At 69.9% G+C, this 56,003-nt stretch carries 56 protein-coding genes and 1 tRNA gene (1 of these 57 running past the window's edge); 31 read left to right on the top strand and 26 right to left on the bottom strand.

What is annotated here, in order from left to right:
• The 4 genes in view from ABZ796_RS08415 to ABZ796_RS08400 are tightly spaced (each overlapping or abutting the next) and all read left to right on the top strand, a layout consistent with a single transcriptional unit that may run on beyond the window.
• On the top strand, positions 1–1,900 hold the 3' portion of the coding sequence (locus ABZ796_RS08415) for a neutral/alkaline ceramidase (RefSeq protein WP_357336116.1). Its footprint begins 203 nt before the window's first position; the window shows 1,900 of its 2,103 coding nt (coding positions 204–2,103); its start codon lies off the left edge, out of view; the stop codon is at positions 1,898–1,900.
• The gene (gene sph / locus ABZ796_RS08410; protein ID WP_357336114.1) at positions 1,897–2,829 is read left to right on the top strand and encodes a sphingomyelin phosphodiesterase; all 933 of its coding nucleotides are present in this window, start codon (positions 1,897–1,899) and stop codon (positions 2,827–2,829) included. The genes ABZ796_RS08415 and sph overlap by 4 nt, the downstream gene beginning before the upstream one ends.
• Positions 2,826–4,142: a D-arabinono-1,4-lactone oxidase gene (locus ABZ796_RS08405; RefSeq protein ID WP_357336112.1), complete on the top strand. Its 1,317-nt coding sequence runs from the start codon at positions 2,826–2,828 to the stop codon at positions 4,140–4,142. Before sph ends, ABZ796_RS08405 begins: the two co-directional genes overlap by 4 nt.
• On the top strand, positions 4,139–5,347 hold the full coding sequence (locus tag ABZ796_RS08400) for an amino acid deaminase/aldolase (protein WP_357336111.1): 1,209 nt from the start codon (positions 4,139–4,141) through the stop codon (positions 5,345–5,347). Before ABZ796_RS08405 ends, ABZ796_RS08400 begins: the two co-directional genes overlap by 4 nt.
• Before the next feature lie 16 nt (positions 5,348–5,363).
• Here the strand turns inward: ABZ796_RS08400 and ABZ796_RS08395 are convergent, their stop codons facing one another.
• Positions 5,364–5,960, bottom strand: coding sequence for a TetR/AcrR family transcriptional regulator (locus ABZ796_RS08395; protein WP_357336110.1), 597 nt, complete (start codon positions 5,958–5,960; stop codon positions 5,364–5,366).
• A 103-nt stretch (positions 5,961–6,063) separates the two neighbouring features.
• On the opposite strand from ABZ796_RS08395, the gene ABZ796_RS08390 reads away from it, so the two are divergent.
• Entirely contained in the window at positions 6,064–7,368 is a 1,305-nt protein-coding gene (locus ABZ796_RS08390; RefSeq protein WP_357336109.1) for an MFS transporter, read from the top strand.
• A 266-nt stretch (positions 7,369–7,634) separates the two neighbouring features.
• Here the strand turns inward: ABZ796_RS08390 and ABZ796_RS08385 are convergent.
• Both ABZ796_RS08385 and ABZ796_RS08380 read right to left on the bottom strand, forming a co-directional pair.
• Positions 7,635–7,707 (bottom strand) — tRNA-Thr (locus tag ABZ796_RS08385).
• A 13-nt stretch (positions 7,708–7,720) separates the two neighbouring features.
• On the bottom strand, positions 7,721–7,879 hold the full coding sequence (locus tag ABZ796_RS08380) for a hypothetical protein (RefSeq protein WP_357336108.1): 159 nt from the start codon (positions 7,877–7,879) through the stop codon (positions 7,721–7,723).
• A 128-nt stretch (positions 7,880–8,007) separates the two neighbouring features.
• On the opposite strand from ABZ796_RS08380, the gene ABZ796_RS08375 reads away from it, so the two are divergent.
• Positions 8,008–8,934 carry a LysR family transcriptional regulator gene (locus ABZ796_RS08375; protein WP_357336106.1) on the top strand — a complete coding sequence of 309 codons (927 nt, stop codon included), beginning with the start codon at positions 8,008–8,010 and terminating at the stop codon, positions 8,932–8,934.
• 124 nt (positions 8,935–9,058) lie between these two features.
• On the opposite strand, the gene ABZ796_RS08370 is transcribed toward ABZ796_RS08375, so the two are convergent.
• From ABZ796_RS08370 to tmk, 4 genes are all read right to left on the bottom strand, one after another.
• Positions 9,059–9,664 carry an excalibur calcium-binding domain-containing protein gene (locus tag ABZ796_RS08370; protein WP_357336105.1) on the bottom strand — a complete coding sequence of 202 codons (606 nt, stop codon included), beginning with the start codon at positions 9,662–9,664 and terminating at the stop codon, positions 9,059–9,061.
• A gap of 186 nt (positions 9,665–9,850) precedes the next feature.
• Complete coding sequence (locus ABZ796_RS08365; RefSeq protein WP_357336104.1) at positions 9,851–11,371, bottom strand: alpha/beta hydrolase; 1,521 nt, start codon at positions 11,369–11,371, stop codon at positions 9,851–9,853.
• Positions 11,368–12,528, bottom strand: coding sequence for a DNA polymerase III subunit delta' (locus ABZ796_RS08360; protein ID WP_357336102.1), 1,161 nt, complete (start codon positions 12,526–12,528; stop codon positions 11,368–11,370). The genes ABZ796_RS08365 and ABZ796_RS08360 overlap by 4 nt, the downstream gene beginning before the upstream one ends.
• Positions 12,525–13,175 carry a dTMP kinase gene (gene tmk, locus ABZ796_RS08355; RefSeq protein ID WP_357336101.1) on the bottom strand — a complete coding sequence of 217 codons (651 nt, stop codon included), beginning with the start codon at positions 13,173–13,175 and terminating at the stop codon, positions 12,525–12,527. The genes ABZ796_RS08360 and tmk overlap by 4 nt, the downstream gene beginning before the upstream one ends.
• Positions 13,176–13,387: 212 nt before the next feature.
• Between tmk and ABZ796_RS08350 the strand changes: the two genes are divergently transcribed.
• The 7 genes from ABZ796_RS08350 to ABZ796_RS08320 are packed head-to-tail and all read left to right on the top strand — an operon-like array spanning position 13,388 to position 18,502.
• A complete protein-coding gene (locus tag ABZ796_RS08350) occupies positions 13,388–14,005 on the top strand; it encodes a DUF4178 domain-containing protein (RefSeq protein ID WP_357336100.1) in 618 nt (205 codons plus the stop codon).
• Entirely contained in the window at positions 14,002–14,526 is a 525-nt protein-coding gene (locus ABZ796_RS08345) for a DUF2617 family protein (RefSeq protein ID WP_357336099.1), read from the top strand. The genes ABZ796_RS08350 and ABZ796_RS08345 overlap by 4 nt, the downstream gene beginning before the upstream one ends.
• On the top strand, positions 14,519–15,010 hold the full coding sequence (locus ABZ796_RS08340) for a DUF4247 domain-containing protein (protein ID WP_357336097.1): 492 nt from the start codon (positions 14,519–14,521) through the stop codon (positions 15,008–15,010). Before ABZ796_RS08345 ends, ABZ796_RS08340 begins: the two co-directional genes overlap by 8 nt.
• A gap of 25 nt (positions 15,011–15,035) precedes the next feature.
• Positions 15,036–15,458 (top strand): DUF350 domain-containing protein, encoded by a 423-nt coding sequence (locus tag ABZ796_RS08335; protein WP_357336095.1) that lies wholly within the window; start codon positions 15,036–15,038, stop codon positions 15,456–15,458.
• Complete coding sequence (locus tag ABZ796_RS08330; RefSeq protein ID WP_357336094.1) at positions 15,455–17,026, top strand: polyamine aminopropyltransferase; 1,572 nt, start codon at positions 15,455–15,457, stop codon at positions 17,024–17,026. Before ABZ796_RS08335 ends, ABZ796_RS08330 begins: the two co-directional genes overlap by 4 nt.
• Positions 17,026–18,051: an ion channel gene (locus tag ABZ796_RS08325; RefSeq protein WP_357336092.1), complete on the top strand. Its 1,026-nt coding sequence runs from the start codon at positions 17,026–17,028 to the stop codon at positions 18,049–18,051. The genes ABZ796_RS08330 and ABZ796_RS08325 overlap by 1 nt, the downstream gene beginning before the upstream one ends.
• 13 nt (positions 18,052–18,064) lie before the next feature.
• Complete coding sequence (locus ABZ796_RS08320) at positions 18,065–18,502, top strand: HIT family protein (protein ID WP_357336090.1); 438 nt, start codon at positions 18,065–18,067, stop codon at positions 18,500–18,502.
• 162 nt (positions 18,503–18,664) lie between these two features.
• On the opposite strand, the gene topA is transcribed toward ABZ796_RS08320, so the two are convergent.
• The gene (gene topA, locus ABZ796_RS08315) at positions 18,665–21,376 is read right to left on the bottom strand and encodes a type I DNA topoisomerase (protein WP_357336089.1); all 2,712 of its coding nucleotides are present in this window, start codon (positions 21,374–21,376) and stop codon (positions 18,665–18,667) included.
• Positions 21,377–21,669: 293 nt separating this feature from the next.
• Here topA and ABZ796_RS08310 point away from each other — a divergent pair, with 293 nt between their 5' ends.
• Complete coding sequence (locus ABZ796_RS08310; protein WP_357336088.1) at positions 21,670–22,425, top strand: hypothetical protein; 756 nt, start codon at positions 21,670–21,672, stop codon at positions 22,423–22,425.
• Here ABZ796_RS08310 and ABZ796_RS08305 read toward each other — a convergent pair.
• Positions 22,373–23,857, bottom strand: coding sequence for a methyltransferase (locus ABZ796_RS08305; RefSeq protein WP_357336087.1), 1,485 nt, complete (start codon positions 23,855–23,857; stop codon positions 22,373–22,375). The two genes, ABZ796_RS08310 and ABZ796_RS08305, sit on opposite strands and share 53 nt — an antisense overlap.
• A gap of 25 nt (positions 23,858–23,882) precedes the next feature.
• Positions 23,883–24,218, bottom strand: coding sequence for an anti-sigma factor antagonist (locus tag ABZ796_RS08300; protein ID WP_091044749.1), 336 nt, complete (start codon positions 24,216–24,218; stop codon positions 23,883–23,885).
• Positions 24,219–24,404: 186 nt separating this feature from the next.
• Between ABZ796_RS08300 and ABZ796_RS08295 the strand changes: the two genes are divergently transcribed.
• Together ABZ796_RS08295 and ABZ796_RS08290 are read left to right on the top strand one after the other, a co-directional pair.
• Positions 24,405–26,711, top strand: a complete 2,307-nt coding sequence (locus ABZ796_RS08295) for a DEAD/DEAH box helicase (RefSeq protein WP_357336086.1) — start codon at positions 24,405–24,407, stop codon at positions 26,709–26,711.
• A gap of 15 nt (positions 26,712–26,726) precedes the next feature.
• Positions 26,727–27,068 carry a hypothetical protein gene (locus ABZ796_RS08290; protein ID WP_357336084.1) on the top strand — a complete coding sequence of 114 codons (342 nt, stop codon included), beginning with the start codon at positions 26,727–26,729 and terminating at the stop codon, positions 27,066–27,068.
• On the opposite strand, the gene ABZ796_RS08285 is transcribed toward ABZ796_RS08290, so the two are convergent.
• The 7 genes from ABZ796_RS08285 to ssd form a co-directional block, all read right to left on the bottom strand.
• Positions 27,065–27,436, bottom strand: a complete 372-nt coding sequence (locus tag ABZ796_RS08285; protein ID WP_357336082.1) for an Rv3654c family TadE-like protein — start codon at positions 27,434–27,436, stop codon at positions 27,065–27,067. The genes ABZ796_RS08290 and ABZ796_RS08285 overlap by 4 nt on opposite strands.
• Positions 27,433–27,807 carry a TadE family protein gene (locus ABZ796_RS08280; RefSeq protein WP_357336080.1) on the bottom strand — a complete coding sequence of 125 codons (375 nt, stop codon included), beginning with the start codon at positions 27,805–27,807 and terminating at the stop codon, positions 27,433–27,435. The genes ABZ796_RS08285 and ABZ796_RS08280 overlap by 4 nt, the downstream gene beginning before the upstream one ends.
• A 3-nt stretch (positions 27,808–27,810) precedes the next feature.
• Entirely contained in the window at positions 27,811–27,987 is a 177-nt protein-coding gene (locus ABZ796_RS08275; protein ID WP_165109522.1) for a DUF4244 domain-containing protein, read from the bottom strand.
• Positions 27,988–28,226: 239 nt separating this feature from the next.
• On the bottom strand, positions 28,227–28,943 hold the full coding sequence (locus ABZ796_RS08270; RefSeq protein ID WP_357336078.1) for a type II secretion system F family protein: 717 nt from the start codon (positions 28,941–28,943) through the stop codon (positions 28,227–28,229).
• A complete protein-coding gene (locus ABZ796_RS08265) occupies positions 28,940–29,713 on the bottom strand; it encodes a type II secretion system F family protein (RefSeq protein WP_357336077.1) in 774 nt (257 codons plus the stop codon). The genes ABZ796_RS08270 and ABZ796_RS08265 overlap by 4 nt, the downstream gene beginning before the upstream one ends.
• Positions 29,710–30,876, bottom strand: a complete 1,167-nt coding sequence (locus tag ABZ796_RS08260; protein ID WP_357336075.1) for a TadA family conjugal transfer-associated ATPase — start codon at positions 30,874–30,876, stop codon at positions 29,710–29,712. The genes ABZ796_RS08265 and ABZ796_RS08260 overlap by 4 nt, the downstream gene beginning before the upstream one ends.
• On the bottom strand, positions 30,873–31,928 hold the full coding sequence (ssd, locus tag ABZ796_RS08255; RefSeq protein ID WP_357336073.1) for a septum site-determining protein Ssd: 1,056 nt from the start codon (positions 31,926–31,928) through the stop codon (positions 30,873–30,875). The genes ABZ796_RS08260 and ssd overlap by 4 nt, the downstream gene beginning before the upstream one ends.
• A 124-nt stretch (positions 31,929–32,052) precedes the next feature.
• Here ssd and ABZ796_RS08250 point away from each other — a divergent pair, with 124 nt between their 5' ends.
• Positions 32,053–32,847 carry an HAD family hydrolase gene (locus tag ABZ796_RS08250; protein ID WP_357336071.1) on the top strand — a complete coding sequence of 265 codons (795 nt, stop codon included), beginning with the start codon at positions 32,053–32,055 and terminating at the stop codon, positions 32,845–32,847.
• Positions 32,848–33,131: 284 nt separating this feature from the next.
• On the opposite strand, the gene ABZ796_RS08245 is transcribed toward ABZ796_RS08250, so the two are convergent.
• Complete coding sequence (locus ABZ796_RS08245) at positions 33,132–33,863, bottom strand: oxidoreductase (protein ID WP_357336069.1); 732 nt, start codon at positions 33,861–33,863, stop codon at positions 33,132–33,134.
• Between the two features lie 35 nt (positions 33,864–33,898).
• On the opposite strand from ABZ796_RS08245, the gene ABZ796_RS08240 reads away from it, so the two are divergent.
• Entirely contained in the window at positions 33,899–34,798 is a 900-nt protein-coding gene (locus ABZ796_RS08240) for a class I SAM-dependent methyltransferase (protein ID WP_357336067.1), read from the top strand.
• Here ABZ796_RS08240 and ABZ796_RS08235 read toward each other — a convergent pair.
• Positions 34,782–35,621 (bottom strand): hypothetical protein, encoded by an 840-nt coding sequence (locus ABZ796_RS08235; protein WP_357336066.1) that lies wholly within the window; start codon positions 35,619–35,621, stop codon positions 34,782–34,784. The two genes, ABZ796_RS08240 and ABZ796_RS08235, sit on opposite strands and share 17 nt — an antisense overlap.
• Before the next feature lie 351 nt (positions 35,622–35,972).
• On the opposite strand from ABZ796_RS08235, the gene ABZ796_RS08230 reads away from it, so the two are divergent.
• On the top strand, positions 35,973–37,172 hold the full coding sequence (locus tag ABZ796_RS08230; RefSeq protein ID WP_357336065.1) for a glycosyltransferase: 1,200 nt from the start codon (positions 35,973–35,975) through the stop codon (positions 37,170–37,172).
• Positions 37,173–37,238: 66 nt separating this feature from the next.
• On the opposite strand, the gene ABZ796_RS08225 is transcribed toward ABZ796_RS08230, so the two are convergent.
• Both ABZ796_RS08225 and ABZ796_RS08220 read right to left on the bottom strand, forming a co-directional pair.
• Positions 37,239–38,111: a S1 family peptidase gene (locus ABZ796_RS08225; RefSeq protein WP_357336063.1), complete on the bottom strand. Its 873-nt coding sequence runs from the start codon at positions 38,109–38,111 to the stop codon at positions 37,239–37,241.
• 193 nt (positions 38,112–38,304) lie between these two features.
• Positions 38,305–39,177 (bottom strand): S1 family peptidase, encoded by an 873-nt coding sequence (locus tag ABZ796_RS08220; RefSeq protein WP_357336061.1) that lies wholly within the window; start codon positions 39,175–39,177, stop codon positions 38,305–38,307.
• 384 nt (positions 39,178–39,561) lie between these two features.
• Here ABZ796_RS08220 and ABZ796_RS08215 point away from each other — a divergent pair, with 384 nt between their 5' ends.
• On the top strand, positions 39,562–40,467 hold the full coding sequence (locus ABZ796_RS08215) for a hypothetical protein (protein ID WP_357336059.1): 906 nt from the start codon (positions 39,562–39,564) through the stop codon (positions 40,465–40,467).
• A 24-nt stretch (positions 40,468–40,491) separates the two neighbouring features.
• Here the strand turns inward: ABZ796_RS08215 and ABZ796_RS08210 are convergent, their stop codons facing one another.
• Both ABZ796_RS08210 and ABZ796_RS08205 read right to left on the bottom strand, forming a co-directional pair.
• Entirely contained in the window at positions 40,492–41,301 is an 810-nt protein-coding gene (locus tag ABZ796_RS08210) for a hypothetical protein (protein ID WP_357336057.1), read from the bottom strand.
• A gap of 52 nt (positions 41,302–41,353) precedes the next feature.
• Positions 41,354–42,127, bottom strand: coding sequence for an IclR family transcriptional regulator (locus tag ABZ796_RS08205; RefSeq protein ID WP_357336055.1), 774 nt, complete (start codon positions 42,125–42,127; stop codon positions 41,354–41,356).
• 127 nt (positions 42,128–42,254) lie between these two features.
• Here ABZ796_RS08205 and ABZ796_RS08200 point away from each other — a divergent pair, with 127 nt between their 5' ends.
• From ABZ796_RS08200 to ABZ796_RS08185, 4 genes are read left to right on the top strand one after another with little or no spacing between them, the layout of a single operon-like run.
• Positions 42,255–43,409, top strand: coding sequence for a cupin domain-containing protein (locus tag ABZ796_RS08200; protein ID WP_357336053.1), 1,155 nt, complete (start codon positions 42,255–42,257; stop codon positions 43,407–43,409).
• On the top strand, positions 43,409–44,233 hold the full coding sequence (locus ABZ796_RS08195; protein WP_357336051.1) for a fumarylacetoacetate hydrolase family protein: 825 nt from the start codon (positions 43,409–43,411) through the stop codon (positions 44,231–44,233). Before ABZ796_RS08200 ends, ABZ796_RS08195 begins: the two co-directional genes overlap by 1 nt.
• 5 nt (positions 44,234–44,238) lie before the next feature.
• On the top strand, positions 44,239–44,898 hold the full coding sequence (locus ABZ796_RS08190; RefSeq protein WP_357336049.1) for a maleylpyruvate isomerase family mycothiol-dependent enzyme: 660 nt from the start codon (positions 44,239–44,241) through the stop codon (positions 44,896–44,898).
• Positions 44,889–46,157, top strand: coding sequence for an FAD-dependent oxidoreductase (locus ABZ796_RS08185; RefSeq protein WP_357336048.1), 1,269 nt, complete (start codon positions 44,889–44,891; stop codon positions 46,155–46,157). Before ABZ796_RS08190 ends, ABZ796_RS08185 begins: the two co-directional genes overlap by 10 nt.
• A 13-nt stretch (positions 46,158–46,170) precedes the next feature.
• On the opposite strand, the gene sigJ is transcribed toward ABZ796_RS08185, so the two are convergent.
• Entirely contained in the window at positions 46,171–47,052 is an 882-nt protein-coding gene (gene sigJ / locus ABZ796_RS08180) for an RNA polymerase sigma factor SigJ (RefSeq protein WP_357336046.1), read from the bottom strand.
• A 139-nt stretch (positions 47,053–47,191) separates the two neighbouring features.
• On the opposite strand from sigJ, the gene ABZ796_RS08175 reads away from it, so the two are divergent.
• The 3 genes from ABZ796_RS08175 to ABZ796_RS08165 all read left to right on the top strand — a co-directional run bounded on the left by ABZ796_RS08175 (position 47,192) and on the right by ABZ796_RS08165 (position 49,570).
• Complete coding sequence (locus ABZ796_RS08175) at positions 47,192–47,644, top strand: carboxymuconolactone decarboxylase family protein (protein WP_357336044.1); 453 nt, start codon at positions 47,192–47,194, stop codon at positions 47,642–47,644.
• A 222-nt stretch (positions 47,645–47,866) separates the two neighbouring features.
• Positions 47,867–48,586, top strand: a complete 720-nt coding sequence (locus ABZ796_RS08170) for a hypothetical protein (RefSeq protein WP_357336042.1) — start codon at positions 47,867–47,869, stop codon at positions 48,584–48,586.
• Positions 48,587–48,667: 81 nt separating this feature from the next.
• Entirely contained in the window at positions 48,668–49,570 is a 903-nt protein-coding gene (locus ABZ796_RS08165; RefSeq protein ID WP_357336040.1) for an endonuclease/exonuclease/phosphatase family protein, read from the top strand.
• A gap of 4 nt (positions 49,571–49,574) precedes the next feature.
• Here ABZ796_RS08165 and ABZ796_RS08160 read toward each other — a convergent pair whose 3' ends face one another.
• On the bottom strand, positions 49,575–50,798 hold the full coding sequence (locus ABZ796_RS08160) for an alanine racemase (RefSeq protein WP_357336039.1): 1,224 nt from the start codon (positions 50,796–50,798) through the stop codon (positions 49,575–49,577).
• Positions 50,799–50,895: 97 nt separating this feature from the next.
• Here ABZ796_RS08160 and ABZ796_RS08155 point away from each other — a divergent pair, with 97 nt between their 5' ends.
• Positions 50,896–51,501: a TetR/AcrR family transcriptional regulator gene (locus tag ABZ796_RS08155; RefSeq protein ID WP_357336038.1), complete on the top strand. Its 606-nt coding sequence runs from the start codon at positions 50,896–50,898 to the stop codon at positions 51,499–51,501.
• Between the two features lie 13 nt (positions 51,502–51,514).
• Here the strand turns inward: ABZ796_RS08155 and ABZ796_RS08150 are convergent, their stop codons facing one another.
• Positions 51,515–52,723, bottom strand: a complete 1,209-nt coding sequence (locus tag ABZ796_RS08150; protein ID WP_357336037.1) for an amino acid deaminase/aldolase — start codon at positions 52,721–52,723, stop codon at positions 51,515–51,517.
• 132 nt (positions 52,724–52,855) lie between these two features.
• Between ABZ796_RS08150 and ABZ796_RS08145 the strand changes: the two genes are divergently transcribed.
• The 3 genes from ABZ796_RS08145 (at position 52,856) to ABZ796_RS08135 (ending at position 55,884) form a co-directional block, all read left to right on the top strand.
• Complete coding sequence (locus ABZ796_RS08145; protein ID WP_357336036.1) at positions 52,856–53,944, top strand: ImmA/IrrE family metallo-endopeptidase; 1,089 nt, start codon at positions 52,856–52,858, stop codon at positions 53,942–53,944.
• A 4-nt stretch (positions 53,945–53,948) separates the two neighbouring features.
• Positions 53,949–54,491, top strand: a complete 543-nt coding sequence (locus ABZ796_RS08140; protein ID WP_357336035.1) for a hypothetical protein — start codon at positions 53,949–53,951, stop codon at positions 54,489–54,491.
• An 85-nt stretch (positions 54,492–54,576) separates the two neighbouring features.
• Positions 54,577–55,884 carry a D-arabinono-1,4-lactone oxidase gene (locus tag ABZ796_RS08135; RefSeq protein ID WP_357336034.1) on the top strand — a complete coding sequence of 436 codons (1,308 nt, stop codon included), beginning with the start codon at positions 54,577–54,579 and terminating at the stop codon, positions 55,882–55,884.
• The last annotated feature ends 119 nt before the right edge of the window (positions 55,885–56,003 follow it).

Genomic DNA, 56,003 nt, shown 5'->3' with positions numbered 1-56,003 from the left:
GATGGGCTACGCCGACCTCGGCCAGGTCAGCAGCGGCCTGCACATGCGCCAGCGCGCCCGGGCGTTCGTGATCGCCGACCCGGAGTCGGGCGAGCGCGTGGTCCACGTCCTCGCCGATGCCGGGATGATCTTCCAGAGCGTCCGCGACGCCGTGCTGGCGAAGCTCGAGCAGCGCTTCGGTGACACCTACTCCGAGCGCAACGTGATGCTGACCGCGACCCACACGCACGCGGCGCCGGGCGGCTTCTCGCACCACACGCTCTACAACGTCACCACGCTGGGCTACCACGGCAAGACGTTCCGCGCGCTCGTCGACGGGATCGTCTCCTCGATCGTGCGGGCAGACGCCGACCTCGCCCCGGCCGAGCTGAGCCTGTCGACCAGCGAGCTCACCAACGCCAACGTCAACCGCTCGAAGACGGCGTTCGACCGCAACCCGGAGGCCGACAAGGCGCACTTCCCGGGCGGTGTCGACACCCGGAGCACCACGCTCCAGGTGACCCGCGGCGGCGAGCTCGACGGCGTCATCAACTGGTTCCCCGTCCACGCGACGAGCATGTCGACCGACAACACCCTGGTGAGCCCCGACAACAAGGGCTACGCCGAGTACGTCTGGGAGCGGCTCGCCGGCGGCGTCGACTACGTCGAGGACAGCGACGACCCCGGCGTCGTCGCGTCCTTCGCGCAGACCAACTCCGGCGACATGTCGCCGAACCTCAACCTGAGGCCCTCCGACGGCCCGACCACCGACCAGTTCGAGAACACCCGGATCATCGGCACCAGGACGTACGACGCCGCCCGCCGCGGGCTCGACGACGACCGCGCCCTGACCGGAGGCGTCGACTCCCGGATCGTCTACGTCGACCTCGCGAACACCGCGGTACGTCCCGAGTTCACCCCCGACGGGAAGCCGCACACCACCTGCCCGGCCGCGCTCGGCGCGGCGTTCGCGGCGGGCAGCACCGAGGACGGCGGCGGTGGGCTGCCGATCTTCAAGGAGGGCAAGGACGGCGGCAACCCGGCGGTCGCGGCGATCTCCGAGGCGCTCTACACCGCGAGCCCGGCGCTGCGGGCGTGCCAGGGGTCGAAGGAGATCCTGCTCCCGGTCGGAGCGCTCGACATGGTGCAGCAGAAGCTCCCGGTGCAGCTGGTCCGGGTCGGCGACCTCTACCTCGTCGGGATGCCTGCCGAGGTGACCGTGGTGTCCGGTCTGCGGCTGCGGCAGGCGGTCGCCGAGGCGGTAGGCACCGACATCGACCACGTGCTGGTGCAGGGCTACGCGAACGCCTACGCGCACTACCTGACCACGCCGGAGGAGTACGACGCCAAGGAGTACGAGGGCGCCTCGACGCTCTTCGGGCGCTACGAGCTCCCGGCGTTCATGCAGACCGCGGCCGACCTCGGTGCCGCGATGCGGGACGGGGTCGACGTACCGCTCGGCGAGAAGGAGCGCGACCGCAGCGCCGAGCAGCTCCCGTCGCTCCAGGGCGCGGTGGTGGCCGATGCGCCGCCGCTCGGAAAGAGTTACGGCGACGTGCTGACCGCGCCGGCCGCGACGTACCGCCCGGCGGACCAGGTCAGCGTGACCTTCGCCGGTGCGCATCCCGACAACGACCTGCACCACGAGGGCAGCTACCTCACCGTGGAGCGGCGGGTCTCGACAGGCTCGACCACCGAACCACGCTGGGAGCGGATCGCCGACGACGGCGACTGGTCGACGAAGTTCCATTGGCAGCGCTACGGCGTCGCCGCGTCGAAGGTGACGATCACCTGGGACGTACCCGAGGACGTGGCGCCCGGGAGCTATCGGATCCGCTACTTCGGCGATGCCCGGAGCCTGCTCGGGAGCGTCCGGTCGATCAGCGGCACCAGCCCGACATTCGCGGTGGTGGGCCGATGAGGTCCGCAGCGGTGGGCATCGCGGCGGTGTGCGCGGTCGCCGCGACGATGCTGCCCGGCCCGGCGGCATCAGCCACACCTCCGCCGCCCGACCTGAGCATCCTGACCCACAACGTCGCGATGCTGCCGACGATCCTGGGCGGGAAGGCCAACGCCACCCGGGCGGGCCTGTTCGCGGAGGCCGACCACCTGCGTGGACACGACGTGGTGGTGCTGGAGGAGGCGTTCGACAACGCTCCGTCGAACACGCTCAAGTCGCGCTTGGCGAGCCAGTACCCCCATCAGACACCGGTCCTCGGCCGCTCTCGCTCGGGCTGGGACGAGACCCTCGGCTCCTATTCCGCACTGACCCCCGAGGACGGCGGCGTGACCATCTTGAGCAGATGGCCGATCACCCACCGGGTCCAGTACGTCTACGCCGACGGATGCGGCGCCGACTGGTTCTCGAACAAGGGCTTCGTCTACGCCCGCCTCGACGTCGACGGCCGGCCGGTGCACGTGGTCGGCACCCACGTCCAGGCCGAGGACCCCGCCTGCTTCGGTCGTGGTGCCGCGGTCCGGGCCGGGCAGTTCGCCGAGCTCGACGGCTTCCTCGACGGGCTCGCGATCCCGGCCGACGAGCCGATCGTGATCACCGGCGACCTCAACGTGGTCAAGGAGTCCCCGGAGTACGCCACCATGCTGACCGCGCTCGACGCCACCGCCCCGGCCTTCGCCGGGCACCCCTACAGCTGGGACCCGGAGACCAACACGCTGGCGAGCTCGGGCGGGCGCGAGCAGCTCGACTACGTGCTGTTCCGGCGCGGCAACCAGCAGCCCAGCGGATGGACCAACACCACGCTGACGCCGACCTCGCCGCCGTGGAGCTCCGGCGGGACGACCTACACGGACTACTCCGACCACTATCCGGTCCTCGGAGGCACGTCGTGACCTGGCAGAACTGGGCCGGCACCGAGCGGGTTACCCCCACGCGCGTGGTCACCCCCGCGACGACCGGCGAGGTCGCGGCCGCCGTCAAGGAGGCCTCCCGCGACCGGCTGAAGGTCCGGATGGTCGGGTCCGGGCACTCGTTCACGGGCGCGGCGGTCGCGCCCGGCGTACAGCTGCGGCCGGAGCGGCTCGACGGGGTCCGCTCGGTCGACCGCGACTCCGGGCTGGTGACGGTCGACGCGGGCATCCCGCTGCACCGGCTCAACCCGATCCTGGCCGGGCACGGGCTGGCGATGGAGATCCTCGGCGACATCGACCGGCAGACCCTCGCCGGCGCGATCTCGACCGGCACCCACGGCAGCGGCGCCGCGTTCGGCAGCATCTCGACCCAGGTACGCGGCCTCGAGCTGGTGCTCGCCGACGGCTCGGTCGTGCAGTGCTCGGCGACCGAGCGGCCCGAGCTGTTCGAGGCGGCACGGGTCTCCTTCGGTGCGCTCGGCGTGATCACCGCGGTGACGCTGCAGTGCGTGCCGCTCTACGCGCTGCGGGCGGTCGACGCGGCCGCGCCGCTGGACGAGGTGCTCGACGGCGTCGACGAGCTGGTGGCCGCCAACGACCACTTCGAGTTCTTCTGGTTCCCGCACACCACCACCGCGCTCACCAGGAAGTTCCAGCGGCTGCCGGGCGACACCGAACTGCGCCCGATGAGCCGTTTCGCCCGCACCCTCGACGACAGGATCGTCACCAACATCGGCTTCGAGGCGATGCTGCGCGCCGGCACCCGCTTCCCACGCCTGGTGCCCGGGATCACCCGGTTCGTGACCAAGGCGATCTCCGCACGCGACTTCACCGACCTGGCTCCGAACGTGTTCGCCTCCGAGCGGGACGTACGTTTCCGGGAGGGTGAGTACTTCGTGCCTCGCGACGCGCTCGTCCCGGCGCTGCGCGAGCTGAAGCGGTGGGTCGACACCCACGACGAGGCCGTGTCGTTCCCCTTCGAGGTCCGGTTCGTACGCAACGACGACATCTGGCTCTCGCCGGCCTACGAGCGGGACTCGGCCGTCGTCGCCTTCCACCAGTACCACCGGATGCCGCACGAGCGCTGGTTCGGGATCTGCGAGGACGTGCTCGGCGCCGCCGGCGGCCGGCCGCACTGGGGCAAGCTGCACCGGCTCGACGCGACGTCGCTGCGCGAGGTCTATCCACGCTTCGACGACTTCGTCGCGCTCCGCGACCGGCTGGACCCGGCCGGCGCCTTCGCCAACCCCTACCTGGACCGCGTGCTCGGCCCTGCTCCGGAGGCCCGACGATGACCCTGACCCAGCGCTCCGGCCCCGCCCGTACGCCCTGGCCGGACCTGCTCGCCGCGACCGAGCACCTGGACCCGCCGTTCGCGGTCCTCGACGTGGCGGCGCTGCGTACCAACGCCCATCAGCTCGTCCGCCGCGCCGCCGGGAAGCCGATCCGGGTCGCCAGCAAGTCGATCCGGGTGCGCTCGGTGATCCGGGACGCGCTCGAGGTCCCCGGGATGTCCGGCATCCTCGCCTACACCCTGCCCGAGGCGCTCTGGCTCGCCGAGGAGCACGAGGACGTCGTGGTCGGCTATCCGACCGTGCACCGCGAGGCGCTCCGGCGGCTCGCCGAGGACGAGGAGCTCGCCTCGCGGATCACGCTGATGGTCGACAGCCCTCGGCATCTCGACCTGACCGCCGAGATCGTCGGCCCGGGCGGTCCCCCTATCCGGATCTGCCTCGAGCTGGACGTCTCGCTCCGGCTCGCGGGCGGCCGGCTCCACCTCGGCGCCCGCCGCTCACCCGTGCACACCCCCGAGGACGCCGCGGCGCTGGCCCGCCAGGTGGCGGCTCATCCTCGCTTCCAGCTGGTCGGCCTGATGGGCTACGAAGGTCAGATCGCGGGCATCGGCGACAACCAGCCGGGCCTGAGCCGCTTCGCGGTCCGAGCCATGCAGGGCCGGTCGGCCGCCGAGCTCGCCGAGCGGCGCGCGGAGGCGGTCGCCGCCGTACGCAGCGTGGCACCGCTGGAGTTCGTCAACGGCGGCGGCACCGGCAGCCTCGAGCTCACCGCTGCCGAGCCCGCGGTCACCGAGGTCGCCGCCGGCTCCGGGCTCCTGGCACCGCGCCTGTTCGACTTCTACACCCGGTTCCAGCCCCAGCCCGCGGCGTACTTCGTCCTCTCGGTCGTACGCCGCCCCTCACCGCAGCACGCCACGGTCCTGGGCGGTGGCTGGATCGCCTCCGGCGCCGCCGGCAAGGACCGGCTGCCGACGCCGGTGTGGCCACAGGGCCTCTCGCTGGTCGACCGGGAGGGCGCCGGCGAGGTGCAGACCCCGCTGGTCGGCGAACGGGTCGACGACCTCGACATCGGTGCCCACGTCTGGTTCCGGCACACCAAGGCCGGCGAGCTGTCCGAGCACGTCGACGAGATGGTGCTCGTCGACGGCGACCGCATCGTCGACGTGGTCCCCACCTACCGCGGCGAGGGCAAGACCTTCCTCTGACCTCCGCGTCGGGGCGTCAGGACCCCTCCACGACCAGCCCCAGCAGCTGCGTCGCGGCGAGGTCTATCGCCGCGCCGGCGGTCTCGGCGTCGCCCTCGTTGAGGTAGAGCAGGGTCATCCCGTCCACGATCGCGGTCAGGTAGCGCGCCAGGACCGCTTCGTCGACGGTCCAGGTCACCCCGGTGCTGGCGGCCAGCGTCTCGATGACCTGGGTGTGCGCGTCCAGATAGGTGCCGTACTGCTTCCGTGCGAACTCGGCCAACGCCGGGTTGCGGGTCGCGTACTGCGTCAGCTCGTACGTCACCCGGTGCTCGTCGGGGTTGTCCAGCACGTGCTGCCAGTAGGACGCCAGCCCACCACGGAGCTTCTCCTCCAGCGTCCCCGAGCCCTCGATGATCTCGAGCGCCGGCGCCAGCGTGTGGCTCGTGATCGTGGTGATCACCTGCTCCAGCAGCTCCTCCTTGGAGCGGAAGCAGTAGTGGAACGCGCCGAGCGCCATGTCCGCCTCGGCCACGATCGACCGCGTCGTCGCCTGCGCGACCCCGTCGCGCGCCATCACCCGGATCGCGGCCTGCACCAGCAGCCGTCGACGCTCGTCTGCAGACACCCTCACCACGCGACCAAGACTAGCGTCCAAGTCAGCGGCCACCGACGCCCCGTCGTCGCCACCGCGAAAACGGTTTCAGGGGTTGGCGTACGCCTGGTTCACTGACCCGGTGGCATCCTCCCCCGGCTCGCTGTGGCACACCCTGATCCATCTCCGCGGCAACCCGCGCGCATGCGTGTGGACCGAGCCGATGTGGGGACTGTCGATGGCGATGGTGCTGCCGTACCTGTCCGTCTTCATGCTCACGCTCGGCCTGCACGACGCGCAGATCGGCCTGCTCGCGACGGCCGGGATGATCTCGCAGGTGTTCTTCGGGCTGGCCGGCGGCATCATCACCGACCGGATGGGGCGCCGGCTGACGAACGCGCTCTTCGACGTGATCGCCTTCGTGATCCCGTGCCTGATCTGGGCGGTCGCTCAGGACTTCTGGGCCTTCCTGGCCGCCTCGCTGCTCAACGGCGCACTGCAGGTCACCGCGAACGCCTGGGACTGCCTGATGGTCGAGGACGCCGAGCGCGACCAGATCACCGGTATCTACTCCCTCGTGCGGGTCGCGGCCGACTGCTCGGCGCTCTTCGCCCCGATCGCCGCCTTCATGGTCGCGCAGTTCGGCCTGGAGCCGGCGGTGCGGGTGCTCTTCGTCAACGCGGCCGTGGTGATGCTGGCCAAGATCATCCTGCTGTACGTCGCGTCCACCGAGACCCGCCAGGGCCGGATCCGGATGGAGGAGACCCGGCACGAGAGTCTCTGGCAGCTCTTCGTCGGCTACCGCGGGGCCGCGAGGCTGCTGGGCCGCTCGCACGGATCGCTGCTGGCGCTGGCCGTCGCCGCCGTCGTCGCGGCGGTCACCCTCGTCAACGGCACCTTCTGGCAGGTCCTGGTCAGCCAGCACCTCCATGTGCCCGACCCGGTGCTGCCGTTCTTCCCGATGGTGCGCTCCCTGCTGTCGGTGCTCTTCCTCTTCACCCTGATCCGCCGGCTGACCTCGGGACACGACCTCAAGCAGGCGACCTTGTGGGGGTTCGGCATCTATTTGGCCGGTCAGCTGGCCCTCGTCATGATCCCAGCCGCCGAGGGCGACGCCGACCTCGTGACGTACGCGCTTCTCGGGGTGTGCCTCCTCCTCGACGGCTTCGGCGCCGGGATGCTCTTCATGCTCTCGGAGTCGCTCGTCGCCTTTCACGTCGACGCCGCCGAGCGGTCACGCGTGATGGCGCTGCAGCGCACCGCGGTGATGCTCGCCGCCGCCCCGTTCGGCTGGATCTCCGGTTGGCTCTCGGGGATCGACCGCACCTATCCGTTCTGGCTGACCAGCGCGCTGTTGGTGATCGGCGTGGTCGTCACGGTCGTCTGGTGGGCCGAGTCCCACACCGAGCCACCGGTCGAGGCCGGCGTGCCTGCGGAACGATCCTGATCGCGGGCACGGGCGCGCGAGCTGGCGTGCGGTCCTGAGCGCCCTCGCGACCGAGTGGGGGGTACTCCAGCAACGTGGGCGCCCGGACCGCACACGGAAGTGATAGCACGCATCTCACCCCGAGCGCCGCCAAACCTGGACATCTGGTAATCGGTGTTCTCATCCAGGCGTTCCGGGGGCATCAAGAGCTCCCGACAGCGAGCCGAAAATCAAGTAACCCCGGTCTCGCTTCCAGCGTTTTCGCTGGTGAGACCGGGGTTTTGCTGAGCCGCCTGTCGGAATCGAACCGACGACCTTCTCATTACGAGTGAGACGCTCTGCCGACTGAGCTAAGGCGGCGTACCGTCATCCGTCACCGCATGAAGCGGGTCTGGTTGAGCGGACCGGATGAGTGTACCGAGACTGCGCGCTCGACACTAAAACGGTGCGCCTCGACGTGCTCGTCGATGGTCGTGCGGGTGGGCTTGCCCTTGCCGATCAGGCGGCCCAGGCGGCGAACGCCGTGCTTCATTACTGCTCTACTCCCCTATGGACATGTATCAACCACCGACTGCGGACGCAGTGGTGGTGAGTCAATGATGACCTGCGGCGACTCATAGAGGTAGACGATCCTTCCTTGGAAAGACATAGGATGTCTCTATGTTGTCGCTGCACCAGCTCCGCGTGTTCCTCGCGGTCTACGAGCATGGCTCGCTGACCGCGGCGGCCGAGGAGCTCGGGTATGCGCAGCCGTCGATCTCTGAGCAGGTCAGAAGCCTGGAACGTACGCTGGGCGTCCAGCTCTTCCGGCGGGTCGGCCGCGGGGTGGTGCCGACCGGGGTGGCCGATGAGCTGAGGCCGCACGCGGAGCGTACGGTCGCGGCCGCGGAGGACGCCCGCAAGGCCGTGCAGGCGGTGAAACAGTTCGAGACCGGAACGATCCGGTTCGGGATGTTCGGAATCGCGCGGCTCTACGGCGGGGCCGGGCTGGTGGCCGACGTGCTCGACCGATATCCGGGCGTACGCGTCGAGCTGATCGGGCAGAACTCCGCCGAGGTCCAGGAGGATCTGCGACGTGGACGGCTCGAAGCGGCGATGCTGCTCGTCGGCAGCGTCTCCGGTCCGGGGCTGAAGGTCACGCCCGTGGCTCGCGACGAGCTCGTCTACATCTCGGCCGACCCGGCCCACCTGGCCACGCCGGTCACCCCGCACCGGCTCTCGCTGGCCACACTCGCGATGTCCGACACGAGCTGGAGCTCCGAGGACCCCACCCGGGTCACCATCCGCAACCTGCTCCACGAGACCGGCCGCAACCCACCCAGCCGGATCGAGGTCGAGGACATCGAGACGGCCGTCGAGCTGGTGGGGATGGGGTACGCCGACAGCGTGCTCGCCAAGGGAGCAGCCGAGCAGTTGCTCCCCCGGCTGGCGCCGAAGGCCGGCTGGGTGTCACTGCGACCCCGGACGTACGACACCTTCGCCATCGTCCATCGCACCGACGCCACCCTCTCCCCCGCCGCCACGCTGATGATCGAGCTGGCGACGAAGCGGATCCAGGCCATCGCGGACCCGGTCCACCGGCGGTAGCGGGCGTTCCTTGGCCGCCATGCCCTGAACCTGTCGAAGGGTATGCAGCCGAAGGCTCACATCCCGAGCGGAGTTCCGCAGGGGATGTGAGCCTTGACCTACATACCTTGACGAAGGTCCCAGGTCACTCGCAGCCGTAGCCGTCGTTGTCGCGGTCGAGGCGCCACGGGTCCGAGCTGTTGTTGATCCGGACGGGCTTCTTGGACGCCGGGATCTCGCCGCAGTCGCGGTCGTTGGCCGAGCTGGCGTTGTAGACCTTCTCGCCGTTGGCGTAGGTGTAGTCCAGACCCGAGGTGGTGCCCCCGGACGAGCCGCGCTTCTTGAGGTAGAACGACGCGGACACGTCGGCACGTCGGTTGGCGTCGCCGGCGAACTTCCAGCGGTAGTAGCGGCTGACCTTGGGCGTCACGATCACCGCGCACTTGCCGTACTTGTTCGTCACGCAGGACGTAACGCTGCTCCAGCGGCCGCTGGCCTTCTTCTGCAGGTGGATGCGCTTGCCCTTGATCGGGTTGCCACCCGCGGTCAGCTTGCCGACGGGACGGTAGGACTTCGTGCCGTACTTGTTGGCCGAGACCTTGACGACCTTGGTGACGACCTTGGCCGACACGGTCGTCGGGGGCGTGGCGGCGTGGGCGGGCTGGCCGATGACGGGGGCGACCGCGATCGCCAGGGCGGCGATGGCGGTGGCAGCGAAGGCCTTCGTCGTTGAACGGATTCGCTGGTTCATGATCACGTGCTCATGACCCTTCTTCTCGAAGTTAAATTTCCGAGAAGTGATCCTCCGGAGTCGGAGTCATCTGTGGGGCGGACTCCGCGGTCAACTAACCCACATCGGGTATATGTGAGAGTTCAACTACGTAGGTCGAGATGTCGTGCAGGTGCCCACTCGGTCGACGCCAGTGACGTCTCGGCGTCAGCACTCCAGGCCGTCGTCGGGGACCTTTCCGTCGACCAGGTAGTCGTTGACGGCGTCGTCCACGCAGCCGTTGCCCTGCATGTAGCCGGTGTGGCCGTCGCCGTCACGGGAGACGAGTACGCCGTTGTCGAGCGCATCGGCGAGGGCCTCGGCCCACTCGTAGGGGGTGGCCGGGTCGCGGGTGGTGCCGATGACGACGATCGGGTTGGAGCCCTCGGCGTCGATCTCGGGCTCGGGCTCGGTGGCCTTGAACTTCTCCGCGGCACAGCCGTTGAGCATCCAGGCCAGGGCGGCGCCGAAGGTGGGAGCGGCCTCCTCGAAGGCGGGCAGCTGCTTGCGTACGTCCTCGGGGCTGAGGCCCGAGGAGTCGTCGAGGCAGTTGATCGCCCAGTTGGCCTCCATCGTGTTGTTGATGTAGCCGCCGTCGGGGTCACGGCCGGCGTACTGGTCCGACAGGTTCATCAGCTGGGTCCCGTCACCCTTCATCGCCCCCTGGAGGGCGTCGGTGAGGTAGGGCCAGTAGGACTCGACGTAGAGCGGGGTGATCAGGCCGTAGAGGGCGTTGCCGGCGGTCAGCTCGCGGTCACCGGCCGGCAGCGGCTCGGCGTCGATGTCGGCCATCAGCTTCTGGACGCGCTCGACGCCGTCGTCGACGGAGTCACCGAGGAAGCAGCTGCCCTCGTCGACGCAGTTCTCGACGTAGGAACGGAGTGCGACCTCGAACCCCTTCGCCTGGGCGAGGTTGGCGTCGAGGACGCTCAGCCCGGGGGCGATCGCACCGTCGAGCACGAACCGGCCGACCCGGTCGGGGTAGAGCTCGGCGTAGGTCGAGCCGAGCTGGGTGCCGTAGGAGGCACCGAAGTAGTCGAGCTGGTCCTCACCCAGCGCCGCCCGGAGTACGTCCATGTCCCGCGCCGCCTCGACGGTGCTGACATGGGCGGAGATGCCGTCCTTCTGGGCGGCGCAGCCGTTGGCCATCTGGACGCCGGTGTCGACGTAGGCCTTCTCCTCGGCGGGGGTGTCCGGGTCGGGGTCGACCGCGACGTAGGCATCCAGGCTCTTGTCGTCGAGGCAGTCGACCGGGGTGCTCTGCCCGACACCACGCGGGTCGAAGCCGACGATGTCGTAGGAGTCGCGGACGGTGGAGCTGAAGGACTGGTTGTTGTAGAGGGCGTAGTCGATTCCGGAGCCGCCCGGGCCACCCGGGTTGATCGCCAGCGAGCCGATCTTCTCCTTGTTGGCCGGGTCCTTGATGACGGCGACCTCGATCGTGCGGCCGGTGGGGTCGGAGTAGTCGAGCGGCACCTCGAGGGTCGCGCACTCGAAGGCGCCGTTGCACGCCTTCCAGTCCAGCTTCTGGCTGTAGAAGGTCTGCAGCTCCTCGGCCGGGGCCGCGGTCGCCGCCGCGCTCGGGCTCACCTGGTCGGCGTCGGGGGTGCCGCCACCGGCACCACAGCCTGCGGTGATGACGGTCAGAGCGGTCAGCGCGACGGCGCCGGTCACTACGTTGAGTTTCACTGATCTCCTCCGGGCGGCAACAGCGCCACCATCATCGCTTCCAGCACCAACTGGGGCTGCACGTTGAACTCCAGCAGCTGCTCACGGGCCTCGAAGACCGCCGCGATCCGCTGCAGGTTGAGCTCGGGGGTCGAGGCGGCGACGAGCTGCTCGATCTCGCGCCGGTGCTCCTCGTTGACCAGGGTCACCGGTGCGCCGGCGGCCATCGTGATCGCGTCGCGGTAGACCGAGACCAGATCCATCAGCCCACGGTCGATCACGTCACGGTGACGGCGGGTGGCCCGGCGCTTCTGGTCCTTCTCGAGCGCGGACAGCGCGGGACCGTACTCCCGCGGCCGGCGGCCTCGCTCGACCACGCCGTAGCCCGCGTCGAGGTCGGCCTTCTCCCGTGCGTCGAGGTCGGCGGTGACCGCGTCGGCCTCCTCCTTCGAGACCGCAGCGAGCTCGCCGGCGGCCCTGAGCGCGTCGGCGAGCGTGCTCAACCGGGTCGGATAGGCCACCACCTGCTCGCGCCGGCGCCGGGTGTCGTCGTCGCGGGCCAGCGCCTTGGCCCGGCCGATGTGGCCCTGGCTCGCGCGCGCCGCGTAGGCCGCACGCGCCTCGTCGACACCGAGCGTGCGCTGGAGGAAGCCGGTCACGTCGGGAACCGTCGGGGTGGTCAGCGTGACCAGCCGGCATCGGGACCGGATGGTCGGGAGGACGTCCTCCACGGTCGGCGCGCAGAGCATCCAGACCGTGCGGGCGCCGGGCTCCTCGACCGCCTTGAGCAGCGCGTTGTTGGCCTGCTCGGTGAGCCGGTCGGCATCCTCGATGATCAGGATCTGCCACCGGCTCCCGGCCGGGGAGAGGGCGGACTGACGGACCAGGTCGCGGATCTCGTCCACCCCGAGGGTCAGCTTCTCGGTGCGGACCAGGTTGACGTCGGCGTGGCTGCCGGCGAGCACGGTGTGGCACGCGTGGCACTGGCCGCAGCCGCCGTCGGGGCACTGGAGCGCGGCGGCGAAGGCGATCGCGGCGTTGGAGCGGCCCGAGCCCGGAGGACCGGTGAAGAGCCACGACTGGGTCATGCCGTGGCCGGCGGCGGCGGTCCGGAGCGTGGGGATGACGTGGCGCTGACCGACGAGGTTGTCCCAGACGGACGCGGTGGCGAGGTTCATCCGCTCACCGCCCGGGTGAGCAGCGGCTCCAGGCGCGCCAGCACCGCCGCGTGGATCTCCTCGACCGGAGCACGGGCGTCCAGGACCAGATAATGGTCGGGATTGCGCGCGGCCAGCCCGACGAACGCGGAGCGCACCCGTTGGTGGAACTCGACCGACTCCTGCTCCATCCGGTCGCGCTCCTCGAACCGGGTGAACCCGGCCGTCGGATCCAGGTCGAGCAGCACGGTCAGGTGGGGCCGCAGGTCGGCGGTCGCCCACCGCGCCACCTCCTCGAGCTGCGCAGCGTCCAGCACCCGGCCGGCGCCCTGGTAGGCCAGCATCGAGTCGACGTAGCGGTCGGTGATGACCACCTCGCCCCGCTCCAGCGCCGGACGGACCATCGACTCGATGTGCTCGGCCTTGTCGGCGGCGAACAGGAGCGCCTCGGTGCGGTCGTCGAGGTCGCCGGTCTCCGGGGACAGCACGATGCGGCGTACGTCCTTGCCCACGGCCGTGTCGCCCGGCTCGAAGGTCAGCAGGACCCGGTGGCCGCGGGCGGTCAGGGCCTCGTGGAGCAGGCGCGACTGGGTCGACTTGCCCGACCCCTCGCCGCCCTCGAAGCAGACGAAGACGCCGTGCTCTGCGTAGACACCCGGAAACCTCACGCAGCCACCTCCGTAGCGCAAGCGCCAGGATACGGACGTGGCTGCGTGATGACCTCATGGTTCACTCGCTGACGCTCGTTCACGAGCCAAACCTACGGGGTGCCACCGACATGAGACGTACGCCGCCCGGCGCCGCCGCGATTCAGGCTGCCGAACGGCACACCGCCAGGCTAGGGTTCGGGTCGCCCTCACGCCGACCCAAGGAGTCTTTGGTGATCTACGTCCTGATCGTCCTGCTGCTGGCCGCCCTCGCGGTCGCGGCCTACCTGCTCTGGAAGAGCAGGCAGCAGCCGACGGCGCAGAAGGAGCCCGACGACTTCATCGGCGACCAGCACAAGCACGCCTCCGACCAGCTGCGCCAGGTGCGCAACGGCGACGTCGTCGAATACCTCGGCCACAACTGGTTCGTCCGCGGGCGGATCGACTTCGACGAGCACGGCTACCGCTGGACCGAGCACATGCTCGACGACGCCGAGGGCAAGAAGTGGCTCTCCATCGAGGACGACGAGAGCTTCGAGGTCTCGCTGTGGCACGCGATCCCGCTCGGCGACATCGAGCAGGGCACCGTCGGTGACCGCGACATCATCGTCGGCGGTGTCGCCTACCGGCTCCAGGAGAAGGGCTCCGCCGCCTTCACCGCCACCGGCGCGACCGGCACCGCGCCTTCGGGCACGGCCGAGTACGCCGACTACAAGTCGGTCGACGGCAAGCTGCTCGGCTTCGAGAAGTGGGGCAGCAACTGGGAGCCCTCCCTGGGCGAGGTGCTGCAGCCGTTCGAGCTGACCGTCTACCCCTCCACGGACCGGCCCGCGACGCTGGACGACGCGTGACGCTTCTCGACGTCCCGTTCGCGGACGTACGCGGCGACACCCTTCGCTGGACCCTCGCACCGATCCCCTGCACCCCGTTGGCCTCTCGGACGGTCGACCTCAGCAGCGGACTCATGGTGACGCTGAGCGTCCTGGGCGCCAGCCACCAGGTCGTCGTACGCCGCCACGACCTCCCGCTCCTGCACGAGACGATCGCGTGCGGGATCGCCGAGGCCGAGCCCCTCCCCGAGACGCATGCGGCGGGCGGCTACCGCCTCGCCTCGCAGGTGGAGGAGATGGGACCCGAGGAGCTCGCCACGCAGGCGTCGCGGCTCGTGGAGCGGCTGCGCGAGCGTACGGATGCGGTCGTCGCCCACTTCCCCGGTGACCCGCACGCGGTGACCGCGCTGGCCCTGGACCGCTCCGATGAGGAGGCCGGTGTCCGTCGGATCACCTGGCGCACCTGGCACACCTACCCACAGACCGGCGAGATCGTCGCCACCACCACCAGCTACCGGCCCGAGGAGGTCACACGTGTCTGAACCCACCGGCTCCGGGGGCTCGAACCGCAAGCTGATCGGCTGGGCGATCGTCGCGGCGTGCGTCGCGCTCGTCGTCATCATCGTCATCGCCGTGTCCGGTGACGGGAACAGCCCCGAGAAGTACCTGCGGAAGAACTTCGACCACGTCAGCGGCTCCGACCCCGACAGCGATGCCGGGATCGTCTTCGAGGACGACGGCGCGGTGAGCTCGGTCGCCGACAAGATCGCGAAGGACACCGACGCCGACGAGAACCGGGCCGAGGGTTCCAGCCACTACCTGCGCTACGACGACGACTGGCTGGTCGTCGTGGAGCCGCGTACGCCCTCGGGCTCGACGATCACGCTCTACGAGTACGACCGTGGCTACCGCCACCACGCCACGGTGATCGGGCTGTGGGGCTGGAACAGCTTCTACGGCCGCAACAGCGGCGGCGGCAGCAGCAGCGACTCCTTCCGCGGCGGCGGCAGCGGATTCGGCAAGTGACCACCCTCAGACTGGAGATGAACCGATGACTGACCTTGTGAGCGGACTGCTGTCCACCGTCGCCTTCGCCGCCCTCGGGCTGGTCCTGCTGGTGATCGGCTTCTACGTGATCGACCTGCTCACCCCCGGGAAGCTGGGGCAGCTGATCTTCGTGGAGCACCGCCGCGACCCGGCGCTGCTGCTCGGCTCCTCCGTCGTCGCGATCGCGACGATCGTGGCCACCTCGATCTACACCGCGGAGGAGGACACGCTCCAGGGGCTCGCCGAGACCGCTGCGTACGGTCTCATCGGGATCGCCCTGCTCGCGTTCGCGTTCGTGATCCTCGACCTGCTCACCCCGGGCCGGCTCGGTGAGCTGATGACCGATGACAAGGACGACCCGGCGATCTGGGTCACCGTCGCGGTGCAGCTGGCCGTCGGCGTGATCGTGGCGGCCTCGATCACGTGAGCCTGACCCTCCCTTCGTTGTCCGCGCTGCCGGAGGGGCGGGCGGCCCGGCTGCTCGTCCTCGCGGCGGTGTTCGTCTGCGCGGCGTGCGGGCTCGTCTACGAGCTCGCACTGGTGACGCTGGGGAGCTATCTGCTCGGCAACTCGATCGCGCAGACCTCGCTGGTGATCGCGGTGTCGATGTTCGCGATGGGCATCGGCGCCGTGCTCGCCAAGCCGCTCACCAACCGACCGCTGCGCTCGTTCGTGGGCGTGGAGATCGCGCTCGCCGCGGTCGGCGGCGCCTCGGTGCCGGCGCTCTACGCGGCGTTCGCCTGGCTGCATCTCTACACCCCGATGATGCTGCTGGTGACGTTCCTCATCGGCGCGCTGGTGGGCGCCGAGATCCCGCTGCTGATGGAGCTGCTGCAGCGGCTGCGGCGCCAGCAGGCCTCGCTCGCGGTCGCCGACATCAACGCGGTCGACTACGTCGGCGCGCTCATCGGCGGGCTGGCGTTCCCGTTCGTGCTGCTGCCGACCCTCGGACTGCTGGTGGGGACGGTGGCGACGGCCGCCCTCAACGTCCTCGCCGCCTGGACGGTCGGGGTGGCGCTGGCAGGCACCCGCCGGCAACGCGGGCTGGTGACGGCGGTCTGTGGCGCGCTCGCGGTCGCCCTCGGCCTGACCGCGGTGACGGCCGACTCCTTCGAGCTCAACGCCCGGCAGGCGCTCTACCGAGACCCGATCATCCACTCCGAGCGCTCGCCCTATCAGGAGATCGTGGTGACACGGGGCGCTCCGGTGGGGCCGGAGTTCGACGACGTACGCCTCTTCCTCGACGGTGACCTGCAGTTCTCGTCCCTGGACGAGTATCGCTATCACGAGATGCTCGTCCACCCGGCGATGAACGGACCGCATGCGCGGGTGCTGATCCTGGGTGGCGGCGACGGGCTCGCGGCGCGGGAGGTGCTGCGCTATCAGTCGGTCTCGTCGGTGACGCTGGTCGATCTCGACCCGGCGGTGGTGTCGCTGGCACGCTCCTTCGAGCCGGTCTCGTCGCTGACGGCAGGGTCCCTGGAGGATCCCCGGCTGACGTACGTCGCCGACGACGCCTTCTCCTGGGTGCGCGACTACTCGGGGGCGCCGTTCGACGTGGTCATCGCCGACTTCCCCGACCCCGACTCGACCGCGCTGGCCAAGCTCTACTCCGTCGAGAACTACAGCATGATCTCCCGCCTGCTCGCCCCGTCCGGGCGTCTGGTGGTCCAGTCCGGCAGCCCGTTCTTCGCGCCGGACGCGTTCTGGTCGGTGCGGCACACCCTCACCGAGGCCGGCTACCGGACCACCCCCTACCAGGCAGACGTACCCTCCTTCGGGAACTGGGGCTATGTCCTCGCCTCCCGCGACGGCTCGGCCCCGGACCTCGGTCTCGACGACGAGGTTCCGGGCGGACTCCGCTACGCCAGCGACGCCGTGCTCGCGGCCGCCGCGTCGTTCCCGCCGGACCGCGCCGAGCGGCCGACCTCGGTCACCACGCTGCTGGATCCGGCGATCCTGGACTACGCCAGCAAGGGCTGGGTGGGCTACTGATGTTCTTTCTGCTCCGACTGGTCCGGCGCACCTCGCGGCACTACGCCTGGGTGCTCCCGCTCGCGATCATCGGCTTCGTCTTCGTCACCGGCTGGATCGCGATGGCGGTGGCCCAGCCGGGCAGCGACATCGTGCACCCGACCAACTACTGGTGGTGGTTCCTGGTCACCGCGACCACGGTCGGCTACGGCGATCTCTTTCCGGAGACCACCGGTGGCCGGTTCGTCGGGGCGTACGTCGTCTTCGGCTCCATCACCACCCTCGCCATCTTGTTCAGCCGGATCTCGGCAATCATCGAGAACGCCAAAGGACGCCGCATGCGTGGAGAGATCAGCTTCAGCGGACGCAACCACATCGTGCTGCTCGGCTACACCGCCGGGCGCACCGAGCGGATCCTGGAAGAACTGCTCTCCGAGCCCGACCGCGAGGTCGTGCTCGCGACCGGGGAGGACCAGCTCTCCGAGCACCCGTCGCCCGGGGAGGACCGCCTGCATTTCGTACGCGGCGACATCACCGACCTCTCCGTGCTCGCTCGGACCGGGCTGTCCGGCGCGCACAGCGTGCTGATCGACCCGCGTGACGACAACGAGGCGGTCACGCTCACCGTCGCGGCCAACACCGCGGCTCCGTCCGTGCACACCATCGTCGCACTGCGGGATCTTCGGGTGCAGCGCACCATCTTCCGCGTCGACACCACCGTCCACTGCGTCCAGTGGCACAACACCCAGCTGATCGCCGAGGAGCTCAGCGACCCCGGGATCGCCGAGGTCTACCAGGAGCTCGCCACCGCCGGCGGCAAGGGCACCTACTCGCTCACGGTGCCTCCTTCGGCCGCGACCGTCGCCGTCGGCGTCTGGCAGTCCGCCCTCGGCCGCTCGCACGGCGCCACGCTCCTGGCCGTCCGCACCGTCGACGGCATCCAGGTCAGCCCGCACTGGGACCTCCACGTCGCTCCCGGCGCGCGGCTCTTCTACATCGCGGCCGACCGGTTGGACTACGACGAGGTCGTCGGTTCGCTCGGCTGACGGAGGCCTCGCGATGGACTGCTACAACTGCCGCAACAGCGCCCTCGAGTCGCTGCCGCCGCGCGAGTCGATCGTCCTTACCCAGCACTGGCGGGTCGGGCATGCCTTCAACGTCACGCTCCCCGGCTGGTTGGTTCTCGCGCCGATCCGGCATGTCACCGCTCTCGACGAGCTACCCGCTGACGCACACGCGGAGCTGGGCACGCTGCTCGGATCGCTGTCGGCCGCGTTGCGTGCCGTGACCGGATGCGTGAAGACGTACGTCATGCAGTTCTCCGAAGCCGACGGCTTCGAGCATCTTCACGTGCACCTGGTGCCGCGGATGGCCGACCAGCCGGTCGACCTCCAGGGCCCGAACGTGTTCGGCTACCTCACCGACGACGAAACCCGCTGGCTGACCGAGGCCGAACGCGACCGGCTGGCGCGAGAGTTGCAGGGAGCTCTCGCCTGACAGATTCCTGCCATGGCGGGGTTGTGCGGGGCACTCCGACGTCAGACGGCGACACTTTCCCGCCATGGCGGGAAAATGCTCCTCGCCCAACCCTCGAACAACAACAGAACCCCGCCATGGCGGGGTTCTGTCACGTGAGCGTCGGGGCGGCGACGTACGGCCTCAGGACTTCTTGGTCGCAGCCTTCTTGGTCGTCTTCTTGGCGGTCGACTTCTTCTTCGCCGTGGACTTCTTCGCCGTGGACTTCTTCGCGGTCTTCTTCGTCGTCCGCTTGGTGGTCTTCTTCGCCGGACCCTTGGCGCGCTTGTCGGCAAGCAGCTCGGCGGCGCGCTCGGCGGTCAGGGTCTCCAGGTCGTCGGCGGCCCGGAGGGTGGCGTTGTACTCACCGTCGGTGACGTAGGGACCGAAGCGACCGTCCTTGACGACCATCGGCTGCCCGGAGACCGGGTCGGGGCCGAGCTCCTTGAGCGGCGGCTTGGCGGCGGCCCGGCCGCGCTGCTTCGGCTGGGCGTAGATCTGCTCGGCCTCTTCGAGGGTGATCGTGAGCAACTGGTCCTCGGAGCTCAGCGTGCGGGAGTCGGTGCCCTTCTTCAGGTACGGCCCGTAGCGGCCGTTCTGGGCGGTGATCTCCTCGCCGTCGGCGGCGGTGCCGACGACCCGGGGAAGGGTCAGCAGCTTGACCGCGTCCTCGAGGGTGATGGTCTGGAGGTTCATGGACTTGAAGAGGCTGGCGGTGCGGGGCTTGGCGCCCTTCTTCGCATCCTCGGGGAGCTGCTCGGTGACGTAGGGACCGAACCGGCCGCTCTTGGCGACGACGGTGAGCCCGGTGTCGGGGTGGACGCCGAGGTTCAGCTCCTCGCCGGCCGGGTTCGCGAAGAGCTCCTTGGCCTTCTCCAGGGTGAGCTCGTCGGGCGGCAGGTCGTCGGGGACGTTGGCACGCACCGCGAACGGGGTGCCGTCGTCGCCCGGGCCCTCGATGTAGGGGCCGTAGCGGCCGACCCGGAGGTTGACCCCGGACTCGGGGCCACCGACCGGGAAGGTCGCCAGCTCGCGGGCGTCGATGTCGCCGAGACCGTCGACCAGCGGCTTGAGGCCCTTGACCCGCTCGGAGCCGAAGTAGAACTCGCCGAGCTCGGTGGTCATGTCCTTGTCGCCCTTGGCGATCTCGTCGAGGATCTCCTCCATGCTCGCCGTGAACCGGTAATCGATCTGGCGCGGGAAGTGCTCCTCGAGCAGCCTGACCACCGAGAACGCGACCCACGCGGGAACCAGCGCGGTGCCCTTCTTGAAGACGTAGCCGCGGTTGATGATGGTCTGGATGATGCTCGCGTAGGTCGACGGACGGCCGATCTCGCGCTCTTCGAGCTCACGGACCAGGGTCGCCTCGGTGTATCGAGCAGGCGGCTTGGTCTCGTGGCCGTCCGCGGTGAGGCTCGCGGCGTTGACCCGGTCGCCCTCGGCGAGGTTCGGGAGCCTCGTCTGCTGGTCGTCGGAGGTCTGGTCGGCGGAGTCGGTGCCCTCGACGTACGCCTTCAGGAAGCCGTGGAAGGTGATCACGCGGCCGGTCGCGGAGAAGACCACGTCCTCGCCCGTGGCCGCCGTGGCGCCGAGGCGGATCGCGACCGAGTTGCCGACCGCGTCCTTCATCTGGGAGGCGACGGTGCGCATCCAGATGAGCTCGTAGAGGCGGAACTGGTCGCCGGTCAGACCGGTCTGAGCCGGGGTGCGGAACGAGTCGCCCGCGGGGCGGATCGCCTCGTGGGCCTCCTGGGCGTTCTTGACCTTGGAGGCGTACGTCCGGGGGGCGTCGGGCAGGTATTCGGCACCGTAGAGCTCCCTGACCTGAGCGCGGGCCGCGCTGACGGCGTCTCCGCTCAGGGTCGTGGAGTCGGTACGCATGTAGGTGATGAAGCCGTTCTCGTACAGGCGCTGGGCGACCGACATCGTGGTCGACGCGCTCATCCCGAGCTTGCGGCTGGCCTCCTGCTGCATCGTGGTGGTGCGGAAGGGGGCGTACGGGCTGCGCTTGTAGGGCTTGGACTCGACCGAGCGGACCTCGTAGGTCTGGCCCTCGAGGCCCGCGACGAGGGACTCGGCGCGGGTGCGGTCGAGGTGGACGACCTTGTCGCTCTTGAGCAGGCCGTCGGGGCCGAAGTCGGTGCCGCGGGCGACGCGGCTGCCGTCGATCGAGGTGATCTTGGCCGGGAACATCCGCGGATCGTGGTCGGAGCCGGCGTCGAAGGTGCCGGCGAGGTCCCAGTAGGAGGCGGTGCGGAAGGCGATCCGCTCACGCTCACGGTCGACGACGAGCCTGGTGGCGACCGACTGGACGCGCCCGGCGCTCAGCCGGGGCATGACCTTCTTCCACAGCACCGGGGAGATCTCGTAGCCGTAGAGGCGGTCGAGGATGCGGCGCGACTCCTGGGCCTCGACGAGGTCCATGTCGAGCTCGCGCGGGTTCTCGGCGGCGTCCAGGATCGCGGCCTTGGTGATCTCGTGGAAGACCATCCGCTTGACCGGGATGCCCTTCTTCGGCTTCAGCTCGTCGAGAAGGTGCCAGGCGATGGCCTCACCCTCGCGGTCCTCATCGGTGGCGAGGTAGAGCTCGTCCGCGTCCTTGAGGAGCGACTTGAGCTTGGCGATCTGCTTCTTCTTGTCGCTGGGCACGACGTAGTAAGGGGTGAAGCCGTTGTCGACATCGACGCCGAAGCGCCCCCACGGCTTGTCCTTGATCTTGGCGGGGGTGTCTGCCGCGCTCTGCGGAAGGTCGCGGATGTGCCCGACGGATGCCTCGACGACATACCCCTGTCCGAGGTATCCGCCGATCTTCTGAGCCTTCGCCGGGGACTCGACGATCACCAACTTGTGTGCCACTGACGTCCTTATCTCACTGCAGCAGAGCCTGGCACCACTGACAAGCTCTGGCGAGACACGTTAGCGCGTGTCTCCAGCCGGCATGGGTCCAGTCACCGCGGTTCATGCGGCACTGAGCTCTCGGACAACATGGCGTGTTGCCTTGGGCGCCGCGATGACAATACCTAGCACGCTCGGGAGCGAGAGCGCGAAATCGGTGTCTCATCCGGTCCTGTCCGAAAACTGTCGGTGCTCGTCCCTAAGGTGGCTCTCGAGGACGGCGAGACCCATCCCAACTCGAGAGGTCTCTGCTGATGATCGACGCCGAATACACCGACTACATGGAGGGTCTGGCCACACCCCCGGAGCACCTGGTCTGCTCCGAGTGCGCCCAGCTGCTCACCCGGACCAACGTGATCCTGGAGCGGCTGGAGGCCGAGCTGACCCGGCCCCGGTGGACGGAGCCGGACACACCGCCGCGACCCGACCACGAGGTGGCCCTGGACTGGCTGGCCGCGCTCTGCGGCGGCCACGAGGCGGTCACCGCCCTGGACGCCGCGCCGCTGGTCGAGGACGGCCTGGACCTGCCGGTCGTGGACGATGCGGCGGGACGCACGCAGCTGGAGGCCGTGGCCGCGCTGCTAGACGAGGTCGCGGCCGACTTCCCGGTCGAGGAGGTGGGCTTCGCGTTGCGGCGGGCGCTGCTGCGGTTGTGGGAGATCGACCCACTGGTCGTCGACCGGCCCAGGCAGCCGGCTCAGGTGGCGGCCGGGATCGTGTGGACGATCCTGGGCGCCAACGGGCTCACCGGACCGGGTGGTCTGGTGACCGCGACCGAGCTCAAGGAGCGGCTGGGCGTGACGAAGATGCCCTCGGCCCACGGCAAGCAGCTGGCCGCCGCGCTCCGTGGCTTCTGGCCGTGGCAGACGCAGCGGCCGTGGGGCATGCGGGACCTTCCCGATCTCGAGCCGCTGGGCTATCCCGACCTGCTCGTCTCGAGCGTGCGCCGCCGCCTGATCAGGCTGCGGGACCAGGCGTCGCTGGCGCGGGACGGAGGAACCCCTCGCTGACCAGCTCCTGGGCGATCGGCAGATAGCTGCTGCGCACGACCGCGGGGTCGCGGTCGAGGATCTGGGCGAGCGCGTCGAGGATCTGGCCGACGGTCAGGTCACCGTCGCAGGCGCCCGCGAAGGCCGCCTCGATCGTGTCCGCCTGGCGCGCGCGACGCAGGCCTCGCTGCTGGCGCAGGATGACGGTGCTGGGGTCCTCGGCGCCGGGCTGGCCGAGGGTCTCCTGCTGGATGTCCTCGACGAGCACCAGCGTGGAGTCCTCGGTGACCTCGACGCGGGCTGCGTCGCCCCACGCCGCGAGCGCCGGGGCGATCGGCTGCTCGACGTCGTAGGGCCACTCGAGGAGCTCGCGCTTCGGGCTGCCTTGGGTGCCGCCTCGGCGATGCAGGTTGATCCAGCCGAACCCGACGCCCTCGATCTTCTGCTCCTCGAACCAGGACAGCCAGGTGTCGTAGCGGGTCAGGTAGTCCTGCGCGCCGTGGTGGCCGGAGTCCTTGAGCCACAGCTCGACGTACGCGGCGGGGTCGAGCACCTCACGCTGGACCACGAACGCGTCGACGTCGTCCCCGAGCCAGCCCTCGAGGCGGTCGTCCCAGGGCTGGTCCTCGGAGATGATCCAGTTGCCCAGGATCTGACACCAGCCGCCCTCGGTGAGCATGCCGGGAGCCGCCCGGACGATGTCCTCGACCACCCGGTCGCCGGGGAGCCCGGAGTCACGGTAGACGAGGCGCTCACCGGTTGCCGGGCTGATCACGAACGGCGGGTTGGTGGCGATCAGGTCGAAGCGCTCACCGGCGACGGGCTCGAAGAACGACCCGTTGCGTACGTCGATCCGGTCCGCCACGTCGTTGAGGGCGGCGTTGAACGTGGTGATCCACAGGGCTCGCTGGTTGACGTCGGTCGCGACCACCCGGTCGCTGTGGGTGGCGAGGTGAAGGGCTTGCACCCCGCACCCGGTGCCGAGATCGAGAGCTCTGCCGACCTGGTCGCGGATGGTCAACTGCGCCAGGGAGGTCGAGGCGGGGCTGATGCCGAGCACGTGCTCGGGGCCGACGCGTTGCGGTCCGCCGTCGAGCCCCGGCGTGAGGTCGGAGACGACCCAGAGGGAGGTGTCATCGGTGGCGTACGGACGTACGTCGAGGCGGGCCGCCACCTCGCCGACCGACTGCTCCAGGATGCCCTCGACGGCGAGCCGGTCGACGAGTCCGGGCAGAGCTGCCTCGGCGTGGTCCAGGGACACGGTCGTCTGCAGCAGGAAGAGCCGGATGAGCGTCTCCAGCGGCGAGCCTCCGTGAGTGCGCCGCCGGCCGGGCAGCGTCTCGTTGCGGCTCAGCGCGCTGTGCGCGGTCGGGCCGAGCAGATCGGCGACGGAGTCGTAGGAGAAGTCTGCGTGCTGGAGGGCGTCACGGAGCCGGTGCGGGAGGTCACTCACACCTGGAGCCTATGGCCTGCCTGGGTCAGCCCGCTGCCGCGCCCTCGGCGCTGGCATGGATGTCGAAGACCTTGGCCAGACCGGTGATCCGGAAGATCTTGAGCAGCCGTTCCTGGGTGCAGACCAGGCGGAGCATGCCGTTGTGCTGGCGCACCTTCTTCAGGCCGCCCACCAGGACGCCGAGGCCGGTCGAGTCGAGGAACTCCACGGCTTCGAGGTCGACCACGATGTCGTAGTGGCCCCGGGCGACGAGCTCGGTGATCTTGTCCCTCAGCTTCGGCGCGGTATAGACGTCGATCTCGCCGCCCACGGCCACGATGGTGGCCGAGTCGAGCTCGCGAGTCGCAAGCGTCAGATCCACTTCGAAGTTCTCCTGCCAAGGAACGTGAGACAACCAGCTCCGGTCGGCCTGCCTGGTGTCCGATACCCGGAGTCGATCGTAATGTAACCACGGCTCACCAGGATGCGCGTAAGAAACTCGCAACGTCATGGCCACGATGCGGGGCCGCGAGCGTGGCGGCCACCAGGATTCTGGGAGAATGTCCAGGTGTTGACGACAGCGACCGGTGATCTCGTACGCCGGCTCGCTCACGTCCCGGGGCGCGAGGACCGGCTCGCTCATCTCGAGCAGGTTCCACCTCGGGAGGCCGTCTTCGCCGACTGGCCGGCGTGGGCTTCGACCGATGTGGTCGCCGCCTTCGCCGCTCGCGGGATCGAGCGTCCTTGGCAGCATCAGGCGGTGGCCGCCGAGGCCGCCCACGAGGGCAGTCACGTGATCGTCTCGACCGGCACCGCCTCCGGGAAGTCGCTGGCCTATCAGCTGCCCGCGCTGACCGCGATCCGAGACGGACGTGGTCCACGTGGCGAACGCGGCGCCGGCGTCCTCTATCTCGCACCCACCAAGGCGCTCGCCCAGGACCAGCTGACCGGGCTGCGCGAGCTGGGCGTCGACGTGCGCGCGGTGACCCACGACGGCGACAGCACCCGGGAGCAGCGGGACTGGGCCCGCGACTTCGGCGAATACATCCTGACCAACCCCGACATGCTGCACCGATCGCTGCTCCCCGGTCACCAGCGGTGGGCGGCCTACTTCCGCTCGCTGCGCTACGTCGTCATCGACGAGTGCCATCACTACCGCGGCGTCTTCGGGGCGCACGTCTCGCACGTGCTGCGGCGGCTGCGGCGGATCTGTGCGCTCTACGGCTCGTCGCCGACGTTCGTCCTCGCCTCGGCGACCGTCGCGGAGCCGTCGATCGCGGGCGAGCGGCTCACCGGCCTTCCGGTTCTTCCGGTGACCGCCGACTCGTCGCCGCGCGGAGAGCTCTCGATCGCCCTGTGGCAGCCTCCGTTGACGACGCACGCCGGCGAGAACGGCGCTCCCGTGCGCCGGGCGGCCTCTGCCGAGACGGCCGACCTGCTGGCGGACCTGGTCTCCTCGGACGTACGCACCTTGGCCTTCGTACGCTCCCGGGTCGGCGCCGAGCAGGTCGCTCTGACCGCGGCCGCCGAGCTGGCCGAGGTCGATCCCTCGCTGCCCGGGCGGGTGGCGTCCTACCGCGGTGGCTATCTGCCCGAGGAGCGCCGGTCGATCGAGGCGTCGCTCCGCTCCGGTGAGCTGCTCGGGCTGGCGGCGACGAACGCGCTCGAGCTCGGCATCGACATCAGCGGTCTGGACGCCGTCGTGCTGGCCGGCTACCCGGGCAGGCGCTCGGCATTCTGGCAGCAGATCGGCCGGGCCGGGCGGGGAGCGGGCGACGCGCTCGGCATCCTGGTCGCCCGCGACGACCCGCTGGACACCTACCTCGTCACCCATCCGGATGCGCTTCTCGGCCAGCCGGTCGAGGCCACCGTCTTCGACCCCGCGAACCCGTACGTCGTCGGCCCCCATCTCTGCGCCGCAGCACAGGAGCTGCCGCTGACCGAGGCCGACCTGCCGCTCTTCGGACCGGGTGCCCGGGAGATCCTGGACAACCTGGTCGCCTCCGGGCTGCTACGCAAGCGGCCTCGCGGCTGGTACTGGACCGACCGTCGGCGCGCGGCCGACCTCGCCGACATCCGCTCCTCGGGTGGGTCTCAGGTGCAGCTGATCGAGGCCGAGACCGGCCGGGTCGTCGGCACCGTCGACGCGGCGAGCTCACACGCGAGCGCACATGCCGGCGCCGTCTACGTCCACCGCGGCGAGACCTATCTCGTGCACGAGCTCGACCTGGACGAGAACGTCGCGGTCATCTCCCGCGACGACCCCGGCTACTCCACCTCCGCCCGGGAGATCACCGAGATCTCGATCGTCGCCGAGCGGGAGCAGGTCGCCTGGGGTGAGTGCCGCCTGGCGTACGGCGACGTCGACGTCAGCCACCAGGTCGTCTCCTTCCTGCGCCGGCGACAGCCGAGCGGCGAGGTGCTGGGCGAGGAGCTCCTCGACCTCCCCGAACGTACGTTGCGCACCTCCGCGGTCTGGTGGACCGTGCCCGCCTCGGCCCTCGAGGCGGCCGGCCTGGAGAACGCGGACATCCCGGGTGCCGCCCATGCCGCCGAGCACTGCTCGATCGGGCTGCTCCCGCTGATCGCGACCTGTGACCGCTGGGACATCGGCGGCGTCAGCACCGCGTCCCACCCGGACACCGGCATGCTCACCGTCTTCGTCTATGACGGACATCCCGGCGGCGCCGGATTCTCCGAGCGAGGGTTCCGTGCCGCCCGGGAGTGGCTCGGCGCCACACTGGAGACCATCGAGGCATGCGAGTGCGACGACGGCTGCCCCTCCTGCGTGCAGTCGCCCAAGTGCGGCAACCAGAACAACCCTCTCGACAAGCAAGGCGCGATCGTGTTGTTGCGGCTGCTGCTGCAGAAATAGGCCTACCCTGGGGAAATGTTGATCTTGGGCCTTGTGCTGATCGTCGTTGCCGCAGTCCTCATCGTTCTGGGTCTCTTCACCACCGGTAACGGTGATCTCGACGACCCGACCGCCACTCTGCTCGGTCTCCCGGTCGGCTCGACCACGATCTTCGTGATCGGCCTCGTCGCCGGCGTCCTTCTCCTCTTCGGCCTCTCGCTCACCAAGTGGGGCGGCAAGCACCAGATGAAGTACATGAAGGACAAGCGCCAGCTGCGGAGCCTGACCAAGACGCTGCAGGATGCCGAGGCCAAGCCCGAGCCCACCACTGAGATCAAGCCTGAGCCCACGCCTCAGACCAAGCCCGAGGACGTCTAGTCCGACCCTGGCCCCGTCGGGCCGGCCCTCGCCTCGGCAACCGGATCCCCCGGTTGACCGAGCCAGCGGGGTCCTTCGACCCGCACCGTGACGGTGACGTCCTCCCCGGCGATCTCGCACGACTCCAGCACGGCGCCGTTGCGATCGGTGATCCTCGTCGCTGCCGCACAGGCATCCTCGGAGACCTGAAGCGCATCGGCTCCCGCCAACGCCGCCAGATCGGCCGCGGACTGGGCGGTGCGGTGGGCGACGAAGACCGCGCCCACCACACCCAGCGCGGCACCGACGAAGAGCAGCAGGCCGATCGCACCGATCGCGAACGGGGCGGCCGACCCGCGCTCGTCCTTGCCCGCCCGGACCGCGCTCACCGCTCCTCCTGCACCGTCTCGGTCGCAGCGACCGCCTCGCCGCGCACGGTCACACCCGGCATCCAGCTGAAGATCCCACCGGGCCCGGTCACCCGAGCGTGAGCCGAGGCGACGACCTCCTCGGCGCCGGCGCTGACACTCACCTGCGTGCCCGCGGGCCCGACCCGACGTCCGCGGGCGGCGGCGGAGCCAGTGTCGTCCCCTCGGGCGACAGCCCGTGCGGTCTCCCGAGCAGCGTCGACCACCTGGATCTGCGCTGCGCCCACCGACAGCAACCACACCAGACCGATGGTCACGGCCACCAGAAGCGGGATCACCATCACCAGCTCCGCAGTGGCCGCGCCTCGCTCGCCCCGCTGCCCGCAGACCACGGCTCAGATCCCCAGAAGGCCGAGCACGTGCTGGAACAGCCTGTTGAGCAGGTCGTTGCCGAAGCCACCGGTGAGCAGCTTGTAGAGCAGGCCGGCGAGCCCCGCGCCGGCTGCTGTGCCGACGGCGTACTCAGCCGTCGTGATCCCCTTCTCGTTCTTCCGAAGATGTGCCTTGGCCATGATTGGTCCTCTCTGGTCGATGGCCGTCGGTACGGCCGTTCAAGGACGACGATGTCCCGCTCCACCGACATTCGCGACCGTCATGTCATCGGCTGTGGAGAACCCGATCCCGAACCCACCCTGTGGATGACAAACGGCCCGTTGATCAGGGAAAACGAGCCGCCGAGACGTCACGTACGTCGGTCGAGTGGGCACCGAGCTGCCAACTCGACCGACGCGGGTGACGCCTCGGCAGTGGGTCAGATACCGAGGTTGGAGAGGAGGCCGCCGACGACGGGGACGACGCCCAGCAGCAGGAAGGCGGGGAGGAGGCAGATACCGAGCGGGACGGCGGCCTTGACGCCGACCGCGCGGGCGCGGTCCTCGACCTCGGCGCGGGCATTTCTGGTCAGGTCGTCGGCAAGGCGCTCGACCGTGATGGCGACCGGGGCGCCGGTGGCCTGCGCCCGGGCCAGAGCCCGGCCCAACGGCGCCAGCGCAGGATCATCCACCAGGGTGCGCCACGTCTTCTCCGGATCGGCTCCCAGACGAAGCCGTGAAGCCGCGGGCAGGAGTCGGGCCGCAGCCGGCCCGGGCAGCGCTGCCGCGACCGCCACCAGCGCCTCGGCCGGCGCCGCACCAGAGGCGAGCGCGGCGGAGAGCAGATGTACCAGGGCAGGCATCTCGGCCTTCGCAGCCTCTCGCTCCCGCCGGACCTCGGTGGGCTCGACGCGGCTGATGACCAGCCAGCAGACGACCCCCGCAGGAGCGGCGAAAACCGCACCCGCCGTGCCTCCGACGAAGGAGTAGACGGCACCGGCGGCGAGCAGCGCCAGCAACGGCCGCCAGCGCATCATCCAGCCGTCGGGCTCACCCCGATCCACGACGGCCGCGACCCGGTCCGGAAGGGGTGAGACGGGTGCAGGAAGCAGCGCCGCTGCCAGCCCGAGCGCGACGGCAGCGACCCAGATGCTCATCTCGCCTCGACCCCGCGCGCGATGCCCTCGATCCACCACAGCCCCGACCAGCCGAGCAGCAGTCCGAGACCGAGGCAGGCCAGGCCCACCGGCGAGCCGAAGAGGAACTCGAGCGGGTCGCCGCCGACACCGCTGCCCATCGCCAGGGCGGCCACCGGCAGGCCCGCGATCAGACGGGCGGTGGAGCGGGCCGATCCGAGCTCGCCGTCGACGACCCGCTGGGTGGCGGCGGCCGCCCGCAGGTCGAGCGCCACCCGGTCGAGCGCGTCCGCGAGACCGCTCCCGGTCTGGTGGGCGATCTGCCAGGCAGCGGCGACCACGCGGAGCGCTCCGGCCCCGGGAACCTCGGCGACCTGCCGCCACGCGGCGGGGACGTCGGAGCCCATCCGCTGCGCCTCAGCGACCGGCTCGATCACCGGCCACTCCGCGGCGAGCTGCGTCAACGCGGGGCCGGGCGGATGACCGGCGGCGAGCTCGGCGGCCATCTGCTCGCAGGCCTCGACGACGCGGTCGGCCGTACGCCCCGCCGCGATCCGCTCGCAGCGCCGCCGCCACAGGGCGATGCCACCGAAGGTGGCGATCCCGAGCAAGACAGCCGCAACGACCGCCTTGCCCGGGAAGACGATGGGGACCAGGGCGACCAGGAGGAACGACCACCGCGGCACCCGCCACGCACGCGACCGTGACCCGACCGCGGCTCGTGGGCGCAGCATCAGCGCGGTGGCACCACCGAGCAGGCAGGCGACCAGCCCGAGACTCAGCCCGTTCACCGGTCGGCTCCCAGCAGCGCTTCGAGTCGATCCGAGCCCGGTCCGGCGATCACGCCGTCATCGGCGGCCACCGAGAAGGCGGTCTCCATCCGGACCAGCCCGTCGGCTCCGCGGAGCGGGACCGCGATCTCGGTCAGCAGCCGACGGCCGTCACGTCGCCGCAGGTGCACGACCACGTCCACACCGGACGCGAACTGGCTGTGCGCCGCCTCCCGGCCAAGACCGGCGGCGAGCGCCAGCGCCTCCACCCGCGCCGGGACATCGGCGGCGGAGTTGGCGTGCAGCGTGCCGCAGCCGCCCTCGTGGCCGGTGTTCAACGCGGCGAGGAGGTCGACGACCTCGGCGCCACGCACCTCCCCCACGACCAGCCGGTCCGGCCGCATCCTGAGGGCCTGGCGGACCAACGTATGGAGCTCGACCGCACCGGCGGCCTCGATGTTGGCCGGACGCGCCTCGAGGCCGACCACGTGAGGATGGTCCGGGCGCAGCTCGGAGGCGTCCTCCACCAGCACCAGTCGTTCCTGCGGCGGCACCAAGGACAGCAGCGACGCCAGCAGGGTCGTCTTCCCGGTGCCGGTGCCCCCGGAGACGAGGAACGCCGACCGCGCCAGCACCAGCCGCCGCAACAGATCGGCCACATCGGGAACGACCATCCCCGAAGCCTCCAGTTCGGAGAGCGTGAACGCCCGCGCCGAAGGCACCCGCAGCGAGATCACCGTGCCGGGTCGCGCCAGCGGCGCGAGCACCGCGTGGAACCGGCTGCCGTCGCCCAGCCTCAGGTCGACGTAGGGCGAGGCGTCGTCCAGGCGGCGGCCGGCCCCGGCCGCCAGCCGCTGCGCCAGCCGCCGAACCGCATCGTCGTCAGGGAACGCGACCGGAGCGGGCTCCAGGCCTGCACCACGGTCGATGAAGACCTGATCGGGCCCGTTGACGAGGACGTCGGTCACCCCCGGCAACCGCAGCAGCGGCTCCAGCGGCCCCGCGCCGACCACGTCGCGGCGCAGCATCTCGAAGACGGCCAGCACGGTCGCGTCACCGACGATCCGCCCCTCCGTGCGGAGCGCCTCCTGAACCCGGTGCGGGGTGAGCTCTCCCGGCGTACGCGCCAGGTGGTCGCGGACCAGGTCGACGACCTGGGGCGCGATGTCGACGGCGCCGATCATGCCGCCATCACTCCCGCGCGGAGCCGGCAGCGCATCAGCACCTCGGCCGCGGCACGGGCCAGCGGCGCCCGCCTCGAGCGGATCGGTCCCAGGCCCAGGTCGATGGCCTCCGAGAGCCCACGCTGGTCGGACATGGACGCGATCACCGGCAGCCCGAGCGCACGCCCGACGGCCTCCGGTTCGGCCGCGCGACCGCGGACGACGACCCGCACCCGATCCCGCTCGGGAAGCCGTGAGACCAGGCGGGCGGCGGAGGCCGTGCCGGTGACGTTCGCCCGCACGACGACGAGGACGATGTCGCAGCCGGTCAGCAGCGCCTCCGCCCCGGCGTCCGACTCGCGTGGCAGGTCGACCACGACCAAGTCATGACCACGGCGAGCGGCGGCGAGCACCTCGCACACCACCTCCGGCTTCGGCGGCACCGCGTCGCCGCCCGGCCAGCCCAGCAGGCCCAGCGACCCGACATGTGGCACCGCCTCACGCAACGCCCGCGCACCGAGTCGCCCGGCGGTCTGCCCGAGGTCGCCCCAGGTCACCCCGGGGATCTCCTCGAGCCCGAGGACCCGCCCGACTCCGGGGCCGAGCCGGTCGGCATCGATCAGCAGCGTCGTTCCGCGGTCGGCTCCCAGGCTGGCCAGGGCCGCGGCGTACGTCGTCGCCCCAGCGCCGCCCGATCCGGCCATCACGCCGACGACCAGACCTGCACCACCTTCGCCGTCACCGACGTCGGCGATCAGCCCGGCGACGGCGGCCTCGGCCGAGGGCAGCTCCAGCAGCGTCTCCGCGCCGATCTCCAGCGCGGCTCGCAGCAGCGGCTCCCCGGTCGAACCCCAACCCACGACATAGACCCCGTCCCGACGAGGTGGGCGCAACGACGCCACCTCCGCCAAGAGATCGGCGCCGACGAGGATCAGTGGTGGACGTTGCCATCGGCGCAGTGCGCCGACGGCATCGGTGCACTCCTCGACGGTGACACCGGAGGCGGCGGCCAGACGTGCCGCCTCAGCGGCCAGCAACGAGTCCGAGGTGATGACGAGAGGTTCCGAGGTCATGACAGCAGGATCCGCCGGGACACCGACGATTCCACCCGCAAATCCGGCACCTGTGGATAACTCCGTCCCGAACCCGCCCTGTGGATGGCGATCGGCCCGCCCAGCGGGCGTCTACGATGTGCCCATGACACGCATCGCTGCGTTCTTCGATCTCGACAAGACGATCATCGCGAGGTCGAGCACGCTTGCGTTCTCCAAGCAGTTCCAGGCCGGCGGCCTGATCACCCGCGCGGCCATGATCCGCTCGGCCTACACGCAGTTCGTCTACGTCGTCGGCGGTGCCGACCACGACCAGATGGAGAAGATGCGCAAGGCGCTCTCCGAGATGGTCACCGGCTGGGACGTGGCGACCGTCAAGGAGATCGTCGCCGACACCCTCCACAACGTGGTCGACCCGCTCGTCTACGAGGAGGCCGTGCAGCTCATCGAGCAGCACCACGCCCAGGGGCACGACGTCATCATCGTCTCCGCCTCCGGCACCGAGCTGGTCGAGCCGATCGGCGCGATGCTCGGCGCCGACCACGTCGTCGCCACCCAGATGGAGATCGAGGACGGCCGCTACACCGGCGAGATCGCGCTGTACGCCTACCGCGAGGAGAAGGCCCGCGCGGTCCAGCAGCTGGCCGAGCGCTTCGGCTACGACCTCGAGCAGTCGTACGCCTACTCCGACTCCGTCACCGACCTCCCCATGCTGGAGGAGGTCGGTCACGCGTTCGCGGTCAATCCCGACAAGGATCTCCGTAGGGCCGCCAAGGAGCGCGGCTGGGACATCCTGGTGTTCAACAAGCCGGTCGCGCTGCGCAGCCGGGTGCTCACCCCGTCCACGCCGACCCTGGCCGCGCTGGCCGTCGGGGGCGCCGTCGCGATCGCCGGCGGGGTCATCTGGGCGGGCACGAAGCGCCGTCGCCTCGGCACCTGACGTGCCCTGGATCCCGAGCCGAGCAGAAGCCGCATCATCCTCCTCATCCCGCAGAATTTCCAGGCTTGAATCTGGCCGCCGATCAGCGTAGAAACAGAGACGTAACAAGACGTACACGAGTGACAGGCACCCACGCGGCGATCCACCCATCTGATGGGGTGCTGTAGCCGGGGAGAAATCCCGGCGCAGTGACCAGACCTTGCACGCTTGGTAACCAGAAACGCTCGTGTCAGCGGTGGCACCCGGTGCTCACAACCCACCGGGTGCCACCTGCTTTTGCCCGACTATTCGGCTGCGTCCAGGCGCAGCGGCGAGGCCTCGGCCCCGGCGGCGTACGCCTCGGCCGCGTAGAGCAGCCACGAGTGCGCCCCGGCCTGGCCACCCTCACGGAAGCCGCGCAGGTTCGACTCGTAGGCGGCCCGCAGCGCCAGATGGCCGGCCTCGGGCACGACCAGCGACTTCTCGTCCACCCCGCGCGCGACCAGGACGAGCCGCTCTGCGGCACGCGCGACCAGACCGTTGTGGGACGCGAACGGTGCAGCGGTCGCCAGATCGGCGTGCACGAACGCCGCCACGACCAGCGCGGGCGCGGACGTCGGCGCGAGCAGCAGATCGGAGAGACGTCGCAACCGCTCGGCAGCATCGGCAGAGCGCGGCCGCCCCAGCTCCTCGGCCTCCAGAGAGGCCCCGGCGGCCAGCGCGTGCAGCCGCGCGAACGCCTGCAGCGGCGCATGCTTCACCACCGGCACCAGCGAGAGCAGCTCGGTCGAGAGCCGCACCGCGTCCTGCGCGATCGCGTCCCCGCCGGAGGCACGGACCTCGCCCAAGGACGACGAGGAACCTTCCAGCACGGCCGAGGCGTGCGCACCGCGCAGCAGCGACTCGGCGGTGGTCTCCGGGGACGTACGCCGCAGGCCCCGGTCACGCAGCATCACGTCGATACCGTCACGAGCTGCGGCGAACCCCGAGGCCACACCTTCGAGCGACACCAACCGGGCCAGCGGATCATCCTTCACACGATGAAGCCTAAGCGGGGGTTACCCTGGCCACGATGACGGACCCAGCCAACCCCGATCCGGCACGCTCCTTCGGAAGCGTGGCGGACAGCTATGACCGCGGGCGCCCGTCCTACCCGGTCGACGCGGTGAAGTGGCTGGTCGGCGAGGAGCCGTGCTCGGTCCTCGAGCTCGGGGCCGGCACCGGCAAGCTCACCGAGATCCTCGTGAGGCTCGGCCACGACGTCTTCGCGACCGACCCGGACGACGCGATGCTCGACATCCTCTCCGAGAAGCTCCCGGACGTACGCGCCACCAGCGGCACCGCCGAGCAGATCCCGACCGGGGACAGCCTCTACGACGTGGTCGTCGTCGGCCAGGCGTTCCACTGGTTCGACCACGCCAGGGCGCTGGCGGAGATCGGCCGGGTGCTGCGTACGGGCGGACGGCTCGCCGTGGTCCAGAACGAGCGTGACGAGCGGATCCCCTGGGTGCGCAAGCTCGGCAGGCTCATCGGCAAGCAGACCGGGCTCACAGCAGAGGGCGGCTTCGACCCGACCCCGATCCTCGACGACTCCGCGCTCTTCTCCGCGGTGGAGGCCCAGACGTTCCGGCACTGGCAGGTCGTCGACCGCCACTCGATCCAGGACCTGGTCCAGTCGCGCTCCAACATAGCCACCCTCCGGCCGGAGGCCCAGCAGCAGAAGCGGAACGAGGTGCTCGCCTTCTACGACGACTACGGCCGCGGCATGGACGGCATGCAGCTGCCCTACAACTGCCGCGCCTGGCGTACGCAGGTGCTGCCGCAGGCGCAGATCAAGCAGACTGTCGAGACCGACGAGGAGCCGGAGCCGAAGGTGCCGCTGGCCAAGCGCACCGACACCGCCGTACGCCTCCCCCGCGTCATCACCGATCCCGAGAACGGCGACGACGACCTGCTCATCGACTTCCGGTGAGCGGGTCGCGGGGACGCGTCGTGAGCGCGTCGCGCCTCGGGTCGATCAGGTCGAAGCTCTGGATGATCCAGAAGATCGTGAAGCAGACCAGCAGCGAGATCTCGGTTGCCAGCAGCCAGTACCTCCAGCCGGTCAGGCCCAGCACGACGCCGGCCGCGAGCAGCACCACCATCGCCACGACGAGCGCCCAGTAGGTCTTGTCCAGCCGTGTCCGCGCCTTGTCGGCCTCACGCGCGACCTTCCGCACACCCCAGTCGGTGTTGAGCACGACCGCCAGCGCGAACGGCGTGAAGGTGAACAGGGCCGCGAGCCCGTGCGCCTTCGTCGCGAAGCTCTCCTGGTCGATCAGCAGCCAGCCCACCCCGACGACCCATGCCGCCGCGACCGATACCAGCCCGACGGCGCCCCAGCGCGACGGCCAGGCGCCGGCGGCGGCACGCTTGCGGAGCCCGAAGATCAGCACGACCACCCAGCCGATCGCCATCACCGCCAGGTAGCTCCAGGCGTTGTTGACGATGGCCGCCTTGTCGATCTGCTCCCCGATCTCCGGGGTCGGCACGAAGCCGACCATCGGCGCCGAGAGTCCAGCGAGGTTGAGTGCGGTGTCCTCCGCGTCGGTATAGCCCCGCAGCACCACCAGACACACCCCGAGCGCACACAGCACCGCGGTGAAGACCGGGCCCGCCGGGGTGTAGTAGTAGGACGAGATGGAGGTCTCCCACTCGCCGCTCGAGATCGTCTGGGCACCCACCGAGATCGCCAGCCCGGCGAGCAGACAGCACAGCGCGAAACGGACATAGCGGTACGTCGTCACCTCGGTCATACTCCCCGAAGGTAGCGGGATCCGGCCTCCCACGGGGCCCTATCCAGCAGCGCGTCCGAGACCCGCTCCAATCGTTCACCGACCAATCTCGAGGAACGCATAGCGTGACGTACGCCACATCGGATAACGTAAATCGAACCCGGATCCCCACCGGTTTCGATAAATCCTCCGTCGCTCCCTACGATGCGCGCGTGAAGATGACGATCAAGTGAAATCCTTCGCCCCGAGCCGACGATGTCTTGGGATGCGCCCACGGACGCGTTAGCGTCCCAGCGAAGTCGCATATCCCCGCCGTAGCCCCACCACCATCACCGCTCGGGCGATGCCTCCTGCGGAAAAAGTGAGGTCGACATGTCCACCGTGACATACCTCGAGGACGGACCTTCCGTCCTCTCCCTGTACGAAGGTTTCTTCGCCGGTGGCGCCCGGATCCTGCACACCGCAGTCGTCCGCGCCCTCGACGCCACCACGCCTCAGCGACACAGCGTGCTGAGCCTCAGCGACCGCGTGCAGCGCGAGTTCACCGCGCAGCGGATCTCCTCCGACAACTCCTACCGCCGGCTCACCTCCGCCGGCGTGCCGGTGCGGGCCTTGAGACGTACGCCGACGGGCCCCATCACCACCAGCCAGCTCAAGCGCGTGGCGCAGTCGGTGGCGAAGGCCGACGTGGTGCTCTCCCTCAAGGAGCAGCCGCTCACGGTGCTCGGCAGGGTCGGGACGTCCGGGACCCCGCTGATCACGTGCCTGCACCGCTCCGACCCGGAGCATCAGGGGGCAGGCGTACAGGAGCTCATCGACCTCGACCGCGCCGGGCTGCTGACCGCGGCGGTGTGCTGTGCGGAGTCGACGCAGCGGGCCTACCACGAGGCGACCGGGATCCCGCTGGAGCGGCTGCCGGTCCTGCCCAACGGGGTCGACCTCTACAAGTTCCGCACCGACGCCGACCTGCGCGCCGGCAAGCGGGCCGAGCTCGGCGTGGACGGCGACGCACCCGTGGTGATGATCGCGGCGCGCTTCGACGAGATGAAGAACATCCCGCTCTTCGTCCGGGCCGCGCGCCGGTTCGTCCAGGAGCACGCCGACGCCCACCTTGTCATGTGCGGCGCCGGGATGACCGCGGACAACCCGGCCTTCGCTCAGCTCGTCGCCGAGGAGCTCGGCGCCTGGCCGGCGCTGGAGACCAACCTGCACGCCCTCGGGATCCAGAGCCAGATGGCGCCGCTCTACAACGCCGCCGACCTGATCACGCTGACCTCGGCGTTCGGCGAGGCCGCCCCGCTGTGCCTGCTGGAGGGGATGGCCTGCGGTGCGGTCCCGGTGACCACGCCGGTCGGCGACGCTCCGGCCATGGTCGGCGACCCTCGCCTGGTGGCGACCTTCGACCCGGCCGAGATGGCCGAGTCCTGGAAGGCCGCCTTCGCCCAGCGCGAGGAGCACTTCGAGCGCATCTTCCGCAACCGGCAGCGCCTCTCCGAGCAGCGGCTCTTCGACGCGTACGCCCGGCTGATCAAGGACTCCGCCGACACAGCGCTGATCCCGGTCGCGGTCTGAGTTCACCACCGTTGGTCGAGCCCGGCGAGCCGGTGCTCGACCAACGTGCTCGACCAGCGTGGCGAGTCAGTAGATGTTCACGTCGTACGCGTTGAGGGCCTCGCGGACGGGCTGGTAGAAGGTGGTCCCGCCCGAGGAGCAGTCGCCGGAGCCGCCCGAGGTGATCCCGAGAGCGGTCGAGCCGGCGTAGAGCGGACCACCGGAGTCGCCCGACTCGGCGCAGATGTCGGTCTGGATCATGCCGCGGACGGTGCCGGACCCGCGGTAGCGGACCGAGACGTCGAGCGCCTCGACCCGGCCGGAGTGCACGCCGGTCGACGAGCCGTCGCGGGTGACCCGCTGGCCGACCCGCGCGTCACCGGCGGAGTAGCCGCCCGAGTGGCTCAGCGAGGTGTTGGCGTAGCGCACCAGGGCGTAGTCGTTGCCCGGGTAGCTCGACTTGACGGTCGGTCCGATCCGGGTCGTCTCAGCGGAGTTGGTGTACCACGTCCCCACCTCCTCGGCGCAGTGGCCGGCGGTGAGGAAGTAGTGGGTCCCGCCGCTGCGTACGTTGAAGCCGAGCGAGCAGCGGTAGCCGCCCCCGTGGATGGCGTCACCCGCGCCGAGGAACGGCTTGAACTCGCCCTCGGCGCGCTTGAGCGTGATCGCGTCGGCATCGACGCCGGCCGCCTCGGTCAGCCTGCTCAGCGCGCCCCGGGGGACGGTGGAGTCGGCGGTCACGACCACCGTGCCGGTGGCCTCGTCGGTGTACCACGCGATGCCGGACAGCGCGGACCTGTTGACCGCGGAGTCGACGGCGGAGTAGACGGCCGCGAGCGCCCTGGCGCTGCGCTTCTCCGCCGGGGGCGCGGCGACCGCCGGAGTGGCCGCGGCGGTAGCCGCCAGACCTAGACCGACCGCTGCAGCGAGCAGACGGTTACGTGACCTGGTGAACCTCATACGTTCCTCCACCGCGATGTGCCCGAACACGACCACAGTGAGTATGTCGTTCTAGATGCCTCATCGGCCAGTCGTTGGCAAAAAACTTTCGTAGTTCGACAAAATTTCGTGCGCCGCGGGGCAACGTGGCTCAACCACGTCACCCCGCGTCGTACTCGTACGTGATCAGCGACCCTCGATCAAGGGCGCTCGATCAGTAGATGGTGGCGCCGTACACGCTGAGCGCCTCCGTCACCGGCTGGAAGAAGGTCGTGCCGCCAGTGCTGCAGTTGCCCGAGCCGCCGGAGGTCAGACCCAGGGCGGTCGAACCGGAGTAGAGCGCGCCGCCGGAGTCACCGGGCTCGGCGCACACGTTGGTCTGGATCAGGCCGCTGACGGTGCCCTCGGCGTAGCGGACGCTGGCGTTGACCGCGGTCACGGTGCCGGTGTGGACACCGGTGGTCGAGCCGTCACGGGTGACGCTCTGGCCGACCCGGGCGGTGCCCGCGGTGAAGCCACCGGACTTCGAGATGGACGAGTTGTAGCGGACGATGCCGTAGTCGTTGCCCGGGAAGCTCGAGCCCGCGGTCGAGCCGAGCAGCGTGCTCTGCGAGGAGTTGGCGTACCAGGTCGAGACGTCGTTGGTGCAGTGGCCCGCGGTCAGGAAGTAGTCGGCGCCGCCGACCTTGACGTTGAAGCCGAGCGAGCAGCGGTAGCCGCCCCCGTAGATCGCGTCACCCGCGCCGATGAGCGGGGTGAACTCTCCCTTGGTGTGCTTGACGGTCACGGCCTCGTCGCCCTGGCTCGTCTTCTCGGCGGCCGCCTCCTTCACCTCGGCGATCTCGGCCGCGGAGACGGTCTCGTCGACCGTGACGACGACCTTGTTGGTCGCCGGGTCGGTGTACCACGACGAACCGACCGGGGCGGCCTCGGCGACAGCCGACTTGACCGATGCGACCTCGGCCTTGCTGAACTCGGCGTCCGCGGCGGCTGCCGGGACGGCGACGGCGGCGGAGGCCGCGAGACCCACACCCGCGGCGAGCGCGGCGATCGTGCGGGGACGGAAGTTGGTGCGTTGGAACCTCATACGTCTCCTCCTGGGGGAAAGGCCCACGGGTTGCGGGCTTCCGCACCCGGAACCACGGGTTTCGCGGCTTACCAGGGGCGGGTAACTGAGTTTCGTGTTCTTTCCTCTGCCCCGCACCACATTCGAATCCCCAAGAATCTGCATTGCAAAGACTCGTTCATCGAATTCCTGCAATGCAGCAACACGCGATTCCGCAGGGTTTTCGGTGGGCCACCCGCAGAAGAGGATGGGGTAAGCATTGCCAAGTTGTAGGTGCCCGGGTCCGGAGCCGCGTACGGTGGGTATCCGTGTTCATCTCGCTGCACGAGCGGGGATTCGGACGGGATTTCGTCCGTCTTCCAAACCTTCGGCGTGGCGACCGTTGATAGATGGTAGACAAACCCCATGCCGTATCCGCCGCCCCCAGGCTCCCCCGGTTCGGGCGCGCCTGACGAGGAGCCGCAGAAGCAGCCTGCCCCCTTTGACTACAACGAGCGCCTGATCGGGCTCTCCGAGGAGATGGGCGGCAACCGGCCGGCGTTCAACGCCCGCAAGGAGCGCGCCGGCCAGGGCGGCCCGCTTCGCCAGGTCCTGACCATCGCCGTCTCCCTCGGGCTCGTGGTCGTGTGCGGGGTGGTCGTCTACGCCCTCTTCACCCGCGGGGACGACGCGGCCACGACCGCCGGGGTGCCGACGGCGAGCGACACGGCCTCGGCCGACAGGACATCGAGCGAATCGGCGAGCCGGGGCGGCGGCAGCTCCGACGTCAGCGGCGAGGCCAGTGGCCGCCCCGGCTGGCCCGGGACCAGCTCTCCGGCTGCCCCCAGCGACGGCGCCACCTCGCGTTCGACCATCGGCCCCGAACACCTCGCCAAGGCCGACGTCCCGCGCCCCTGGAAGTTCACCTACGGCGACGTCACACTGAAGGCCCGCTACCTGAGCGGCAAGGACTACTCCGGCTGCAAGGCGACGCTCAAGCCCGCGATCCGCAGCCTCGGCTGCGACTACGCGGTGCGGGTCTCCTACAAGGCACAGCGGGGCAACCTGCGGATGACCCACTTCATCTACGACTTCAGCACCGCCGAGGCCGCCGGGAAGGCCGCCGCGAAGATCGAGCCACGGCACGTGATCCCGCCCGCCGAAGCCTCCCTGCCCGACTACACCCAGGGCTGGTTCAAGGTGAAGGACTACGGCAAGTACGTCGTCTACACCATGGTCACGGCCAGCGACGACATCACCGAGGCCAAGGGCAAGGAGTACACCTCCTACGGCAACACCGACCTGGGCGCGGAGATCCTCTTCCGGATGTGAGCCCGGCTCGGTGACGAGTCCGGCTCAGGGGGTCGCCTGGTCCCCGGCTCCGGGTGAGGCTCCTACCGTGGGCGAAGGCTCGGTCGAGGCACTGCCGCTCTCGCTCGGCTGCGCCGACGGCGAGGAGCTCGGCCCGGTCGAGGTCGACGGCTCGGCGCTCGGCTCCTCCGTCGTGGCCGACTCCGAAGGCTCGGCCGACTCCGACGGCTCGGTGCTCGCGGACTCCTCGGGGGTTGCGGTGGCGCCCGGCGACGGGCTCTGAGCCGGTTGATCGTCGCCCCTCTCCGAGCCGCCGCCGGTCACCCGGGAGATCGTCGTGCCCTCGTCCCCGCCGCGCACGATCGAGCTGACGCTGCGCCCGGCCAGCAGCTCGAAGACGGTGATCACGGCGACCACGACCACGAACATCGCCAGCGAGACCAGCGCGATGCGCTTCCAGGGCAACGTCTTGAGATGCTCCCGCCACGACGGCATCGGCTCCACGTCGCCGCCCTCGGCGACCTCAGCTGCCTCGACCATGGAGTCCGCGGCCGGCTCGGTCGCAGGCTCCGAGGTGGTCCGTACGCCGGCGAGCCCGGCCGACCGCCACCGGGCCAGGGCCTGGACGCTGGTCACCTTCTCGTGGCTCTTCGCGAGCCACTGCGAGTAGAGGTTGGTCCCGACCGTCGCCGCGACGCTGCCGAGCGCCGCCCCGACGAGGGTGCCGACGGCACCGAGCGTGGAGAGAAGTAGGGCGGAGGTGACGGCGGCGAGGGCGCCTGCGGTGGTCGCGATCCAGTCGATGCGTGCCTGCTTCGTTTCTCGGGTATCACTGGAGGGCGGGGTGTTGCTCATTGGACCCAGATTAACTCGCGACCCGACGCTACCGGCACCAACTTGACGCAGATCACCCCTGGCTCAGGTCACGCTCCAAAGCCGCTGCGCCGGACATCAGGGTGGCGACGACGCTCGGCAGCGACTCCTTGTCGAAGCGGACGCTGGGCATGGAGATCGACATCCCGGCTACGACGTCTCCCCCGGCGCCACGGACGGGAACGCCGACGGCGACCACGCCACGCTCGGAACGGCCGTCGTTGAAGGCGAAGCCGTTGCGGCGTACGCGCTCGAGCTCGGTACGCAGCGCGTCGATGTCCGGGCGATCGGCCAGGTGGCCGGCGTACCTCTCCCGGGAGTAGGTCGAGGCGATCTCGTCGTCGGAGATCTGGGCCAGGAGCAGGAGGCCGGCGGTGGTGCGGTGGGCGGGGAAGACCATGCCCTCACGGGAGCCGACCTTGAGCGACTGGGGCGACTCGACCGAGGCGATGAACCGGCAGGTGTCCCCGGCGCGTACGGCGACGTTGGCGGACTCGCCGAGCAGGTCGACCAGGCGCTGCAGGTGCGGCAGCGCGACCTGGCGCAGCCGGGAGGCGGTCGAGCGCGAGTGGGCGGCCAACTCGAGCACGGGACCGGCCCGGTAGACCTTGTCCTCGTCCTGGACCGCGAAGTCGCGGTAGACCAGCATCGCGAGCAGCCGGTGGGCGGTGGAACGGGCGACGTCGAGCCGAGCCGCTGCCTCCGAGACGGTCAAACGGCCTTCGAGCTGAAGGATCGCCGCCAGCTTGAGTGCGTGGTCGACGCTGGTGATCGCATACGGGGGCCGTGTCTTGAGCGGCTTGTCCATCCCACCTCTTCCTGATCACACCAAACCTGGCACCTATCGCCTGGCTTCGCAGGAGATTCATCGAGCCGGTCGTTCTGTATAACAGAATTATTGGTTCTGTCACGCCTGGAGCCAGCAGGCTGTGACCATGACCACCACCTCCGCGCCCACCACGTCCGCCTCGCCGGTGAGGCTGACGGCCGTCGAGGCCGAGAACCAGCCCACCGTCACCCCCGAGCTCGAAGCGCTCTACCGCGGCTTCGAGCAGGAGCTCCTGGTTCCGCTGTGGACCGAGATCGGTGACCTGATGTCCGCCCACCCGCGCAGCCGCGCGGTCCCGCACCTGTGGAAGTGGGCCAACCTGGTCGAGCTGGCCGGCCGGGCCGGCGAGATCGTCCCCGTCGGCCGTGGCGGCGAGCGCCGCGCGATCGCGCTGGCCAACCCCTCCCTCGGCGGCCGCCCGTTCGCGACACCGACGCTGTGGGCCGCGATCCAATACCTCATGCCCGGCGAGGACGCTCCCGAGCACCGCCACACCCAGCACGCCTTCCGCTTCGTCGTCGAGGGCTCGGGGGTATGGACCGTCGTCGGCGGGGACGCGGTCCCGATGAACCGCGGCGACTTCCTGCCTCAGGCCGGCTGGAACATGCACGCCCACCACAACGCGACCGACAAGCCGATGGCCTGGATCGACGGGCTCGACATCCCCTTCCAGTACGCCACCGAGTCACAGTTCTTCGAGCTCGGCCGTGACGAGATCTCCGAGACCGAACGGGTCACGCCCGACCGGTCCCGGTCCGAGCGGTTGTGGGGCCACCCCGGCCTCTCCCCGGTCGCGCGCACGCACTCCGCTCCCGGCAGCCCGCTGCTCTCCTACAAGTGGGAGTTCACCGACCGGGCGCTGGCCGACCAGCTCGCGCTCGAGAAGGAGGGCCACGGCGGCACCGTCGAACCCGGCCACGCGGCGGTCCGCTACACCAACCCGGCCACCGGCGGGGACGTACTGCCGACGATGCGCGCCGAGCTCCACCGCGTCACCACCGGGTCCGAGACCGCGCCCGTGCGCGAGACGGGGTCGAGCGTCTACCAGGTCTTCGACGGCTCCGGCGTGGTCACCGTGGGTACGAAGTCGTGGACCGTGTCTCGCGGTGACCTGTTCGTGGTTCCCTCGTGGGAGCCGTTCTCGGCCAGGTCCGAGGCGGGCACGTCAGACTCGGACTCCGGGGCCCTCGACCTCTTCCGCTTCTCCGACGCGCCCGTCTTCGAGGCGCTCCACCTCCACCGCACCCAGAAGGACTCCTGATGCCCAAGCTCGCCACCATCCGTACCGCAGACGGCACCCGCGGGGTCCGACTCGACGGCGATCACCTCGTCGACCTCGGCCACCCCGACGTGGGCGCGTACCTGGCCGCTGGCTCGCCCGACCTGCCTCTGGGGTCGGTGAACTACCCGGTCAATGGTGCCGACTTCGCGCCGGTCGTGCCGCAGCCCAGCAAGGTCGTCTGCGTCGGGCTCAACTACCGCAGCCACATCGAGGAGATGGGCCGTGACCTGCCCGAGTACCCGGTGCTGTTCGCGAAGTTCGCCGACACCCTGACCGGCGCGAACGACTCGGTGACCAAGCCCGCCGAGACCGAGCAGCTCGACTGGGAGTGCGAGCTCACCATCGTGATCGGCACGACGGTGCGGCACGCTGACGAGGAGCAGGCCGCCGCCGCGATCGCCGGCTTCACCGCCGCCAACGACTACTCGGTCCGCGACTGGCAGTTCCGCACCCGCGAGTGGCTCCAGGGCAAGATGTGGGAGGCCACCACACCGGTCGGCCCCTACGTCGTCACCCCGGACGAGCTGCCCGGCGGCGTACGTCCGGAGCTGGCCACGCGGCTGACCGTCGACGGGGTCGAGAAGCAGAGCGCGAACACCTCCGACCTGGTCTTCGACCCGGTCGACCTGGTGCGCTACATCTCCACGATCACCACGCTGCGCCCCGGCGACCTGATCCTCACCGGCACCAACGGCGGGGTCGGGCACGCCCGCGCACCCCAGGAGTTCCTGTGGGGCGGCGAGACCGTCGAGATCACCGTCGAGGGCATCGGCACCCTCACCAACACGATCGTGAAGGGCTGATCGCCATGTCCGTCCTGATCGGCACCACCCCGACGCGTACGTTCGACGACGCCCGCCGCTGGGTCACGGAGGGCACGGCCCTGCTGACCGGCGCCATCGACGGCCTCGCCGCCGCCGACTACGACGCCGACTCGCAGCTACCGGGCTGGACCCGCAAGCACCTGGTCGGCCACGTCGCCGCCAACGCCGACGCCCTCGGCAACCTGCTCTCCTGGGCCGAGACCGGCGTGGAAAAGCGGATGTACGCCTCCACCGAGCAGCGCAACGCCGACATCGAGGCGGCCGCGACGCGGCCGGCCGAGGAGCTCCGCGAGTGGTATCTCCGCGGCGCCGGCGAGCTCGAGGCGACCATGGACCGGCTCACTCCCGAGCAGTGGGACCACGAGGTGATCACCGCCCAGCTGGTCACCCGCAAGGCGAGCGACGTCCCGTGGATGCGCGCCCGGGAGGTCTTCGTCCATGCCGTCGACCTCGGCGCCGGGATCACCTTCGCTGACCTGCCCGACGACTTGCTGCTCGCCCTCGCCGACGAGATCCGTACGAAGAGGGGGCTCTCCGACGACGACCTGCGCGGTGTCGAGGGCTCGCTGCCCGACGTAACCGCATGGCTCGCCGGACGGCCGCACGCCCTCGCCGGCGCACCGGAGCTGGGACCATGGCTGTGACGCGCTCAGGGGTCGAGGCGACCGATGTGATCATCGTCGGGGGCGGCATCGGTGGGCTCTCCGCGGCGTACGCCCTGGCCCGTCAGGGCCTGCGGGTGCGGGTCCTGGAGCAGGCCTCCGCGTTCGGTGAGGTGGGGGCCGGCATCCAGCTCGCCCCCAACTGCACCCGCATCCTCGAGGACTACGGGCTCCTGGAGGAGGCCAGGTCGCTGGGTGTCGTCCCCGACGCGATGGTGATGCGGGACGCGGTCTCCGGTGAGGAGCTGACCCGGCTCGACCTGCGCGACATGGAGCGGCGCTACGGCTATCCGTACCTGGTGATCCACCGCTCCGACCTGCACGCGATGTTCCTGCGGTCGGCCGAGCGCTCGGGCGTGGAGCTGGTGACCGACGCCAAGGTCGTCGACTACACGGCCGGCTCGGACGAGGCGACCGTTCATCTCGCGGACGGCTCGACCCAGACCGCGCCGTTGGTGATCGCCGCCGAGGGTCTGCACTCCCCTGCCCGCCGCAAGTTCGTGGGCGACCAGCCGGTCTCCTCCGCGTACGTCGCCTATCGCGGCACGATGCCCACCGGCTCCGGGCGCGGGGCCGAGGTCGACCTCTCCGAGGTCGTCGTGCACGTCGGCCCGGACTGCCATTTCGTCCACTACGGCCTGCGCGGCGGCGAGCTGCTCAACCAGGTCGCCGTCTTCGAGTCGCCCAAGGCGCTCGCGGGCGAGGAGGACTGGGGCACGCCGGACGAGCTCGACGCCGCCTTCGCCGAGACGACCCCGTTCATCCGGGACGGTCTGGCGCACATGTGGCGCGACAAGTGGTGGCGGATGTACGACCGGGACCCCATCGACCAGTGGGTCCACGGCCGGGTCGCGCTGCTGGGAGACTCGGCGCACCCGCCGCTGCAGTACATCGCCCAGGGCGCGATCATGGCCATCGAGGACGGCTGGGTGCTCGGCGAGCACGTCCGCCGCCTCCGCACCGACGACGGCTCGGTCGACTGGGGCCGCGCCCTCGCCGCCTACCAGGCCGTACGTCCCGAGCACTGCCGCCGCGTCGTGGAGACCTCCCGCCGGTGGGGTGTCCTCTGGCACCTCCACGGACGGGCACGCGAGCAGCGCAACGCGTTGCTCCTGGCGCGGGGGACCGGGGACTACGCGATGATCGACTGGCTCTACTCGACCACGGCGCTCACTCCCGGCGAGGAGCCGGAGATGTTTCGGCCGATCCCGCTCGAGACCGCCGAGACGTCGCTGGTCTGAGCCTGGTCCGGGGTCAGCTCCAGCGGGTGAGCTTGTCCGGGTTGAGGACGATCCAGACGTCGGTGACCCGGCCGCCGGCGACCCGCAGGTTGGCGACGCCCCGGTGGGCGCCGTCCTCGACCAGCGTGAACCCGAGGCCGTCGGCGGTGGCCTCCGTCCGGATCGTCCAGGTCGGCCGCTTCGTGAGTACGCCCAGCAGGAACCGCGCGACCTTCTCCGGACCCTCGATCGGGTTGCGGGCCGCGCTGACCCGGCCGCCACCGTCGGAGCGGAGCGTGACCGAGGGGTCCAGCAGTGTCACCAGGCGGCCGAGGTCGCCACCGGCGGTGGCCGAGACGAAGGCACGGACGACGTCGTCGTGCTCCGGCAGCGGGGCGACGTCGTCGCGCTGCTGGGCGACCCGCCGACGTGCCGAGGCGGCGAGCTGCCGCACCGCGGCCGGGGAGCGACCGACCACCCCGGCGATGTCGCCGAACGGGACCGCGAAGATGTCATGGAGCACGAACGCGACCCGTTCGGCCGGGGTCATCGCGTCGAGCACGACGAGCAGCGCGGTGCTCACCGTGTCGTCCAGGGTCGCCCGGTCGGCCGGATCCTCGGGTCCGACGAGGAGACCCGGCCGGACCGGCTCGGGCAGCCAGGGCCCGACGTACCTCTCTCGGCGGGCGCGGGCCGACTTGAGCACGTCGAGGCAGACCCGGCTGGTCACGCGGCTCAGCCAGCCGGCGGGGTTCTCGATCGCCGCCCGTTCGTCGTCGGCGAGGCGATACCAGCGCAGGTACGTCTCCTGGACCGCGTCCTCGGCCTCCTCGAGCGTGCCGAGCAGCCGGTAGGCGAGCGCGATCAGGCGACGGCGCTCGATCATCACCTCGCCCAGGTCGTCCATGTCAGGCATCGTGGCACCTCCTCCGGGGTTCACCAGATGTGACGAGCCGGACAGCACGAATGTGAGGTGGCGACCTCACATTCGCCTCGGACGTCTCGTCAAGCAGTGTGAACGCCCGCGCTGTGGCGGGCCGACCCGAAGGACCCCGATGCTCGCCAACGTCAACGTGACCAAGCTGTTCCCCGCTGCGTACAAGGCCCAGATGGCCGTCGAGGAGGCGGTCGAGGAGGCCATCACCGTCGCCGGCGTCGACCGGCTCACCGTCGACCTCGTCAAGCTCCGCGCCTCCCAGATCAACGGCTGCGCCTTCTGCCTGCGGATGCACACCCAGGACGCTCTGAAGAACGGCGAGACCACCGACCGTCTCGCCCTCGTCGCCGCCTGGTGGGAGTCGCAGTACTTCACCCCCGAGGAGCAGGCCGCGCTCACCATCGCCGAGCAGATCACCCGCATCGGCGACCTGCACACCGCCGCCGCCCCCAAGGTCGATGTCGAGAGCATCCTCGACGCCAAGCAGATCGCCGCCCTCACCTGGGTCGCGATCGCCATCAACGCCTGGAACCGCATCGCGATCTCCAGCCACTACCCCGTCGCCCCCTGATCGACGGCGGGAACGAGGTGGTCCGGGACGTTTCTGCCCATTACCCGCGGGTAGACCGGCGGAAACGTCCCGGACCACTTTTCGGCTGCTCATGATGGCGGTGGGGACGTACGAGAGAATCGTGGAAGACGCTTCACCCACGAAACTCTGTACTCGGGTAGGGGACCGATGACGACACCGACACCACCGCCGCCACCGTCGCAACCGGACGGGTACGGCGCGATGCCTCCTGCGCCGAACCTCGGAGCCCAGCCCGGCCGGCCGGCGAACGACGATCCGTCCGCCGAAGGAGGGCCACCGCCGTCGGAGAAGCCGCACAACCCGTGGCCCATCGTGATCGGTCTCGGTGCGATCGCCGTGGTGCTGGTGATCGGCGTGATCATCACGGCCACCATCGTCCTTCTCAGCGGCGAGGAGGACCCGACGGGCAAGCCGGGGCCCGTGACGGTGACGGCCACGCCGAGCACGTCGGCGACCGCTCCTGCTCCGGGCGGGCTGGCCGCGGACCTGTTCGAGGGTGACTGGAGGTTCAAGCTCGGCGACGTGAGCATGAACGCGACTTACGTGGCCTCGCAGGACTATCCGGACTGCGGCCCGATCGCCTCGGCGGCCCTGGAGAAGAAGGGCTGCGAGTACGCCGCGATGGGGATCCACGACGCCGAGGACGGCAAGCTGCGGATGCTCCGGGTCATCTACGTCTTCGACAGCGAGGCGGAGGCGACGGCGGCCGCGGAGTCCGTCAAGGAGACCGACTTCGACCTGCCCACCGGCAGCCTCATCGCGGACGACGTGATCGGGAAGTGGGTCGCCAAGGACTCCTCCAAGGCGGTCGTCGTCGGCTTCGTGACGGCGCAGAAAAGCGTCCCCGAGGCCACCGTCGACGACTACCTCCACTACGGCACCGCCGACATCGCGGGCGCGCTGATCTTCATGGACCTGTAGGCGCCGGAGTTCACCCGAGGTTTCCGAGTATTCGAAAGCGTTTGGTTCGGCGCACACGGCGGACTCATACCGTCGGTAGGCGTGTCCCCCACTGCCTCGGACGGTCTCGCCAAGCTCGCCCACCGATGGCGGGCCGTCGTGCCCGCCGTCGCGCTGTGCGGCGTCATCGCCGCCGCCATGAGCTTCCTGGTCCCGACGACCGCCTCCGCCGGCCCGACCGTCAAGGTCGCCCAGGCGGCACCGGTGCAGCCCGGGTTCCAGCGCTTCGCCTGGCTCAACGCCTGGGCCGACCACCACACCGCGCCCGGAGGCGCTGCTGCCGGACGGCTCGACGGCGTGCCGCGGATGCGGATCGTGGTGGGTCACCTGCGGCGTACGGTCATCGACTTCGGCGTCCTCGCCGAGGTGGAGGCTCCGCAGCGGGAGGCCTTCGAGTCGTTCGGGCGGGAGTACGCGCTCGTGTCCACGCCCGATGCCACCGACGACACGGTCTTCTTCCGCCGTTCGGTCTTCCGGCTGGTCAGCAAGGACACGGTCACCCTCTACTACCGCCACGGTGCTCGCGTCAGCGCGCCGGTGGTCGTGCTGGAGGAGCGTTCCTCGGGACAGCGCGTCGGGGTGCTGCCCGTGCACTTCCCGGCGAGCATCGAGTCCGCTCCCCGGCAGAAGAAGTGGCGCGACCTGAACACCCGGATCGTCAAGGACGTGGTCGCGCGCGCCGAGGTGCCGATGGTCGTCGCCGGCGACTTCAACCAGCGCAACGACATCCTGTGCGACCTCACGTCCCCCGGGACCGGTCTGATCAGTCCGCTCGCGACGCACGAGCAGTGCGCCACCGCCCTCCGGGCGCCGATCGACCAGGCCTTCCTCAGCCCGACGCTGCAGCCCGACCGCTACCGGGTCTACTCCGGGCCGTCGGCCCGTCGCGCCACCGACCACGGAGCGTTCTACCAGGTCAGGGTGCGACTCTCCGGCATCGCCTGAGCCCTCAGAAGTACGTCCGGACCAGCTCGGTGACGGTGTAGTCGAGGTCGACGACCGGGATCAGCCGCCACTTGTCGAACGCCGTGCACGGGTGCGAGATCCCGAAGCTGACCAGGTCGCCCGGTCGCAGTCCGGCGTCGGTGCGCAGGAAGGCGTGCTGGTCGGCCAGCTTCTCGACGGTGCCCTCGAGCGCCTCGGCACCGCCGAAGCCGTTGCGCCGCACCGCGAGCGGGATCGGCAGACCGTTGTCGTAGGGCACGTCCCGCCTGCCCATGCCGACGATGACCAGCCCCTCCTCCGGGGCCGAGACCACCTGGGCCCAGACCTCGATGGCCGGATCCAGCGTGCCCGCGATCCGGTTGTAGGGCGTGGTGCCGGCGTAGAGACCGTGGTCGTGGGTGACGTACGTCCCGCTGCGCAGCACCTTGCGCGGCATCATGCCGTCCGGCCACCCGGAGTCCCAGCGATCGGCGAGCACGTCGAAGAAGGCGCTCCCACCTGCGGAGACGATGGCGTCGGCTCCGACCAGGCCTTTGGTGAACAGCGTCGAGGCGAGCTCCTTGAGGCGGTCGAAGTAGTCACCGACCGCGTCCGCCGTCTCCAGCCCGCCCTCGTAGCCCGCCACCCCCGCCAGGAGTACGCCCGGCGTGGAGTCGACCAGCCGCGCGAGCTCGACGGCCTCCTCGACGGAACGACAGCCCGTGCGCCCGCCCGGGAAGCCCAGATCGATCAGCACGGCCAGTGGCCGGTCCTCGACGCCGACCAGCGCCGAGGCTTCGGCCGCCGCCCCGACACCCTCGGCCGAGTCGACCCAGTGCAGGTGGAGGAACTCCGGGTCGGCCGCACGCTCGGAGGCCACCCAGCTCAGCGCGCTGTGGTCGAGGATCTCGTTGGCGACCAGGACCCGGCGTACGCCGGCATGACGGGCGACCAGTGCCTGGTTGGGCGAGGCGACCGTGATCGCCCAGGCACCCGCGTCCAGCTGCTGCTGGTAGAGCGAGGGCGCCATCGTGGTCTTGCCGTGCGGCGCCAGCAGCAGGCCGTGCTCCTCCGCGAAGCCGGCGAGGGTCGCGATGTTGTGCTCCAGCGCGCTCTTCTTGAGCACCATCACCGGCCAGGCGAACGAGCCGTCGAAGAGGTTGCGGCCGGAGGTTGCGTACGTGGTGAGATCGACGGCTTCTCCCGGCTCCCAGAAGCCCTTGTCCGCCCAGGTCACATGATCATCCATCGGAACCGAACCTACCGACGGCATGTCCGCGGGACACCGGGTTTCGAGAAAACTTGGAAATCTCCTGGGGGGTCTCGACGTCGCTTATCGTGACGCCATGGCCAACCCCCGAGCAGCCCGGAAGGAGACGACCCGCCGCCTCCTCCTGGACGCGGCGATGGATCGGTTCGTCTCCAGCGGCTACGCAGCCACCACGATCGACGAGATCGCCTCCGCGGCCGGTACGACGCGGGTGACCTTCTACGCCTACTTCGCTTCGAAGTCGGAGATCGTCAAGGCGCTGATCATCGAGCGTTTGGAACCGGAGCTCGCGCTGGCCTCCGAGGGGTGCACGACGGGCCCTGCGCTCATCGACGCGGTGGCGGCCGGCACTCGCGAGCAGCTCGGCGCCTGGATCCGGGAGATCGCGGCGCACTGGCCGGAGGTGCTGCCGATCATCAAGATCTGCCGTGCCGCACAGGCGATCGACCCCGACCTGGGCGCCGGCGTCGACACCTGGCTCGAGGATGCGATCGGCGACATCAGCGCCGGGCTGGCCAAGGCCGACCGGTTCGAGGCCGACAGCCGGCAGTTCCGCGGCGCGTTGGCGATGGGACAGTTCGACTACGTGTCCCAGCACTGGACCGACGGCGCCTGGGGCGTCGACCACGACCGCATGTGCGAGCTGCTCACCGACAGCTGGTTCCAGCTGCTGGGCGAGTGACCCGGCAGGCGGGTCACAGGAAGGTCTGGCCCTCGCCGCGGTAGGTCGGCGCGACGGTGATGATCGAGTCGCCCTCGATCAGCTGGAGCGTGTCGAGCCGCTCGCAGACCTCGCCCGCCTTCGCATGCCTGAACCAGACCTTGTCGCCGATCGCGAGCTCGTCGGCGGCATGGCCACGCAGCGGCGTCTGGACCTCCCCGGCACCTTCGGTGGCGACGTACTCGAGCCCGAAGGGGTAGGTCGGGCTCGGGACGCGGTCGGGTCCGGGCGGACCGGAGGCGATCCAGCCACCACCGGCCACGGTGACGATGCCGGGCTCGGGGCGGCGGACCACGCTCAGCCCGAAGTACGCCGCCGGGTGGGGTGTGAAGCCGTCGTAACGGTCGAAGAGGGTCGGCCCGTAGAGCCCGGACCCGGCCGCGATCTCGGTCACCGAGGGGTCGGCGTGGGTGGACTCGATCGAGCCCGTGCCACCGCCGTTGACGAACTCGAGGTCGGTCAGGGAGCGTACGGCGGCGACGATCTTCCCGCGGCGCTCGGTGATCTCGGCGATGGAGGCCTTCTTCATCCTCCTGATGACGGCCGCCGGCGGATTGCCGCCGAGCGGGCGGTCGACGGTGCCGGCGACCTGGCCCTCGTAGGCCATCAGTCCGACCAGCTGGAAGTCCGGGTCGTCGACGACGATCCGGGCCAGGGCGACGGCGTCCTCGGGGGTGCGGACCGGGGAACGGCGGGCGCCCAGCCAGATCCGGCGTGCGATGACCAGCGCGGCGTCGAGGTCGATGGCCACGCGTACGGGGGCGGCCGGGGTGCCGATCGCGGACTTGATCAGCGACAGCCCTTCGGCACTGTCGACCATCAGGGTGACCCGGGCGAGCTTCTCCTCGTCCTTCGCGAGCGCGGCCAGTGCGGCTCGGTCGACGGTCGGGTAGCCGACCACGACGTCGTAGTGCGTCTCGGCCAGCCACAGCGCCTCGAACAGCGTGAAGGCCAGGATCCCCTCGTACCCCTCGCGGGCGAGCACCCGGTCGATCAGCGCCCGGCAGCGTACGGACTTGCTGGCCACGCGGATCGGGGTGCCCGCGGCACGGCGCACGAGATCGTCGGCGTTGGCGTCGAACGCCGCGAGATCCACCGCCCCGATGGGTCCGTCGAGGCAGGCGGTCGCTCGGTCGAGCCGTTCGTGCTGCTGGGCGGAGAGATGGTGGGAAGTCGTGACCACGACCCAAGTGTCTATGCCCCGCGCGGCACTCGCGTCAACGGCAGGTAACCAACTGTGCCACCGCGCGGTCCGGAGCCACCACCATAACGCGGATTGCTTGGGAATTTCCCAATCGAACGATACGGTGGCCGTATGGACACCATCGGCTCCCGCGTGTTGGAGAAGATCGAGCAGGTATGTCCGGGCGATTTACGCCAAGACATCGCAAAGGACATTGGGATGACCCCCGATGCGTTCTCGCGCGCCCTCGGCGATAAGCGCCACTTCTCCTCCATCGAACTGGCTCGGCTCGCAGACCGACTCCACGCGGATCTGCACTGGTTGATCACCGGCACGCCCGACCCAAGCAGACTGACCGTCGCCGCCCGACACGACTTCGACCACGAGACCGGCGAGCGAGGTGTCCCCGGCCGCGAGGATGACGAGAAGACCATCCAGAACATCGCCCTGGCGTATCGACAGGCATATCGCGGCCCGGGGTCAGCCGATCCGCTGCCCTACGACGTGGATGGTGCGCGCCTCCTACTCGGCGATGGATTCGTCCGCCCATTCGCTGAGCGGCTTGAGCAGCACCTTGGCGTGGATGTGGTGCGCCTCCCGGACCTCTCGACGGCCTACTCCTTCACCGTCGGCGCCAGACGAGTGATCGCAGTCCCGGCGACCGGAAACTGGTTCCGCGAGAACTGGTCGATGGCCCACGAGCTGGGGCATTTGGCGATGAGGCACCACGACGACGGGCTGGCCACGGATGTGTCAGAACACCACGAAAAGGCCGCGAACACCTTCGCGGCCGAACTTCTGCTGCCTAAGCAAGTCCTCGACAAGTTCGATTGGGATCAGATGGATGACGTGGCGCTCGCGCATGCAGTCTGGGATCTGGGCGTGTCAACAGACGCTCTAGCTCGGCGCCTCAGCCGTATCAACGGGTACGCCCCCGCGCGAGTCCGTTCGTGGGCCGATCACCCCACCCAGCGGCTCCTGCGCCGTCACCTAAGGCTCGATGCCCCGAGTGACGAGATCACCCAGCGGATGGATGCAGCTGCCCAGCGCCGATTCCCGCTGGCTCTCCAAGAAGCCCATGTCGCGGCCATTGCGAGCGGAGCTCTAGGCAGAGGCACGCTAGCTTGGATGCTCGGCATCGATCCCGAGGCATTGGAAGTCGACTTCCCCGAGATACCCGAGACCGAGGTCGATGACCTCGCCTACGCGTTGGGGTTATGAGGTCATGCCCGTCCTGCTGTTTCCCGACAACACGGTGCTGATCAATTTTGCGATCCTCAGCAGGATGGATCTGTTGGAACGCCTCGCCAATGGGAACGGTACGTGGTGCGCAACCGTCTCCCAGGAGTGTGCTGCATCGGCCAGGCACCCCGGCCTAGACGCCCTTGCCTACGCGGACACGATCTTTGGCGAGCCATTATTTCCGGACCCTGCAGAGCACCTCGATATCCAGATCCTGCGGCAGGAACTCGCCAGCCCAGGCGACGGCCCTACGAAGCACCTGGGCGAAGCCGAGACACTTGCCATCATGCTGCGTCGCCAGGTGGCCGGGTTCTTCGTCACCGACGACCGCGACGCGCAGAGACTCGCTACCAAACACGGGGTGGCCGTCGTTTCGACATGGAATCTGCTTCTCATGGCCCGCAGGCAGGGATGGGTTGATGACGACACGCTGTGGGGCTACGTGCAGACCCTGCGTACGAGCAAGCGTGGCGCCCCGTCCAACGTCTACGACCGCGAGACTTTCAACAAGTGGCTAGAGCGATAAACCGACCGCTTCAAGCGGCGCTTCTTTCAGCATCGCGCGCCTTCAACCGTTGACCACGAGGTATCTAGCCGACACTCTTGCCCGCGTGAGCGAGTGGCAGAACTGGGCGGGCAACCAGCATGCGGGCGCGATCGAGGTCGTGGCGCCTCGTGACGAGGCGGAGCTCGCGGCGGTCGTCGTGACCGCGACCGAGGCCGGCCGGAGGGTCAGGCCGATCGGTGCGGGCCACTCGTTCACCGCGATCGGGTCGCCCGTGGACGTCCAGGTCAGCCTGGATCGTCTCTCGGGGATCGTTCGAGCAGACTCGACGACCGGCCTGGTGACGGTGCGCGGCGGCACCCGTCTCAAGGTGCTCAACCGCGCGCTCGAGGCGCTCGGCCTGTCGATGACCAACCTCGGTGACATCGAGGAGCAGTCGATCTCCGGTGCGATCTCGACCGGCACCCACGGCACCGGGGCGCGCTTCGGCGGCCTGGCCACCCAGGTACGCGGCCTCCGGCTGCTCCTCGCCGACGGCTCCGTGATCACCTGCTCGGCCGACGAGAACCCGGAGATCTTCGACCTCGCCCGCGTGGGGCTCGGTGCGCTCGGGATCATCGTCGAGGTCACCCTCCAGGCCGAGCCGCTCTTCGCGCTCAACGCGCGCGAGGGCAACGGGGAGCTCGCCGACGTGATGGCCTCGTTCGACGAGCACGCGTCCGGCACGGACCACTTCGAGTTCTACTGGTTCCCGCACACGACCCGGGTCCTGACCAAGCACAACACCCGGCTGCCGCTGCCGGGTACGCCGCTGGCGCCGGTGGGCCGGGTCCGCGGCTGGTTCGACGACGAGCTCCTCTCCAACCAGGCCTTCGGCGCGACCGTCGCGCTCGGGTTGCGCGCGCCCGGCTTGGTGAAGCCGCTGGCCCGCTTCGCCGCCTCCGCCCTCTCGCCACGGGAGTTCACCGACATCTCCTACCGCGTCTTCACCTCGCAGCGGAGGGTGCGGTTCGTGGAGAGCGAGTACGCCGTCCCGCGCGAGGTCGGCATGGAGGTCCTCGCCGAGCTGGAGCGTGCGGTCGAGGCTTCGTCGTGGAACATCTCCTTCCCGGTCGAGGTCCGGGTGGCCGGCGCCGACGACATCGCGCTGTCCACCGGATTCGAGCGCGAGAACGTCTACATCGCCATCCACACGGCGCCTTCCTCACCCTGGCGCGCGGATTACTTCGCGACCTTCGAGCGCATCGCCGGCGAGGCCGGCGGCCGCCCGCACTGGGGGAAGATGCACACCCTGTCGGCCACCGACCTGGCCGAGCGCTACCCACGGTTCGGCGACTTCGTCGCCCTCCGCGACAAGCTCGACCCGTCACGCACCTTCGGCAACCCCCACCTGAAGCAGATCCTCGGCTCCTGAGCCCCGAGTCGGCGCGACGTCACCGAAATCCTCGCCGAGTCGGCTCGTCATGACGAGCCGACTCGGCGAGGATTTCGGTCAAGATGAGCCGACTCGGCGAGGATTTCGGTCAAGATGAG

The sequence above is a fragment of the Nocardioides sp. NPDC047086 genome, assembly GCF_040643685.1.
GTDB lineage: Bacteria > Actinomycetota > Actinomycetes > Propionibacteriales > Nocardioidaceae > Nocardioides.
Note: the sequence above shows the minus strand (reverse complement) of the source record. Positions and strands in the feature narration are given on the sequence as shown.

Coding starts and splice junctions, on each gene's coding strand:
- ABZ796_RS08155 (WP_357336038.1), top strand. CDS start 50,896: ATGGCCAACCCCCGAGCAGCCCGGAAGGAGACGACCCGCCGCCTCCTC.
- ABZ796_RS08270 (WP_357336078.1), bottom strand. CDS start 28,943: ATGAGCATCTGGGTCGCTGCCGTCGCGCTCGGGCTGGCAGCGGCGCTG.
- ABZ796_RS08215 (WP_357336059.1), top strand. CDS start 39,562: ATGCCGTATCCGCCGCCCCCAGGCTCCCCCGGTTCGGGCGCGCCTGAC.
- ABZ796_RS08320 (WP_357336090.1), top strand. CDS start 18,065: ATGGACTGCTACAACTGCCGCAACAGCGCCCTCGAGTCGCTGCCGCCG.
- ABZ796_RS08310 (WP_357336088.1), top strand. CDS start 21,670: ATGATCGACGCCGAATACACCGACTACATGGAGGGTCTGGCCACACCC.
- ABZ796_RS08360 (WP_357336102.1), bottom strand. CDS start 12,528: ATGAACCTCGCCACCGCGTCCGTCTGGGACAACCTCGTCGGTCAGCGC.
- sigJ (WP_357336046.1), bottom strand. CDS start 47,052: ATGCCTGACATGGACGACCTGGGCGAGGTGATGATCGAGCGCCGTCGC.
- ABZ796_RS08190 (WP_357336049.1), top strand. CDS start 44,239: ATGTCCGTCCTGATCGGCACCACCCCGACGCGTACGTTCGACGACGCC.
- ABZ796_RS08195 (WP_357336051.1), top strand. CDS start 43,409: ATGCCCAAGCTCGCCACCATCCGTACCGCAGACGGCACCCGCGGGGTC.
- ABZ796_RS08250 (WP_357336071.1), top strand. CDS start 32,053: ATGACACGCATCGCTGCGTTCTTCGATCTCGACAAGACGATCATCGCG.
- ABZ796_RS08200 (WP_357336053.1), top strand. CDS start 42,255: ATGACCACCACCTCCGCGCCCACCACGTCCGCCTCGCCGGTGAGGCTG.
- ABZ796_RS08380 (WP_357336108.1), bottom strand. CDS start 7,879: ATGAAGCACGGCGTTCGCCGCCTGGGCCGCCTGATCGGCAAGGGCAAG.
- ABZ796_RS08160 (WP_357336039.1), bottom strand. CDS start 50,798: ATGGATGATCATGTGACCTGGGCGGACAAGGGCTTCTGGGAGCCGGGA.
- ABZ796_RS08335 (WP_357336095.1), top strand. CDS start 15,036: ATGACTGACCTTGTGAGCGGACTGCTGTCCACCGTCGCCTTCGCCGCC.
- ABZ796_RS08275 (WP_165109522.1), bottom strand. CDS start 27,987: ATGGCCAAGGCACATCTTCGGAAGAACGAGAAGGGGATCACGACGGCT.
- ABZ796_RS08175 (WP_357336044.1), top strand. CDS start 47,192: ATGCTCGCCAACGTCAACGTGACCAAGCTGTTCCCCGCTGCGTACAAG.
- ABZ796_RS08210 (WP_357336057.1), bottom strand. CDS start 41,301: ATGAGCAACACCCCGCCCTCCAGTGATACCCGAGAAACGAAGCAGGCA.
- ABZ796_RS08220 (WP_357336061.1), bottom strand. CDS start 39,177: ATGAGGTTCCAACGCACCAACTTCCGTCCCCGCACGATCGCCGCGCTC.
- ABZ796_RS08225 (WP_357336063.1), bottom strand. CDS start 38,111: ATGAGGTTCACCAGGTCACGTAACCGTCTGCTCGCTGCAGCGGTCGGT.
- ABZ796_RS08325 (WP_357336092.1), top strand. CDS start 17,026: ATGTTCTTTCTGCTCCGACTGGTCCGGCGCACCTCGCGGCACTACGCC.
- ABZ796_RS08230 (WP_357336065.1), top strand. CDS start 35,973: ATGTCCACCGTGACATACCTCGAGGACGGACCTTCCGTCCTCTCCCTG.
- ABZ796_RS08205 (WP_357336055.1), bottom strand. CDS start 42,127: ATGGACAAGCCGCTCAAGACACGGCCCCCGTATGCGATCACCAGCGTC.
- ssd (WP_357336073.1), bottom strand. CDS start 31,928: ATGACCTCGGAACCTCTCGTCATCACCTCGGACTCGTTGCTGGCCGCT.
- ABZ796_RS08400 (WP_357336111.1), top strand. CDS start 4,139: ATGACCCTGACCCAGCGCTCCGGCCCCGCCCGTACGCCCTGGCCGGAC.
- sph (WP_357336114.1), top strand. CDS start 1,897: ATGAGGTCCGCAGCGGTGGGCATCGCGGCGGTGTGCGCGGTCGCCGCG.
- ABZ796_RS08290 (WP_357336084.1), top strand. CDS start 26,727: ATGTTGATCTTGGGCCTTGTGCTGATCGTCGTTGCCGCAGTCCTCATC.
- ABZ796_RS08240 (WP_357336067.1), top strand. CDS start 33,899: ATGACGGACCCAGCCAACCCCGATCCGGCACGCTCCTTCGGAAGCGTG.
- ABZ796_RS08260 (WP_357336075.1), bottom strand. CDS start 30,876: ATGATCGGCGCCGTCGACATCGCGCCCCAGGTCGTCGACCTGGTCCGC.
- ABZ796_RS08170 (WP_357336042.1), top strand. CDS start 47,867: ATGCCTCCTGCGCCGAACCTCGGAGCCCAGCCCGGCCGGCCGGCGAAC.
- ABZ796_RS08140 (WP_357336035.1), top strand. CDS start 53,949: ATGCCCGTCCTGCTGTTTCCCGACAACACGGTGCTGATCAATTTTGCG.
- ABZ796_RS08370 (WP_357336105.1), bottom strand. CDS start 9,664: ATGAACCAGCGAATCCGTTCAACGACGAAGGCCTTCGCTGCCACCGCC.
- ABZ796_RS08145 (WP_357336036.1), top strand. CDS start 52,856: ATGGACACCATCGGCTCCCGCGTGTTGGAGAAGATCGAGCAGGTATGT.
- ABZ796_RS08185 (WP_357336048.1), top strand. CDS start 44,889: ATGGCTGTGACGCGCTCAGGGGTCGAGGCGACCGATGTGATCATCGTC.
- ABZ796_RS08235 (WP_357336066.1), bottom strand. CDS start 35,621: ATGACCGAGGTGACGACGTACCGCTATGTCCGTTTCGCGCTGTGCTGT.
- ABZ796_RS08375 (WP_357336106.1), top strand. CDS start 8,008: ATGTTGTCGCTGCACCAGCTCCGCGTGTTCCTCGCGGTCTACGAGCAT.